The following is a 57,671-nucleotide window of genomic DNA, read 5'->3' as shown; positions in this document are numbered from 1 at the left end:
CGGTGAGCTCGACGGCGACGTCGAGGCCGTCGGCGCGGGCCTGGTCGGCCAGCCGGCGCAGACCGGTCAGGTCCCAGGTCGGGGTGAGGGGCGCGGCGTCGTCCCACTGCAGTTCCCCTGCCGTTTGGGGGCCGGCGGTCGGCGGGGCGGCGGCCGGCTCACCGGCGGCGGGTGCCCCGGCGCCGTCGGCCGCGAGCGGCTGTGCCCCCGAAGTGGACGGGGCCGTCCCTTCGCGGACGATCCCCAGGACCGTGCGCACCTCGGCGAGCGCGTCCTTGCTGGTGTCGCGGATGTTGGTCAGCGCCTCGCGCGCCTGGCCGGGGTTCCTGTCGATCAGGTGCAGGCCCACGCCGGCCTGGACGTTGATCGCGGACAGGGAGTGGGCGAGCACGTCATGCAGCTCGCGCGCGATGCGCAGGCGTTCCGAGGCGACGGCGGTGCGCTCGCGTTCGGCGGCGGTCTCCAGGGCGGCCGCGCGTGCGGCGGTGCGGCGTGCGATCCGGTCGCGCGCGCCGCTCGCGATCAGCAGCACGACCGTGAGCCAGGCCGCCCCCGCGACGAGCGCGCCTGTGGTGAGGAACCACGAGCCGTCCCCGTCGTCCCAGCCCGGGCCGTGGTACCCCGGGGGGCCCCAGGTGCGGTCGGGCCCGACCGGGTTCTCGGTGAGGAACCGTTCGAGGCGCGGGGCGAGCAGCGTGGCGGCGACCCCCACGCCGCCGGCGAGCAGGGCGGCCCCGGACCACGCGACCAGCCGGGCCCGGCGCACCTCGCCGCTGAGCATGACGCCGGCCAGCACCGCGACCGGGCCGAGGAACCCGGGGCCCCACGGGTACCCGGCCAGCAGGTACGCGAGCGTGGCGGCGACGGACAGCACCGTCGCGAGCACGGGGCGGCGGGGCAGCAGGAACACCAGCGCCACCGGCGACACCAGCAGCAGGAGCACGCCCGCGAGGTCGAGGTCCGTGGCCCACGCCTGGCCGCGCGAGGCACCGAACGAGCCCAGGACGGAGGCGACCGCGACGGCGACGCCCACGAGCACGCGCGGCCGGAGGCGGTCGAACGGCGCCGTGAGGGGCGGGTCCGCGAGAGCGGCGTGGTTCGGACGGGTGGTGCCCAGCATGCTCGCACGCTACGCCGGGCAGGGGTCCGCCGCGTCGCACCGCGGTGCCGCCGCGTGTCCACCCCTGGTACCGCCCGGGGTGGGGCTGGGCTGGGCAGGCGCTTGCGGTGTGATCGGTGGAACGTCAGGTGATCGGCGGCCGAGCTACCGATCACCTGACGCTCTACCGACCATCCCCGTTCTGCCGATCAGGCGAAGCGGGCCGTGCGCTCCACCACCCGGCCGGCGCCGCGGCCGGCGTCGGCGGCCGGGTCCCAGGCGTAGACCTCGGTGCCGGTGATGAAGACGCGCTCGGCGCGCTGGTCGGTGTCGAGCGGGTCGCCGGACCAGAGCACGACGTCGCCGTCGAGCCCCTCGGCGATGGACCCCACGCGGGTGTCCAGCCCGAGGAACGACGCGGGGTTGGTGGTGATGGCGGCCAGCGCGGTCTCCCGGGGCAGCCCGTCGCGCGCGGCGAACGACGCCTGGTGCACCAGGAAGTTGATCGGGATGACGGGGTGGTCGGTGGTGATCGCGACGCGGACGCCGGCGGCCGCCATCGCGGCGATGTTGCGGTTGGCCCGATGCCGTACCTCGACCTTGGACCGCGAGACGAACATCGGGCCGTAGATGACCGGGATGTCCTTCTCGGCGAGGACGTCGGCGATCAGGTGGCCCTCGGTGCCGTGGTTGATGACCAGGCGGTAGCCGAACTCCTCCGACAGCCGGATCGCCGTGGCGATGTCGTCGGCGCGGTGCGTGTGCTGGTCCCAGGCGAGCTCGCCGGCCAGCACGCGGGCCAGGGTCTCCTTGCCGAGGTCGCGCTCGAAGGGCTTGCCCTCCTCCGCCGCGGCGTCCCGCTTCGCGGCGTAGTTCTGCGCGTCGACGAAGGCCTTGCGGATCACGTTCGCGACGCCCAGGCGGGTCGACGGGAGCTGCTTCTTGTCCCCGTACACGCGCTTGGGGTTCTCGCCGAGGGCGCTCTTGACGGACACCGAGTCGCTGATCACCTGCTCGTCGATCGTGCGGCCGCCCCAGGTCTTGATCGCGACGGTCTGGCCGCCGATCGGGTTGCCCGAGCCCGGCTTGATGACCGCCGTCGTCACGCCGCCGGCAAGGGCGTCGCGGAAACCCTCCTCGTCGATCTGGACGGCGTCGATCGCCCGCAGCGCGGAACCGTTCGGGTCCGTCATCTCGTTGGTGTCGTTGCCGGCCCAGCCCTCGCCCTCCTCGTGGATGCCGATGTGGCCGTGTGCCTCGACGAAGCCGGGCAGGAGCCACCTGCCCTGCGCGTCGACGGTCTCGGTGCCCTCGGGCACGGTGACGTCCGTGCCGACGGCGGTGATCACGCCGTCCTGGATGAGGACCGTCCCGTTCTCGATGGGCTCGGCGGCGACGGGGACCACGTAGGCGTTGGTGATGGCGATGCTGGAGCGGGTTGTCATGGGTACATCATTACCCAAGGTAACGAGGTGTCCGGAACCTCGGCCGAGGCGAAGCTTGGCCGGCCGCGCTCACCACGTCAGCCCGACGCCGCCGGGTTGGTCGCCTTCCCGTCGAGCCACAACGTGTCCGACGCGTCGCTGTGCGTGCCCGACGTGCCGACGTGCTTGGCGCTGATCTGCGGGCCCTTGGTGATCACGTGGACCATCGCCATGCCGTGGCCCCGGCCCAGGCCGTAGTCCTCCTTGAGCCACTCCAGGATGGGGCCGGCCTTGGTGGAGGCGTCGAACCCGCGCTCCTGCGCGAGCTTGATGAGCTCGCGCGGGGTGTGCCCGGTCTTGTCCTCGACGGCGTCGAGGTAGGCCTGAAATGACATCGGTGGTCCTCTCGTACGGTCGACGGGGCCGTCGGCACCGCCTGCTACCAGCACAGACGTCCCCGTCTCCCGGAACTCATCGGTCGACGGGAGACGGGTGCGAGCAAAGGCCGTGCAGGCCGGCGGGGTTACGGAGAGGGAGCAGTGCTCCCTCTCCGTAAGCCCGCCGTCCCGTACACGCCTCTCTCGAGACCGGGCCGTCCCCCAGCGCGGATCCATAGACTCGACGTCGTGGACTTCTACAACGCGTACGCCCACGGGTTCGCCCGGGTCGCGGCCTGCACCATCCCCGTCGCCGTCGCCGACCCCGCGGCGAACGCCGCCGTCGTGCTCGACCAGGCGCGGCGGCTGCACGACGACGGCGTGGCCGTCGCGGTGTTCCCCGAGCTGTGCCTGAGCGGCTATGCCATCGACGACCTGCTCATGCAGGACACCCTCCTGGAGTCGGTCCTGGACGCCCTCGCCGACATCAAGGAGGCGAGCGTCGACCTCATGACGATGCTCGTGGTCGGGGCGCCGCTCCTGGTCGGCAGCCGCCTGCTGAACACCGCCGTCGTCGTGCACCGCGGGCGGATCCTCGGCGTCGCACCCAAGTCCTACCTGCCCAACTACCGCGAGTTCTACGAGAAGCGGCAGTTCGCCTCCGGCGACGAGCACCGCGGCGCGCTGACCCTGCTCGGCGAGGAGGTCCCGCTCGGCTCCGACCTCATCTTCCGGGCCGACGACGTGCCCGGGCTCGCGATCCACGTCGAGGTCTGCGAGGACATGTGGGTGCCCGTGCCGCCCAGCGCGCTCGCGGCGCTCGCGGGCGCGAACGTGCTGCTCAACCTGTCCGCCAGCCCGATCACCGTGGCCCGGGCAGAGGACCGCCGGCTGATCGTGCGCAGCGCGAGCTACCGCTGCAACGCCGCCTACGTCTACACGGCGGCGGGCCAGGGTGAGTCCAGCACCGACCTGTCCTGGGACGGCCAGACCATGGTCTACGAGGCGGGCGACCTGCTCGGCGAGACCGAGCGGTTCCCGGACGGCCCGCGCGCCACCGTGGTCGACGTCGACCTCGACCGCCTGCGGCAGGAGCGGCTCCGGCAGGGCACCTTCGACGACAACCGGCGCGGGCTGGGGATGGCCACGCCGGGTTCGGCGGGCGACGGCGGCGACTTCCGCGAGGTCGCCTTCAGCGTGCACCCGCCGCAGGGCGACATCGGCCTGCGCCGCAAGGTGGACCGCTTCCCCTTCGTGCCGGACGACGCCGAGCGACTCGCCCTGGACTGCTACGAGGCGTACAACATCCAGGTCACCGGGCTGGAGCAGCGCCTGCGCGCCATCGGGCAGCCCAAGGTGGTCATCGGCATCAGTGGCGGGCTCGACTCGACGCACGCCCTGATCGTCGCGGCCAAGGCCATGGACCGGCTGGGCCGGCCGCGCACCGACATCCACGCGTTCACCATGCCGGGCTTCGCGACGACGTCGGAGACCAAGGACCGCGCGGTCCGGCTCGCCGAGGCGCTGGGCGTGACGTTCCAGGAGCTCGACATCCGGCCCGCCGCCGAGCAGATGCTGCGCGACCTCGACCACCCGTACTCCGACGGCACCAAGCAGTACGACGTCACGTTCGAGAACGTCCAGGCCGGGCTGCGCTACGACTACCTCTTCCGGCTCGCGAACCACCGCGGCGGGATCGTGGTCGGCACGGGCGACCTGTCCGAGCTGGCCCTCGGCTGGTGCACCTACGGCGTGGGCGACCAGATGTCGCACTACGCGGTCAACGCGGGCGTGCCCAAGACGCTCATCCAGCACCTCATCCGCTGGACGATCGACAGCGGCCAGTTCGCGGCGGAGGCGACCAGCCCGGTCAACGTGGTCCTCACGGAGATCGTCCAGCAGGAGATCACGCCCGAGCTGATCCCCACCGAGGAGGGCGAGGCGCCGCAGTCCACCGAGGCGACGATCGGACCGTACGCCCTCCAGGACTTCACGCTCTTCCACGTGCTGCGGCGCGGCTACCGCCCCTCCAAGATCGCGTTCCTGGCCTGGCACGCGTGGCACGCGGCGGACGACGGCGAGTGGCCGCCCGGCTTCCCCGACCAGCGGCGCACCGCGTACGACCTGGCGACGATCCGGGGCTGGCTCGAGGTGTTCGTGCGCCGGTTCTTCGCCTCGCAGTTCAAGCGGTCGGCGCTGCCGAACGGCCCGAAGGTCTCGCCGGGCGGCACGATGTCGCCGCGCGGTGACTGGCGCATGCCGTCGGACGCGTCGTCGGCGGCGTGGCTCGCGGAACTCGCGAAGAACGTCCCGGAAGCCTGATCCGTGCCCGGTCGTGAGGCCTGACACAGGCCCGGTTCCGCGTGTTCCACGAGGAGTAGGGTTCCGTCATGCCTGCTGTCCCCGTTGCCCTGGCCCGGCCCGACGGCCGTCGCCTCGTCCGCCTGATCACCGTGTTCGCAGCGGTCCTGACCTTTGTCGCGCTGCTGCTGGTAGCCGGCCCGGCGAGCGCCCACGACCAGCTCCTGTCCTCCGACCCGAAGGACGGCGCCACGCTCGACGAGCAGCCGACGAGCATCGCGCTCACGTTCAGCACGGCCCCGCTCGACACGGGCATCGAGGTGGCGCTGGTCGGCCCCGACGGCACCACCACCAAGGGCGGTGACATCACGGTCGACGACGAGGTCGTGACCGCGCAGCTCCCCGCGGACCTGCCCCCGGGCGAGTACGACGTGGCGTGGCACGTGGTCTCCTCCGACGGCCACCCGATCGACGGCGAGTTCAGCTACGCGGTCGAGGGCGAGCCGGAGCCGACCGAGGAGCCCACGGCGACCGCGAGCGACGAGCCCGAGATGTCCACGCAGGAGGCCGCGCCCGCCGACGAGGCGACGGGCGCGACGGACGAGGCGAGCACGCCCACGGAGCTCGCGGGGGCCGGGGACGGCTCGGGCCCCAGCGGGCTCGCCGTGGCCGGTGGCATCCTCGCCGCGGTGCTGGTCGTGCTGGGCGTCGTGGTGATGATGCGCCGCAAGATCCTCGAGAACGACCGGCTGCGCCAGTCGGGTGAGCCCGGGTCCGAGGACCCGGACGCCGAGAAGCCCAACGAGAACCCCGACACCAAGGGCTGACCGAACCTGTCCGACGCTCAGGTCGCCCGGGTGACCTGAGCGTCCGACACGGGGCGGGACGAGCGGACCGCCAGGATCACCGTCACCACGGCGGGCGTCAGCAGGACGGCGCCCGCCGTGTTCACCGCCTCGAACCCGCCCCAGGCGAGCAGCGGCCCGGCGAGCGCGGCGGAGGCGGCGCCGAAGTAGTTCATCAGCGCGTCGGTCGCGCCCTGCAGGGGCAGCTTGACGTGCGGCTCCGCGACGGACGCCAGCACCGCCGACGAGGCGATGAGGCACGCCGACCAGCCGAGCCCGAGCAGCACCAGGGCGACCGCCGTGAGCACCTCGGCGTCGAGGCCCGGCGCCGCACCCCCGTGCCCGGCGTGCTCGCCGGCGTCGGGCACCGCGGCCGAGGCCAGGGCCGCGGCCGTGAACCCGAGAGCGACGGCGGCCGCCTGCAGCCCGATGCCGCCGACGGCGACGCGGATCGGGCCGAATCGGTCGGTCAGCCATCCGAACACGGGGCTGAACGCGAACATCCCCAGCACGTGCAGGCTGATGACGATGCCGACGAGCTGGAGCGACATCCCGCCGTGCTGCATGTGCACCGGCGTCATCACCATCACCATGATCATCACGCCGTGCGCCACGGCCGTGGTCACCACGGCGAACCGGGCCCGCGGACGGGCCCAGGCCCACCGCAGCGCCGCGAGGGCCCCGGTCCGTCGCGGTTCGGCTCGCTTGTCCCCGTGCCCCTGCCCGACGGCGCCCGCGGGCACCACCCGCCCCGCCACGCCGCCCGCCGGATCCCGGTACAGGCTCAGCAGCAGCAGCCCGGCGAGCAGGTACGCGACGACGGAGAACAGGTAGGGCCCGCCGAGGTCGGGTATGCCGAACCCGCTGCCGACCACGGCGCCGGGCGCCGCGAGGTTGGGCCCGACCACGGAGCCGACGGTCGTGGCCCACAGGACGACCGACATGGTGCGGGCACGCGTGCCGGACCCGACGTTGTCGGCGGCGGCGTAGCGGGACTGGAGGTTGGTCGCGTTCGCGACGCCGTAGAGCATCAGGCCGACCAGGAGCAGCACGAGCTGGCCCAGCACGGCCGCCGTCACGATGAGCAGTGCGCCGGCCGTGGACAGGGCGTACCCGAGCGAGAGGGCCCACCGCCGTCCGCGGAGCTGGGCGAGCGTCGCGAGCGGGATCGAGGCGACCGCCGCGGCGAGCACGCTGACGGCCTGGGCGAGGCCCGCCACGGAGGTGCCGCCCAGGCTCTCCGCGAGCAGGGCGCCGACGGCGGCGCCGGACGCGACCCCGACACCCGCCAGGAGGTTGCTGAACACCAGGACGACGAGGTTTCGGCGGGCGTGCGGCGGATTCTCCACGATTTCCTCTCATTGGCCCGGCAGTACCGGAACGGTAGACCGCTCTGGGTTGCGGAAGTCATCGGATAGTGCGGGCTGACACGGTCCCGGGAGCCGCTACGCCGTCGTCGTCCACAGGTTCGTACACAGGTTCGCGTCCTCTGTGAGCAGAAAGTTACGCACGACTCGCCGTGGAAGGGCCTGTTCTCCGCGAATTCCTGCCGATCTGCTGGCAGTATGGGGCCTCGTCGTCGGGCGGGTACCGCCGCACGACGTGACCGAAGAAGGGAAACGCATGTCGCTCAACAAGTCCGAGCTCGTCTCGGCCATCGCCAGCAAGGCCGAGATCAACAAGACCGAGGCCGAGGCCGCGCTCAACGCCTTCCAGGAGGTGCTGATCGAGTCGCTCGCCAAGGGCGAGGCCGTCAAGGTGACGGGCTTCCTCTCGGCCGAGCGCGTCGAGCGTGCCGCCCGCACGGGTCGCAACCCGCGCACCGGCGAGGAGATCTCGATCCCGGCGAACTTCGGTGTCAAGATCAGCGCCGGCTCGCTGCTGAAGAAGGCTGTCGCCAAGTGACGCTTCGCCGCTGAGCTCTTCAGCGACGCGAAGGCCCGGCTCCCCCTGGGGGCCGGGCCTTCGCACGTCTCAGAGGTCGCCCTTGCGCTCCAGGTACCGCATCGCGACCCAGCCGATCGGGATCCGGCCCCAGTAGGTGCACAGGCGGTACAGGATCGTCGCGGAGAACGCGATGGTGGCCGGCACCCCCGCGGCCGACAGACCGGCCGTCAGGGCGCCCTCCACGCCGCCCAGGCCGCCGGGCGTGGGGATGAGCGCACCCAGCGCGTTGCCGACCAGGTTGACGAGGGCGATGTCGACCAGCGAGAGCGACTCCCCGAACGCCGCGAGGCAGCACCACAGGGCCACGATGTAGCCGAGCGTCATGATCAGGTTCCCGGCCACGCCCAGCGCCAGCCGGCCCGGGTGGCTCAGCATCTGCGCCAGCCGCGGCCACACCTGGCGCAGCCTCGGTCCGATGAAGCCCATGCCCCACCGCCGCACCGGCGGCACCAGCAGCGTCGCGACGACGGCGAGGGCCACGCCCGCCAGCGTGATCAGCACGGCCGGCGACGGCAGCTCCACGAGCGCCCCCGAGCCCGTGAAGACCGACAGCGCCACGAGCAGCAGCACCGTGACCACGAACTGCGACACCTGCACGAGCGCCACGGTGGCGACGGCCATGGACATCGAGACGCCGCGCTGGGTCAGGAGCCGCAGGTTCAGCGCGGCCGGTCCGATCCCCGCGGGGGCGGCCAGCGCCACGAACGAGCCGGCGGCGGCCGTGAGCGTGGCGCGCCCGATCGGCACGCGCGCCGGGGAGAACGCGACGAGCGTGAGGCCCGCGCCGAACCAGGTGACGAGGGCGAGCACGAACGCGACCGCCACCCACCACGGGTTGGCCTCGCGCACGGCCGTGGCGATCTCGTCGAAGTTGATGGTCGTGACGATCACGGCCACGGCGACGATCGCCACGGTCGTGGTCAGCACGGTGCGCGCGCTGAAGCGGGAGATGCGCTGCGGCTGCACGCTGGCCTCGGGCAGGCGCTCCACCAGCGCGTTCCGGAGCTCGCCCATGAGCCCCTTCGCCTTGCGCACCTCCTCGCGGGTGGTCCGGGGCAGCGCGATCGTCTGGATCAGGGGCCCGATGGCCGCGATGTCGGCGTCGGGCAGGGCGCGCACCGCGGAGGCGACGGCGCGCCGCGGGCCCACGCGCAGCCCGATGAGCGCGAGCATCTGCACCAGGTCGAGGCGCCGGGACAGGGGTGACGACGCGATGTCGCCCTGCTCCCAGCCGGTGATCCACACGTGCGCCCGGCCGTCGGCGTCGCGGTGCGTGAGCAGCACGTCCTGGGTGAGCGCGCGGTGCGTGAGGCCCACGGCGTGCGCGCGGCCGAGCTGGTCCCAGGCCTCGGCGAGCACGTCCTCGTGCAGCCCGTCGTCGGGCACGTCGCGGAACGAGACGGCGTCCGAGGCGTGCTCCAGGACGAGCGCGATCGAGTCGCCGTACTCGCCGATCCCGAGGAGCCGGGGGGTGCGGACGCCGGCGGCGCTCGCCGCGTACGACAGCAGGGCCGTGCGCTCGGCCACCGCCTTGAGCGAGATCGCGGCGCGGCCCTCGATGCCGCGCAGGCGCAGGGCTCGCCACAGCCGCGTGATGAGGCCGACCACCTGGCGGTCGCCGTCGAGCACCACCACGTCGCGGCGTACGCCGTCGTCGCTGTAGAGGGCGTACACCCGGTTGTCGCCGGCCCGGCCCAGCGCCAGTGCGGCCGGGTCGTCCGGCGGGCCGTGCTCGACGGCGAGGGCGGACGCGACGGCGTGCCCGGCGTGCTGCGCCGCGTCGTGACCGGGGGCGCGCTCGGACACGGCGTGCACGCGGGCCAGCGACGTCGGCGCGAACCCGGCGCGGCGCACGGCGGCGACCAGGTCGGGGCCGTAGGCGCGCTCGCTGCGGATGCCCGACACGTACTGGACCGTGGAGCCCGCCAGCCGGCCCAGCAGCAGCGCGACGAGGGTGCCCGGCAGCGAGACCTGCCCCGTGATCAGCACGATGAGCAGGGCGAGGAACATCAGGTTCCACGAGATGCGCACGGTGCGCCGCCGCGTCGCGGGCCCGGCGACGGTGAGCATCGCCGTCAGCGCGACCGCGAACTCCGGGATGGTCAGCACGTAGCCCGTGCCCCGCTCCCAGACCGACATGCCCCGCACCAGCTCGTCCGAGCCCAGGTGGCGCACCAGGACGGTCGTGAGCACGCCGATCAGCAGCCCCAGCACGCCGGCCACGATGGACTCGACGATCTGCCGGCCCAGCCGGCGGACGCCCAGCTCGATCATCACGGCCACGGGGGCGAACAGGATGACCAGGCCCTGCAGCACGGCGACGGGCACGAACAGGATCGTGGCCAGCAGGTCGTTGAAGCTCCGGACGTCCTCCGTGACGCCCGCGGTGGTGCCGTGCGCCACGACGGACAGGAACATGACGCCCGCGGTGCCGAGGGCGCACGCGATCATCCAGACGAGCGCGCGGGGGTGCCGCACACGCTCCTCCGGGGTGTCGACGACACGGACGAGGCCGCTCTCGAAGGGCACCGCCTCCGGTACGTCGGACACCTCGGCACCGGCGTCAGCCCGGCCGGTGCGCGAGTTGGACATGCTCGCGATTCTAGAGCCGTTGAGGCTCGCTTGACCGGGAAGCAGGTGTGACGCCCGGAATTTCCGGGTCAGGTCGACGGCGTCCCCGGCGTACGTCCAGGTATCCTCACCGGATCCCGAGGGCCTCGCGCCACTCGGCCGGTACGAGGGCGTAGCCCACGAACGCCACGATGTCGAGCAGCGTGTGCGCCACGACGAGCGGCACGATCCGGTGCCGGCCGCCGGGCTGGAACCTGGGCGAGGTGTAGAACCACGAGAACACGACGCCCATCACGACGTTCCCGATGAACGGCCCGATGCCCTGGTACAGGTGGTACGAACCGCGCAGCAGTGAGCTCGCGACGATGAACCTGACCCGGTTCCACCCGAGGTCGCGTGTGCGCTCGTACAGGTAGCCGACGGCGATGACCTCCTCGAGGAGGCCGTTCTGGAACGCGCTGAGCACCAGCACCGGGACGGTCCACCAGTACGCGTCCAGGGCGCTGGCCTGCACCTCCACGGTGATGCCGACCGCCCGCCCGAGGGCGTAGAACGCGAGGCCCGGGATGCCGATGGCGGCGGCCAGGGCGAAGCCCCACCCCACGTCGCGGGCCGGGCGCGTGCCGTCCAGGCCGAGCCTGCGCGTCGCGCTGCGGCCGTTCGCGCTGAGCAGGTACAGCGCCAGGGCCACCGGCACCAGGGCGAACCCGATGCTCAGGAGCTGGTAGACGAGGTCGAGGTAGGGGCGTTCCGACTGGCTCGCGTTGAGCGTGGCGGTCTGCTCGGCGAGCGGCGTCCCCGCGGTGAGCCGGGCCACGATGTTGACGAGGGCGTACACCCCGGACTGGCCCAGGCTGAGGCCGAGCACTATCCACACCTCGGCGGTGATACGGCGGCGGGAGACGGTCTGCTCGGTCGTGGTCACGTCCGGAACCTACCTCGCGTGGCCGGCGGTGCGTCCGCCGGCCACGCGGGGGATCAGCGGTTCGAGGCCCGCCGGACGAAGTCCGCGAGGTCCGCCGACTGCGCGACCCGCGACTCGGGGTGGATGTACATCATGTGGCCGGCCGGGTAGACCCGGGTCTCGATGCGCTCGCGGTACGACGCCGGGACGGCCATCTGGTCCAGGCTGTACTCGATGGCCTCGACCGGCACACCGCCGTCGTACCGCCCCATGGCGATGTGCACCTGGAGGTGCGGGTTGAGGATCATCGCGTTCGCGAGCTTGTCGGCGACGTCGACGGCCTTGCCCTCGAACTCCTTGTAGGACCACGGGTGGACCTGCCGGGACAGCACCTCGTAGATCGCGTCGTGCTCGTACCCGAGCTCGCCGCGCAGGTAGTGGTGCAGCGCCGCCGTGTACGGGCCCGAGGTCGCGGTCAGGAACGGGTCGTACGGCATCTGCTCGTGGATGTAGTGGTCCGCCGGGCCCGTGAACCGGGTATCGAGGCGCCCGGTGACCAGGCGTCGCGCCCGCAGCAGCTCCGCGTAGACCCGGGTGTGCTCCAGGCGCAGGTTGGCGCGGTCCACGTAGTCCTCGCTGAGACCGGTCAGGGACGCGATCTTGGCGACGGCGGCGGCGCGCTCGTCGTCGGGCACGCGCGCCCCGCGGGCCAGGACGGAGGCGTAGGTCTCGGCCCACTCCCGGGCCTCGGCCACGACGTCGTCCAGCGCCCGGTCGCCGAGGAGGCCGTGGTAGTGCGCCGTCGCGGCGTAGACCGGCAGGAAGAGCGGGTGGGGCAGGTTGGAGTGCTCGCCGTCGAACAGCGCCTCCATGTTCAGGGCCGGGGCCACCAGCATGACGCCGTTCAGGAACATGCCGAACCGCTGCTGCAGGTACTCGGCCAGCGCCGCGCCGCGCGTGCCGCCGTAGGACTCGCCGATGAGGAACTTGGGGCTCATCCACCGGTCGTTCCGGCTCGTCCACAGGCGGATGATCTCGCCGACGGACTCCAGGTCGCCCGTGAAGCCGTGGAACGGCTTGGCCTGCTCGCCCTCGGTGGCCCGCGAGAAGCCCGTGGAGACGGGGTCGATGAACACCAGGTCGGAGACGCGCAGCAGGGTCTCGGTGTTGTCCACGAGCCCGTAGGGCGGCGCGGTCAGGTGGCCGACGTCGCCCGAGTCGACCCGGCGCGGGCCGAGCACGCCCAGGTGCAGCCACACCGAGGACGAGCCGGGGCCGCCGTTGAACGCGAACGTCACCGGGCGCTGCGTCACGTCGGCGTCGTCCAGCGTGTAGTACGTGATCGAGACCTCGGCCTTGGGCTTGCGGCCGTCGTACTTGTCCTCCTTGACCGCCTCCTGCCGCAGCACGACCCGGCCCGTCGTGGCGGAGTACGCCACGTCGCCCTCCGGGGTGTGCAGGGTGTGGCGCGTGGTGACGAGGTCGTCGGCGGGCTCCGGCTTCTTCGCCGGGCTCCCCTCCGACGCCGCCTTGGTCGCCTCGGGCCGTTCGGTGCTGGTGCGCTTCTCGTCGGTCACCCGGGAGAACCTATCGCGCGGTCCTGCGCACCGGGCAGGCAAAAAGTGCTTGCGCACCATCAGGGTGATCCGACAAACTGATTTGCAGTACAAACCAGTTTGAGAGGCGAGGCGATGACCATGGCTACGGACCCGACGTCGGGCACCTCCGCGGAACCGGGGCGTCCGGCGGACGGCGGCGCGGGCCTCGACCCCGCCGAGACGCTGCGCCTGATCCGGCAGCAGCAGGAGGCGGCCCGCGACGCCACCGAACCCGACGGCCGTCTGCTGTTCGGCGCGTGGGGCCTGGCGTGGCTGATCGGGTACCTGGCCATGTGGACGACGGCGCGCGAGACGGGCTCGCCGGAGCCGTGGGCCGGCTGGGTGCTCGCGGGCTGCATCGTCGGCGCCACGACCTTCACGATCGTGCACAGCGTGACCCGGACCGCCGGCCTGCGCGGCGACAGCGCCCGGATCGGCGCGATGTACGGCTGGACCTGGTTCCTCGCGTTCACGGCCCTCGGCGTCATGCTGGGCGCGATGGGCGCAGCGGGGGCGTCGCCGCAGGTCATGGCCATCGCCGCGAACGGCTTCGCGTGCGTGGTCGTCGGCCTCATGTACATCGCGGGCGGGCTGCTCTTCGAGGAGATCCGCATGGCCGCCGTCGGCGGCTGGATGCTGGTCGCCGCGGTGCTCGCGGCCTTCGCGGGGATGCCGAACACCTACCTGGTGATGGCCGTGGCGGGCGGCGGCGGCTTCCTGGCCATGGCCGTGGTGGAGCAGGTGTTCCGCACCCGGCGCCGATCGGCCGGGTCACCCGGCAGGGCGGAGAGTGGTGGGCAGCGTGCCTGAGGACCTCGACCCGGTCATCCACGCCCCGGCGCGCCTGCGCGTCGTGGCCTCGCTCGCGGCCCTGGGCCGTGGCGACGAGGTCTCCTTCCCCAAGCTGCGCAAGCTGCTCGACATGACCGCGGGCAACCTGTCGACCCACCTGCGCAAGCTGGAGGACGCCGGGTACGTACGGGTCACCAAGACCCACGAGGGCAGGACTCCTGCGACGTACCTCGCCCTCACCGACACCGGCCGCACCGCGTTCGCGGACTACCAGGCGGCACTGATGGACCTTCTGAAGGGAGCACAGCGATGAGTGCGGTAGAGGTCAGCGGGGTGACCCGGCGTTTCGGCGACGTCGTCGCCCTCGACGACGTCTCGCTGGAGGTGGGGCACGGCGAGCTCGTCGGTCTGCTCGGCCCCAACGGCGCCGGCAAGTCCACGCTGCTGTCGCTGGTCAGCGGCCAGCGCCGGCCCGACGCCGGGGTGGTGCGCCTGAACGGCCACGACCCGCGGGACGCCCGGTCGCGGACCGTGCTGGGCCTGACCCCGCAGGAGACCGGCCTGCCCGCGACGCTGCGGGTGCGCGAGGTGGTCGACTTCGTGGGCGGCCACTACCCCGACCCGGTGCCCACGGGCGACCTGCTGGAGCAGTTCGGGCTGGCGGAGCTGGGCAAGCGGCAGACCGGGTCGCTGTCCGGCGGGCAGAAGCGGCGGCTGGCCGTCGCGCTGTCGCTGGTCGGCAGACCGCGCGTCGTGCTGCTCGACGAGCCCACCACCGGGCTCGACGTGTCCGGCCGCGGTGCGCTCTGGGACGCGATCCGGGAGTACCACGCGGGCGGCGGCACGGTGCTGCTCACCTCCCACTACCTGGAGGAGGTGCAGGCGCTCGCCGAGCGGGTGGTCGTCATCGACCGCGGGATCGTGCTCGCCGACGACTCCCTCGAGACGATCCTCGGCCGGGTGGGCGCGCGCCGCGTGCAGTTCACGGACGCCGCGGGCACACGCCAGGAGCACCTCGTGGCGGACTCCGACGAGTTCGTGCGCGACCTGGTACACACCGGCACGGAGTTCCGGGACCTGGAGATCCGGGGCGCCTCCCTGGAGGAGGCGTTCGGCCAGCTCGTCGACGGCACGAACGAGGTCGACGACACGAACGTCGACGCCACGAACGAAGGAGCGGTGCGATGAGCGCCACCACGAGCACGACCGGAGCCGGGGCCCCGGGCCCCGACGCCCCCGCCGGGCAGACCCAGTCGATCTGGGTGCTGTCCTGGCTGCACCTGAAGTACCAGTTCCTGGAGACCGTCCGGATCCCCATCGCGGTGCTCGGGAACGTGCTGTTCCCGTCGCTGTCGATGTTCTTCTTCGTGGTGCCGCAGGAGTCGGTGGCGGGCAACCCCCTCTACGCCACGGTCGCGGTCGCGGGCCTCGGCCTGTTCGCCGTCTGCTCCGCCAGCCTCTTCACCTACGGCCTGGGCGTGGCCGAGGACCGGCAGCTGCCCTTCTACCCGTTCCTGCGGTCGCTGCCCGCCGGACCCGGGCCGCAGATGGTGGCGCGCGTGCTGAACGGCGGCATCTTCTCGCTGTTCGGCCTGCTGCCGCTGATCCTCATCGGCTGGCTGTTCACCGCTGCCACCCTGACCGCCGGCCAGCTCCTCGCGGGCGTCGGCACCATCCTCGCGGTCTCCGTGCCGTTCGTGCTGCTCGGCATGGCCATCGGCTACAAGCTGTCGGCCAAGGCCGCGCTGCCGGTGGTGCAGGTCATCCTGTTCCCGCTCGCCTTCGCGGGCGGCCTGTTCCTGCCGCCCCAGATGTTCCCCGCCTGGCTGGACGCCATCTCGAAGGCCACGCCCACCCGGGCCGGCCGTGACCTGCTGGTCCAGGCGACCACGGGTCTGGACGCCTACGCGCTGGCGCTCCCGGTCCTGGCCGGGTGGACCCTGCTGTTCGCAGTGCTGGCCGTGCTGTCCTACCGGAGCGACGAGGGCCGCCGCTTCCGCTGACCCGGGATCACACGGCGCGGCGGAGGCGGAGGGAGTTCGCGACGACGAGCACCGAGCTCGCCGCCATCGCCCCGCCCGCGATCATCGGGCTCAGCAGCCCGGCCGCCGCCAGCGGGAGCGCCGCGACGTTGTACGCGAACGCCCAGAACAGGTTCTGCCTGATGATCCGCAGAGTCTTCCGGGACAGGCGTACGGCGCTCGCGGCGGCCCGCAGGTCGCCGCGGACCAGCGTGATGTCACCGGCCTCGATGGCCACGTCGGTGCCCGTGCCCATCGCGAGGCCCAGGTCCGCCGTGGCCAGCGCGGCGGCGTCGTTCACGCCGTCGCCCACCATCGCCACGGTGCGTCCCTCGGCCTGCAGCCGGGCCACGACCGCCGCCTTGTCGGCAGGCAGCACGCGCGAGACCACGTCCGCGTCGGGGATGCCCACGGCACGCGCGGCCACGAGCGCCGCGCCCGCCGAGTCGCCGGTCAGCAGGTAGGGGCGCAGGCCCAGCTCCCGCAGCTCCGCGACCGCGCGGGCCGACGTCGGCCTGGCCGGGTCGCGCAGCGCGATCACGCCGCCCGCCGCGCCGTTCCAGGCCACGACCACGGCGGTGGCCCCGGCCTCCTCCTGCTGCCCGACGGCGGCACGCACCTCCGCGGAGACCGTCACCCCCTGTTCCGCGAGCCAGTCGGGGCGGCCCACCAGCACGCGCCGGGTGTTCAGCGCGCCGTCCGGGGCGAGTCCCGCGTGCGCGCGCCGGACCAGGCCCTCGACGCCGCCGCCCGGGTGCGCGACGAAACCCGTGACCTCCAGCGGGGTCTCCGGGTCGGGCTCCGCCGCGGCCCGGCCCGCCGCCGCGACGGCCCGCGCGATCGGGTGCTCGCTCAGCGCCTCGACGGCGGCCGCGTACCGCAGCGCCTCCGGGGCGTTGGTCAGGTGGTTCGCGTCGTCGGCGGCCTCGGCGTCCCCGGGCCGGGCAGGCTCTTCCTCGTGTCCGGGCGCCGCGCGCCGCACGCCGGCCATGGCCGGGCTCCGGTCGGGGCTCCACACGTCGACCACGCGCATGCGGCCCTCGGTGACCGTGCCCGTCTTGTCGAGCACCACGGTGTCCACGCGGCGGGTGCTCTCCAGGATCTCCGGGCCACGGATCAGCACGCCGAGCTGCGCGCCGCGGCCGGTGCCGACCAGGATCGCCGTGGGCGTGGCCAGCCCCAGGGCGCAGGGGCACGCGATGATCAGCACCGCGACGGCGGCGGTGAAGGCCGCCTCGACGTCGCCGGTCAGGACGAGCCAGCCCGTCAGCGTGAGCACGGCCAGCGCCAGCACGACGGGCACGAACACCGCCGAGATGCGGTCGGCGAGCCGGGCCACGGGGGCCTTGCCCGTCTGGGCCCGGGCCACGAGCCGCCCGATGCGGGCGAGCATCGTGTCCTCGCCCACGCGGGTCGCGCGCACCAGCAGGTGCCCCGAGGTGCTCACCGTGCCGCCCACGACGTCGTCGCCCGGGGTCACGTCCACCGGCACCGGCTCGCCGGTGACCAGGGACGTGTCGAGCGCCGAGGCGCCCTCCACGACCGTGCCGTCCGTGGCGACGGTGCCGCCCGGCCGCACCGCGAACACGTCCCCGACCTGCAGGGCGGCGACGGGCACGGCGGTCGTGCGCCAGCCGCCGTCCGGCAGGCGCAGCGGGGTGCCGTCGGGGCCCAGCGCGATGCGCTCCGCATCCTTGGCGCCCAGGCTGAGCAGCGCGCGCAGGGCGTCGCCCGCGCGCCGCCGCGACCGGTGCTCGGCGTACCGGCCGGCCAGCAGGAACGTGGTGACCACGGCCCCGACCTCGAAGTACAGCGCCGGACCCATGCCGTGCCCCACGGGCCGGAGGGTGTCGGCGACCAGCACCCAGAGCGACCACAGGGTCGCCGCGACCACGCCGATCGACACCAGCGTGTCCATCGTGGAGCTCGCGTGCCGGGCCGCTCGCGCGGCGGCGGCGTGGAACGGCCAGGCGCCCCACACCACGACGGGCAGCGCCAGGGCGGCGACCACCCACTCGGCACCGGGGAAGGCCAGCGCGGGGACCATCGACAGCAGGAGCACCGGGACGGTGAGCACGGCCGAGACGCGCAGCCGGCGCAGCAGGTCCGCGCCGCGGTACTCGGCGCCGGGGGCCGCGCCGTCGGCACCCGCCGCGCCGTCGGCACGCGCCGCGTCGCCCGGCTCGGTGCCGCCGCCGGGTGCGGCGTCGTCCGCCGCGTCGCCGTCCCGCCCGACGGTGCCGGTCGCGCCCCGGCGTCGCGTGACGCGCGCCTCGTACCCGGCGGACTCGACGGCGTGGACCAGGTCCTGGTCGGTGACCTCGGACGACAGCACGACGTGCGCCGACTCCAGCGGCAGGTTCACGGTCGCGGCGACGCCGTCGAGCCGGTTGAGCTTGCGCTCGACCCGGGCGACGCACGAGGCGCACGTCATCCCGGACACAGCGAGCTCGACCTCGCCGAGGGGGTGCAGGGCCTCAGCGGCAGGCACGGTTCTCCTTACGGGGGCGGGCCGTCCGGATCAGGACGGGACGATCGGCAGCATGCGGGTCGCCTGGCGGCCCGGGGCCTGCGCGGCGGACTCGGCGGCGACGGCGTTCTCGAGCACCTCGACGTCGGCGACGTCGTAGCCGGCCTCGTCCACGGCGTCGCGCAGGGGCGCCTCGGCGAGCGGGAGCTTGGAGATGACGCGGACCAGCGAGGTCTCACCGGCGTGCAGCTCGACGCTCACGTCCTGGACGTCCGGCACGGCTCGCAGCTCGTTGGTCACGGCGGACACGCAGTGTCCACAGGTCATGCCGGTCACGGCGAGCTTGGTCACGGTGGTCATGTGGTCTCCTCGGTTCGTGGGCTGCTGGACGTGCGGGTGCTGCTCGACGTGCGCGGGCTGCTCGGCGTTCACATGCGGACGAGGCGGGCGATCGCCTCCGAGGCCTCCCGGACCTTTGCGGCGCCCTCGGCGTCGGACGCCTTGGCCGCGTCCACCACACAATGTCCCAGGTGGTCCTCGACGAGCGCCAGGCTCACCGCCTGCAGTGCCTTGGTGACGGCGCTGACCTGGGTGAGCACGTCGATGCAGTACACGTCCTCGTCGATCATCCGCGCAATGCCGCGAACCTGCCCCTCGATGCGGCGCATCCGCTTGAGGTAGCCGGCCTTGTCGGACGCGTAACCGTGCGGTCCGTCGTGCGCACCGGCCGCGTGGTGGTGCTCGTGATCCTGCTGCCCGACGGCGGCCTCGGTCGCCTCGGTGGTCTCCGTCGCCTCGGTCATGTGTCCATGAGATACCCCACGGGGGTAGTGAGTCAAGTGTGCTGACCACGGGCGCGGTGGCGAGGTCGTTGCTACGTTCGACCGATGGACCAGTCAGGGGGACGGGGCGTCGCGGTCGTGGTCGAGGACGACGACCTCATACGTGAGGTCATCGAGGTCATACTGCAGCAAGCCGGATTCACCGTGCACCTCGCCGCCACCGGCGCGCAGGGCGTCGCGCTGGTGAAGGCCCACCGGCCCGTCGTGACCACCGTGGACGTCTCCCTGCCCGACATCGACGGGTTCGAGGTCGTGCGCCGGGTGCGGACCTTCTCCGAGACGGTGGTCGTCATGCTCACTGCCCGGGTCGACGAGGTCGACACGCTCATGGGTCTCGAGTCCGGTGCCGACGAGTACGTCACCAAGCCGTTCCGGCCGCGTGAGCTCCGCGCGCGCATCGACGCGCTCCTGCGCCGGTCCGGCCACCTCGTTCCGGCGACGGCGGAGGAACCCGCCTCCGGCGAGGACGGCGACGGCGGGCTCGAGGTCGACACCGCGCGCCGCACGGTCCGCCTGGGTGGCGAGCCCGTCCACCTCACCCGCACCGAGTTCGTCCTCCTCGCGGCCCTCCACGAAGCGCGCGGCCGACCGGTGCCGAAGGGCGATCTGGCCCGCCTGCTCTGGCCCGACGAGCACGGCTACGGCGGCGACGTCACCGACGCGGACCGCCGCACGGTCGAGGTGCACGTGGCCAACGTCCGTCGCAAGCTCGGCGACAGCCCCACGAGCCCGCGCTTCATCCATACGGTCCGGGGGCTGGGGTACCGGTTCGAGAATGCCTGACCAGCGCGACCTCGGTGTCGTGCGCCAGGCGCATGAGCCGCTCCAACGTCTCGACCGGCGGAACGGTGCGTCTCCGCACCACGTCCTGCGCCACGGACCAGGCCGCCCGGGCCAGTGCGACCGCCCCGACCATGGCGCCCGAGACGGCCAGCCCGACCGCCGTGTCGTAGACGGCGTACCCGCTGCGGTCGAACGAGGCGACGGTGAGGAGCTCGAGGCGCCGCTTGAGACCGGCGGCATACTGCTCGGCGAGCCGCCGGGCGGTCGGCCCGCCGAGATCCTGGGCGAGGTCGTGGAGCACGCTCTCGTCGAGGATGTCCGCCGCGAGGGCACGCGTCGTCGGGGTGGGCACCGGCCCGGGTTCGCCGGCGGCCGGGAGGTCGGCGGCGGACGCCCGCCCGGGCCCGCTGGTCGCCCGCACGTACCCGCCGGCCCAGAAGTCTTGTACCTCCGCCATGGCCGCACCTCCCGTGAGTGCCTGAACGGCTGCTCCCATCGTGCGACCCGGAACTCAACGCCCAGCCGAAGAACCTCAAGGGCTGCCCAGGATCGCCCTTGAGGTTCTTGAGGTTCTTGAGGTTCGGTGGTCCCAGGGGCGCCCGGCCGCCCGCTCGGACGAGCGGCTTCGAGGGCCACCCGGATCGGATACCTTTCGTCCTGGATACCCCAGACCCTGCATGAGAGGTCCTCCCGTCGGCATGCCCGCCTCGATGACTCGCCGCCTCCTGCTCGCCGCGCTGGCGGCGGCCGGACCGCTCGCCCTCACGGCGAGCGCGGCACCCACCGACACCCCAGCGCCGCCGCCCGCGGTGGTCCCTGCCGCGACGCGGAAGGCCCAGGCGCAGGAGGCGCCCCGCATCTACCTCGCGGGCGACTCCACCGCGTCGCAGAAGTACGCGGGGGTCTTCCCCGAGACCGGCTGGGGCATGGGACTGCCCTGGTACCTCGCGCCGCGGATCGAGGTCCTCAACCACGCGATGAACGGGCGGAGCTCCAAGAGCTTCATCGCGGAGGGGCGCCTCGACGTGATCCTGGACGCCGTCCGCCCCGGCGACGTGCTGCTCGTGCAGTTCGGGCACAACGACCAGAAGTCCGACCCGCACGTCGGCACCGACCCGTGGACCAGCTACCCGACCCACCTGCGCCGCTACCTCGACGGCGCCCGGGAGCGGGGCGCGCGGCCGGTGCTGCTGACGCCGGCGGAGCGTCGCCGGTTCGACGCGGCCGGGAACGCCGTCGCCACCCACGGGTTCTACCCGGACGCGATGCGGGCGCTGGCCGCCGCCGAGGGCGTGCCGCTGATCGACGTCACGGCGCAGACGCTGGCGCTGTGGCAGGAGCTCGGGCCGGACGGCACCCAGGTGTACTTCCTGAACACCTACGAGGGGCGGCAGGACAACACGCACTTCAACACCCCGGGCGCCCGCCTGATCGCCCGGATGGTGGCGCGCGGCCTGCTCGCCGCGGGCGTCCTCGCGGAGAACCAGGTGCGCCGCCTCGACGAGAGCATCCCGGTCGAGTGGTTCACCTGGCCGGAGGAACCGCCCGCGGCGACCTGAGCCGTCAGCCCAGCGCGGCGTCGATGTTGGCGACGACGACGGCGACGACGGCCACTGCGGCCCAGAGGAGCAGGCCGAACCGCCACCAGAGGTTGAGGTTCAGCCGCTTGGGCGCGTCCAGCTCCATGGCCTCGGCGTCCGACAGCGGGCGCGTGGCCCACCCGGCCTCGGTGGCGGTCGCGAGGCTGTACCGCAGGCCCCACGAGAACCGCAGCAGCCAGAACAGGTGCACGTACGAGTAGCGCAGCACCAGGGCTCGCCCCGCGTCGAGCGGCGCCGTCTTGCTCTTGCTGCCCCAGCCGAAGAAGACCATGTTCTTTTTTCCCTCGTCTCGAACCGCGCGCACCGTGCGCGCGGCGAGCGAAGCGTGGCAGAGCGCGGGCCAGCGGTCTGTGGGGAGAACTCCCCACCTGCGGCTTCCCGCCGCCTCCGCGGTCCGGATGAGAGTCACCGGGCCCCGGCGTAACGTGACGAGAGACCGAAGCCAGTTCGATGATGACTGGAAGGGGTAACCCAACATGCCTGGAAACAAGGCGGTCGCGTACCGCGAACCCGGCGTGGTTGAGGTGGTCGACATCGACTACCCGACGTTCGAGCTCCGGGACGGACCCGGGGTCAATCCGGCCAACATAGGTCGCAAGGTGCCGCACGGAGTGATCCTGCGGACCGTGTCCACCAACATCTGCGGCTCGGACCAGCACATGGTCCGCGGTCGTACCACCGCGCCCCCGGGACTGATCCTGGGGCACGAGATCACCGGCGAGATCGTCGAGAAGGGCCCGGACGTCGAGTTCCTGGACGTGGGCGACATCGTCTCGGTGCCCTTCAACATCGCCTGCGGGCGGTGTCGCAACTGCAAGGAGCGCAAGACCGGCATCTGCCTCAACGTGAACCCGGACCGGCCGGGGTCGGCGTACGGGTACGTCGACATGGGCGGCTGGGTCGGTGGCCAGGCGGAGTACGTGCTGGTGCCGTACGCGGACTTCAACGCCCTCAAGTTCCCGGACCGCGACCAGGCCCTCGAGAAGATCATGGACCTGACGATGCTCAGCGACATCTTCCCCACGGGCTTCCACGGGTGCGTGAGCGCAGGCGTGGGCGTGGGGTCCACGGTGTACGTGGCGGGCGCCGGACCCGTGGGGCTGGCCGCCGCGGCGTCGGCCCACCTGCTGGGAGCCGCCGTGGTGATCGTGGGCGACCTCAACAAGGAGCGGCTGGAGCAGGCGCGGTCCTTCGGCTGCGAGACGGTGGACGTCGCCGCCGGGCCGATCGGTGACCAGATCGAGCAGCTCCTGGGTGAGCCGGAGGTGGACTGCGGCGTGGACGCCGTGGGGTTCGAGGCGCGCGGGCACGGGTCCGACGCGTCGACCGAGCACCCCGCCGCGGTGCTGAACGCCCTCATGGAGGTCACGCGGGCGGGCGGCTCGCTCGGCATCCCCGGTCTGTACGTGACGGGCGACCCCGGCGCGTCGACCGAGGCGGCGAAGGTCGGGTCGTTGTCGCTGCGGCTGGGGCTCGGCTGGGCCAAGTCGCACGCGTTCACGACCGGTCAGTGCCCGGTGATGAAGTACCACCGCGGCCTGATGCAGGCGATCCTGCACGACAAGGTGCAGATCGCGCAGGCCGTCAACGCCCAGGCGATCCCGCTGACGGAGGCGCCTGCGGGCTACCACGAGTTCGACGAGGGCGCGGCGACGAAGTTCGTCCTGAACCCGAACGACTACATCAAGGCCGCCTGACCCCCAGTGAGGTGGCCTCTTCCGGGACAGCACCCGGGGAGGGACGGGGCGGGGCAGGACCCGGGCGCACCGGGTCCTGCCCCGCCTGTCTCTCGTCCGGCGTTCCTCCCCCGGCGTTCCTCCCCCGGCGTTGCTCCTACCGCGGTGGGGCAGCGGCGGCGGCCCGGGCCGCGCCCGGGAGCGCGTCGAGGATCCGCTGCACAGCGGCGTCGTCGTGCGCCGCGGAGACGAACCAGGCCTCGAAGACCGACGGGGGCAGGTTGACCCCGGCCGCCAGCATCGCGTGGAACAGGGCCGTGTACCGGAAGGTCTCCTGCGCCTGGGCCTGTGCGTAGTCGCGCACCCCCGACGCCGCGGCCAGCGGCCCGAAGAACACCGAGAACAGCGAGCCCGCGCGCTGCACGCGGTGCTCGACGCCGGCGGCGGTCAGCGCCTCGCCCACGGCGTCCGACAGCACGCGCGAGACCTCGTCGACCCGGGCGTACACGGCGTCGTCGGCCAGCCGCAGGGTCGTCAGGCCCGAGGCGACCGCCACGGGGTTACCCGACAGCGTGCCCGCCTGGTACACCGGCCCCAGCGGGGCCAGGTGGTCCATGACCGACGCCGGTCCGCCCAGCGCCGCCACCGGCATGCCGCCGCCGATGACCTTGCCGAACGTGAACAGGTCGGGCGTGTAGCCCGCGCCCCCGGCGGCCCGGATCGCGTCGTTCTCCACACCCCACCAGCCGGCGGGACCCACGCGGAACCCGGTGAGCACCTCGTCCATGATGAACAGCGCGCCGTGCGCCGACGTGATGCGGCGGAGCCCCTCGTTGAAGCCCTCGGCCGGCGGCACCACACCCATGTTCGCGGGCGACGCCTCGGTGATGACCGCGGCGATCTCGGAGCCACGCTGCGCGAACGCCGCCTCGACGGCCGCCAGGTCGTTGTAGGGGAGCACCAGCGTCTCGGCGGCGGTCGCCTCGGTCACGCCCGCCGAGCCCGGCAGCGCGAGCGTGGCGACGCCCGAGCCGGCCTCGGCCAGCAGCGCGTCCATGTGTCCGTGGTAGCAGCCGGCGAACTTGATCACGAGCGGCCGGCCCGTGACCCCGCGCGCCAGACGGATCGCCGTCATCGTGGCCTCGGTGCCCGTCGAGACGAGGCGCACGCGCTCGGCCGCAGGGACCCGGCGCCGGACCTCCTCGGCGAGCTCGACCTCGGCCACGGTCGGGGCGCCGAACGACAGGCCGCGCGCGGCGGCGTCCTGCACCGCGGCGACGACGTCGGGGTGCGCGTGGCCCAGCAGCGCCGGGCCCCACGAGCAGACCAGGTCCACGTACTCGCGCCCCGCGACGTCGGTGACGTAGGGCCCGCTGGCCGAGGCGAGGAAGCGCGGGTCGCCCCCCACGCTGCCGTAGGCGCGGACCGGCGAGTTCACGCCGCCCGGGATCGCGCCCTGCGCGCGCACGAATGCCGCGTGGTTGGCCTCGGGCGCACGGCGCAGCGCCTGGGCCTCGACGGTGTCCCGGTTCTCTTCGGTCACTTGATCCACTCCGCGATCTCGAGTGCCCAGTAGGTGAGGATGACGTCGGCGCCGGCGCGCTTGATGCTGGTCACCGACTCCAGGACGGCGCGGTCGCGGTCGATCCAGCCGTTCGCCCCGGCCGCCTCGATCATCGCGTACTCGCCCGAGACCTGGTACGCGGCCACGGGCACGTCGCTCCGGTCCGCGACGGCGCGCAGCACGTCCAGGTACGACCCGGCCGGCTTCACCATCACGAGGTCGGCGCCCTCGGCGAGGTCCAGGTCGGCCTCGCGCAGGCCCTCGCGGCCGTTCGCGAAGTCCATCTGGTAGGTCTTGCGGTCGCCGTTCAGCTCCGAGTCCACGGCCTCGCGGAACGGGCCGTAGTACGCGCTCGCGTACTTGGCGCTGTACGCCAGGATGCTCGTGTCGGCGAAGCCGGCGTCGTCCAGCGCGTCCCGGATCATCGCGACCTGTCCGTCCATCATGCCCGACGGCGAGATCACGTCCGCGCCCGCCTTGGCCTGCGCCACCGCCATGGAGGCGTAGCGGATCAGGGTCGCGTCGTTGTCCACAGCCCCTGTGGACGTGAGCACGCCGCAGTGCCCGTGGTCGGTGAACTCGTCGAGGCAGGTGTCGGCCATGAGCACCGGCGTGGGCGCGCCGGGAGCGAGGCCCTCGTCCAGCGCGGCCCGCGAGGCCCGCAGCGCCCGCTGCAGGATCCCGTCCGGGGCGTCCGCCTGCGAGCCGTTCGCGTCCTTCACGGCGGGGATGCCGAACAGCATGACGCCGCCCAGGCCCGCGGCCCGTGCGGCGCGGACGGCGTCGACCAGGGACTCCTCGGTGTGCTGCACCTGCCCGGGCATGCTCGCCAGCGGCGCCGGCTCGGTCAGGCCCTCCTTGACGAAGAGCGGCAGCACCAGGTCGGCGGGGTGCAAGCGGGTCTCTGCGACCAGACGGCGCATGCCCGGCGTGGCGCGCAGACGGCGCGGCCGGTACACGATCCCGGAGGAGCTCACGATGTCCTTCTCTCTCGTTGTGGTGTCGGACGCACCGGTCACCAGGGTGACCCGTACGCCTGACAGGTGCATCAGGTTCTGACGAGGGCTTCGGTCACGGCGTCGGCCAGGGCCGCGTCCGTGGGTGTGGCGGCCACGCCAAGCACCGTGTGCCCGACGGCTCGTGCCGTGCCGGCCGACGGCTCCCCGATCGCGACCACCGGCTGCGGGCCCAGCTGGGCCGCGACCTGGCGGGCGGCCGAGCCCGAGGTGACCACGACGACGTCGTACGGACCGCGCAGCTCCGCGGGCAGCTCGCGCGCGACCGTGCGGTAGGCGGTCACCACGTCGGCGACCCAACCCTTGGCGGCGAGGCCCGCGCGGAGGGTGTCGGACGCGAGGTCACCGAGCGGCAGGAGGACACGGTGCGCGGGACCCGGGGGCGCCACGGGGAACGCGTCGGCGAGCCCGGCCCCGGTCGCGGTGCGCGGCACCAGGTCGACGCTGATGCCGTGCGCGGCCAGCGCCTGCTCCGTCGCGGGTCCGACGGCGGCCCACCGCACCGGCCCGGCGTGGACCGACCGCGACTCGGAGGGCTCGGGACCGAGCAGGGCGTCCACGGCGTTCACGCTCGTGATCGCGACCCAGTCATAGGCGTCGTCGGCCAGGCGCTCGCGGGCGGCGTCGAGCTCCGCCGGGTCCTCGACCGGGGCCCGCTCGATCACCGGGGACGCGACCGGGTCCAGTCCGCGCCCGCGGAGCAGGGCGAGGAGCCCGGCGGCGCGCTCCGGGGCGCGGGCCACCAGCACGGCGGGCTGCCCGGCGGTCGGCGCGGGGCTGTCGGAGGATCCGGTGGATCCGGCCGCTCCCGGGGGACCGGCCGCAGGGGGGACCGGCTCGGTCACGCCTTCTCCGGGACCGTCGCACTCAGCGGTGCGAGCCGCTCGGCGCCGTCGGCCAGCAGGTGCTCGGCGACGGCGACGCCCAGCGTGCGGGCGGCGTCGTCGAGCGCCTCGGGGGCGATGTCCGGGGACAGCGACGCCTCCCCGCCGTGCGACATCTGCTCCGAGCCGTCGACGGCGGCCACGACGGACCGCAGGCGCAGCACCGAGCCGGACACCGTCGCGTGCGCGCCGACCGGTGCCGCGCAGCCGGCCTCCAGACGGGCCAGCACGGAGCGCTCGGCGAGCACCGCGAGGCGGGTCGGCCGGTGGTCGAGCAGGTGGATCGCCTCGGCGAGGTCGGGCGCGGGAGCCGCGCCCGTCGCGGGGTCGGACACGATGTCCGCGGTGCGCACCTCCACGGCGAGCGCACCCTGCCCGGGGGCGGGGGCCACGACGTCGACGTCGAGCACCTCGCTGATCACGTCGGTGCGGCCCAGGCGCGACAGCCCGGCGTAGGCGAGGACGACGGCGTCGAGGTCGGCGTCGGGCCCGAGCGCGCGGTTGAGCCGCGTGCCCACGTTGCCTCGGATGTCGACGACGTCGAGGTCGGGCCGCGCCGCGCGGATCTGGGCGGCCCGCCGCGGCGAGCCGGTGCCCACGCGCCCCCCGTGCGGGAGGGTCGCGAGGGTGAGGCCGTCACGTGCGCACAGGGCGTCCCGCGGGTCCTCGCGCTCGGGCGTCACGAAGGTGAGGCCGGGCGCGGGGGTGGTCGGCAGGTCCTTGAGGGAGTGGACGGCGACGTCGCAGCGGCCGTCCAGCAGCGCCTCGCGCAGCGCGGTCACGAAGACGCCGGTGCCGCCGAGGCTCGCGAGGCTCCCCGTCTTCACGTCGCCCTCGGTCTTGATGTGCACCAGCTCGACCGGTCGGCCGGTCAGCTCCTCCAGGCGCCTGGCCACCAGACCGCTCTGGGTCGTGGCGAGGGCGCTCGCACGGGTCCCGAGGCGGATCGGCGCGGCGTCGCCCGGGGTGCTTCCAGGGGTGCTGACGGACAGGGGGGTCAGGGTCACCAACCCAGTCTCCACCCGAACCCCCGCCGGGAGGAAACCAGAAGGTGCCCGATGGGCGGATTTCACAGGGTTGGTGGCGTGCTGTCAGAACACGTTGGGCGAGGCGTGAGGAAGTGTGAGTAGACGTGGCTGCTTGCCTGCAGTTTGAGAGAAACTGTTAGTAAGATACCTTCTGTGGTCACACTTTCCGAGCCCCTCGTCATCGCCCCGGTCGGACGCGATGAGCACTACTGGGTGGCTGAGGACAACGGCCTGGTCAGTCGAGGCCAGCTTGCCGCGGCGTCCGGGCAGTACGAGTCGACCATCCCTGCCTCGATCATGGACTACGCGCCGCAGCTGCCGTCTGATCTTGTCGCCGACATCGAGGAGGCCGCAACCGCCCTCGCGGGGTTCGATGCCTACGCGCGCGGCCGTCTCGGGGCCGACAACCCGACGCTGGGCCCGATGAGCTCCATCCTGCTGCGGACCGAGTCGACGTCGTCGTCGCAGATCGAGAACCTTACGGTCGGTGCGCGTCAGCTCGCCCTCGCCGAGCTGGACCAGTCGAACAGCGACAACGCCAGAGTGGTCGTGGCGAACGTCCGGGCGATGGAGGCGGCTCTCGCCCTGGCGGACAGGCTCGACGAGGACGCGATGCTCGCGATGCACGCCGAGCTGCTGTCCCGTCAACGCGGCAGGGAGGATCACGCGGGAAGGTACCGCTCGGGCCTGGTATGGGTGGGCTCCACAAGCGTCTCCCCACGTGGTGCCCAGCACGTGGCGCCGCAGGCCGAGCTCGTTCCCGGCGCGATGGCGGACCTAGTTCGGTTCATGCACCGGGACGACCTCCCGGTACTCGTCCAGGCGGCTGTCGCGCATGCGCAGTTCGAGACCATTCACCCTTTCAGCGACGGGAACGGCCGCACCGGCCGCGCCGTCGTGCACGCGATTCTCAAGGCGAAAGGCGTGGTCACGCACACCACGGCTCCGGTCTCGGCCGGCCTGCTCATCCAGACCGAGGCGTACTTCGACGCCCTGGGCGCATTCCGGGCCGGCGACGCGCGACCGATCGTGGAGCGGTTCGCTGCGGCATGCCGGTTCGCTGCGACCTCTGGCTCGGAGCTTGTCGACGAGCTCGCGAACCAGGTGGATGTGTCACGCCGTGACCTGACCGGTCTCAGGCGGCAGGCATCCGCATGGAAAGTGCTCCCGTGCCTGGTGGCGCAGCCGGTCGTCAACGCTCGAATCCTCGTCGACCGGCTCGGCATGAACGACACGACGGCTCAGCGCGCGCTGAGCCAGCTCACCGAGGCGGGCGTGCTGGAGGAGCGCACCGGCCTGCGCCGTAACCGGATGTGGCAGCACGCGGGGATCCTGCGTGTCCTGGATACCTACGCCCAGCGGCTCTGGCGAGGCTGACGCCCGCGGCCGGGTCAGCCCCTCTCGCCCAGGCGCTCAGCGGTTCGCCCGGCGTGCGCGACGATCGCCGCCAGGCCCGTGCCGGCGATCCAGCCGCCCGTGACGTCGAGGCCGGGCTCGGCCAGGACCGCCCCCTCGTACTCCCGGACGGCGGCCCGGTAGGCCGGCGTGGGCGGGGGCAGCGCGCCGTCCCAGCGCTGGTGCAGCACCTCGCGCACCCGGTCGGTCAGGTCCATCCCCAGCAGCGCCGACGCGTCCCGGGCGGCCTCCTCGGCGGTGGGCTGCGGCGTCGGCTCACCCATGCGGCCGTAGCTGAGGCGCACCACGTGCACCCCCGGTCCGGCGGCGGCGCGCACGCGGCGCGCGAGCCACGGCCACTTGGCCGTCGCGTGGGTCAGCGCCTTGGCCCGCACACCGCCCGCCGCCGTGTCGGGGGCCACGAGCATCCCCGAGCCGCGCGGGGCGGCGTCGAGCTCCGGCGCGTCGACGAGCAGCGCGGCCAGCCGGATGTCCGCCCCCCGCTCCGGGGTTGCGGGCGGGACCAGCCCGGCCGAGCCGAACTCGGTGCGGGTCGCCAGCACCACGCGGGGCGTGCGCAGCACCCGGCCGTCGGCGGTGCGCACCAGCCAGGCAGGGCCGCCGGCTGCGGCGCCGCCGGCAACATCCCCGCCGTCCGCCCGCTCCACGTCCGGCACCCGCTCCAGGCCTGCGACCCGCGTGCCGAACCGGACGTCCAGGCGGTCCACCAGCGCGTCCACCAGGGCGTGGACGCCGCCGTCGATCCCGCGCACCGCGGACCCCGGGGGCGCCGCGGCCCGCAGCGACGCCACGGCCCGCGACAGGGACCCGGTCCGGGCGTACGCGTCCAGCAGCCCGGGCGCGACGGCGGCGACGTCGAGCCGGTCGAGCGGCGCCGAGTGCACTCCGGCGGCGACCGGGGTGACGAGCCGGTCCGCCACCCGGGAGCCGAGCCGCGACCGCGCGAGGGTCCCCAGGTCGGTCGGGTCGACGAGCCGCGCGGGCAGCACCCGGTCCAGCGAGCCGCGCAGCACCCCGGGCCAGCCGATCGCGCGCCGCACGTCGGCGGCCCACGGGCGCGAGGGGATGCCCAGCACGCCGGCCGCCGGCAGCGGGAACGCCCGCCCGGCGGCATAACCCCAGGCGGAGAGCGCGGCAGGCGCCTCGACGGTCAGCCCGAGCCCGGCGACGAGCTCCTCCACGGCCCCGCCCCGCACCGCGAACGACTCCGCCCCGAGGTCCAGCGGCACGTCCGGCAGCGACGTGAACGCCCCGCCGAGGATCGGCCCGCCGGCTCGCTCGCCGGCCTCCAGCACGACGACACGCAGCCCGCGGGCTGCGAGCGTGTGCGCGGCGACGAGCCCGCCGATCCCGGCGCCGACGACGACGGCGTCGGCGTCCGCCGCACCGGACCGACCGGCCGTGGGGGTCACAACGAGTGGACCAGCTCGACCACGCGGGTCAGCACCGTCGGGTCCGTCTCCGGGGGAACGCCGTGGCCCAGGTTGACCACGTGGCCGGGCGCCTTGAGGCCGCGGGAGACGACGTCGCGCACGTGCGCCTCCAGCACCGGCCACGGCGCGGCCAGCAGCGCGGGGTCGATGTTCCCCTGCAGGGGCACGCCGGGCAGCAGCGCGGCGGCCTCGTCGAGAGGCGTCCGGTAGTCGACGCCGACGGCGTGGTCCGTCAGGCCGGCGTCGGCCAGGACCGTGCGCATGGCGGGCAGCAGGTGCCCGGTGCCGGTACCGAAGTGGATGGCCGGCACGCCGGCGTCCGCGACGTAGGAGAGCGCGCGGGTCGACGACGCGGCGACACGCGTCGTGTAGTCCGCGAGCGAGAGCGACCCGGCCCAGGAGTCGAAGAGCTGTACGGCGCTGGCGCCCGCCTCGACCTGAGCCCGCAGGAACGTCCCGGTGAGGTCTGCGGTCCACGTCACGAGCGCGTCCCAGGTGGCGGGGTCGGCGTGCATCAGGGTGCGCGCGGCGAGGTGGTCGCGCGACGGCCGGCCCTCGACGAGGTAGGCCGCGAGGGTGAACGGCGCGCCGCCGAAGCCGAGGAGCGGCGTCGACCCGAGCTCGGCGACGGTCAGCGCCACGGCCTCGCGGATCGGCTCGAGCGCGGCGTCGTCCAGGCTGCGCGAGGTGAGCCGGGCGACGTCGTCGGCCGTGCGGTACGGCTGGTCCATGACCGGTCCGACCCCGGGCTGGATGTCCACGCCGACCCCGGCCAGCTTGAGCGGCACCACGATGTCGGAGAAGAAGACGGCGGCGTCCACGCCGTGCCGGCGGACGGGCTGCAGTGTGATCTCGGCCGCGAGGTCGGGCCGCAGGCAGGCCTCCAGCATGCCGGTGCCCACGCGGACCTCGCGGTACTCGGGCAGGGAGCGACCCGCCTGCCGCATGAACCAGACGGGCGTGCGACCAGGACGTTCACCCCGGAGCGCCTGCACAAGGGGTGCGGCGGTGGTCCGCCCGTCGGCGAGCGGGTGAGCAGGGGTGATCGTGGTGGACTTCACGCTTCACGATTCTGCCCTGCCCGGCCGCGGTGCATAAAGTTGGAGCACTGTGGTTCTCCTCTCCCTCACCGCCAGCCACCGCGAGCTCGATCTCGACGCGCTGGAGCGCCTGTCCACGGGCTCGTCGTCAGTGGGTCGTGTCGTCGTGGGTACGTGCGGCCCCGTCGCGGGCGCCGTGGTGATCTCCACGTGCAACCGGTTCGAGCTCTACCTCGACGTCGACGCGCCGCTGAGCGGCGACAGCGTGAAGCACGCGACGCGCCACGTGGCCGAGCTCGTGGCCCACGCGTCGGGCGTGACCGGCGACGTCGCCGCGCGGAGCTTCACCGTCCGCACCGGGCCGGAGGTCACGGAGCACCTGTTCGCCGTGGCGTCGGGCCTGGACGCGATGGTCGTGGGCGAGCGCGAGATCGCCGGCCAGGTGAAGCGCTCGCTGGCGATCGCGCGCGAGCAGGAGACCACGTCCAAGACGCTGGAGCTCCTGTTCCAGACGGCGTCGCGCACCTCCAAGCGGGTCGGCACCGACACGGAGCTCGGCGCGGCGGGCCGGTCCGTCGTCGCGCTCGCCCTGGACCTCGCCGAGAGCGAGCTGCCGCCGTGGGACGGCACGCGCGCCGTGCTGATCGGCACCGGCTCGTACGCGGGCGCCTCCGTCGCGGCCCTGCGGGCCCGCGGCTGCGAGGACATCGGCGTCTACTCGCAGTCCGGCCGCGCCGAGGCCTTCGCCGAGTCGCACGGCGTGCGGTCGGTGGACTCGCTCGTCGAGGCCCTGGCCGACGCCGACATCGTGGTGAGCTGCAGCGGGGCGCGGGGCCGGGTGCTCGCCGCGCGGGCCGACGGAGAGCCGGCCCAGCCCGGCCCGGCCGGGTCCGACGAGGCGGCGCTCGGCGCCATGGTGGCCGGGAACTTCGGCGGCCAGACCACGCTGCCGCGCGGACTGTCCGGCGAGGTCGGCCCCGAGGCGAGCCTCGGCCACGTGCTCGACGCCGCCGCCGTGGTGCGCGCCCGGGAGCGTGCCGCGGACCGGGCCGGGGACGAGCCGGAGCCCCGCCCGCTGGTGATCCTGGACCTCGCCCTGCACCGCGACGTGGACCCGCGGGTCGCCGACGTCGAGGGCGTGCTGCTCTACGACCTCGCCACGCTGAAGGCGCACGCACCCGCGGTCGCGCACGACGTCGTCGCGCAGGCGCAGGGGATCGTGGACACCGCCGCCCGGCGCTTCGAGGAGACGCGCCTGGGCCGGGAGGCCGACGCCGCGGTGATCGCCCTGCTCGACGAGGCGGAGGTCCGGGTCGTGGCCGAGGTCGACGCCGCCGTCGCCCGGCTGACCGACGAGCTCGCCCTGCGCGGCGAGCCCGCCCCCGAGGAGTCGGACGTCGACGTCATCGCCCGTGACGTCCGCAAGCGGGTGCACGCCGAGCTGCACGACAAGATCGTCGCCGTCCGGGCCCGGGCCACCGCCGAGGCGCGGGCCGCGGAGGCCGCGCTGGTCCAGGGCGCCGTGGCCCTGACGAAGAAGGCGTCCACCCAGCGGGACGCCGACCACCGCTCCAGCCGATAACCGGCCCGCGCGCCGATAACCAACCGGCGGCGATTGTCCGGATATGCCGGGCGGACTGCCATCCAGGGTCCAATTCGTCCATCGTTACCGAATCGTGATCAGGGTGATTTTATTCACCCGGGGGTGCGGGCTAAGTTCGGTGGCTCAAGGACCGAACGCGCATTTGCGCATCGAGATGCTGGAGCACCTTTTGAAGCACGCAGCACACAAGAAGAAGACCGCATCGGCGGGCGCGCGGACCATCGCGACCGTCGCCATCGCAACCGCCGCCACGAGCATGGCGGCGCCGGCCATGGCCGCCGAGGCCTCGCCGCTGGACTCCCTCGGGGACCTCGGCACCACCGCCGAGGGCCTCAAGTCGGCGGTCCCCGCCCTCTCGTCGACCTCGATCGACCTCAGCGAGCTCACCGGCTCGCTCCCCGCGACCGACGTGGTCACGGACGTGGCGAAGAAGGCAGAGCTGCCCGCCTCCATCGCCCCCACCACGGCCCTCGCGCCGAACTACGAGCCGGCGCAGTACGTCTCGGGCGCCCTCCAGGGTGCCGCACCCCAGGTCGTCTCGGAGGTCGTCGGCGGCGTGACCGGCGGCTCGGCCGTGTCCGGCGTGACCGGCACCGCCAAGGCGGCGCTGGCCAACGTGCTCGGCGGCGGCGCCCTGGGCACCGCGACCGGCGTGGTGTCCGGCGTGACCGGCGGCGTGCTGCAGGGTGACGTCGTGAACGGCGTGGCCGGTGGCGTGCTGCAGGGTGACGTCGTGAACGGCGTGGCCGGTGGCGTGCTCCAGGGTGACGTCGTGAACGGCGCCACGGGCACCGTGACGGGCGTCGCGACCGGCGCCGTCGAGGGCGTTCCGGCCACCGTGGCCGACGTGATCCGCAACGTGCCGAACGTCCTGGGCGGCGTGACCGCTCCGGTCGCCGGCCTCACGGCCAACCTGCCGGGCGTGCTCGGTGGCGTGGGCAGCGTCGTGAACAGCGTCGTCTCGAACGTGCCGGGCGTGGTCGCCAGCGTTCCGGGCCTCGTCGCCAAGGTCACCACCCCGGCCGCCGGTGCGGTCGAGACGGTCGTGGGCGACGTCGCCGTGGACGGCGTCGTCAAGCCGGTCGCCACCGGTGTGGTGCCGGGTGCCGTGGGCACCGTGCAGAACGGCGTGGTCCCGGGCGTCACCTCGACCGTGGGCAACGTGACCGGCTCGGTCGTCCCGGGTGCCGTCGGCACCGTGACCGGCGACGTCGTGCCGGGCGTCGTGAACGACGTGGCCAAGCCCGTCGTCGGTGACGTGGTGCTCGGCGGTGTCGTCGGCGGCGTCGTCAAGGGCGACGTGGTGGGCGGCGTCGTGACGCCGGTCGTGAAGGACACCGTCGTCGACGGCGTCGCGAAGCCGCTGGTCGAGGACGTCGTCGTCGAGGGTGTTGCCAAGCCCGTCGTGAAGGACGTCGTCGTGGACGGCGTGGCCAAGCCCGTCGTGAAGACCGTGACCGGCACCGTCGAGGGCGTCGCCGGCGGCGCCGTCAAGGACACCGTCGGTGGCGTGACCGGCGCCGTGGACGGACTCACCGGCGGGGCCGTGAGCGGCCTCACCGGCGGTCTGCTGGGAGGTCTTTCCTGAGCTGAATTCCCCGGGAGGACCCCAGCCTCTTCGGTCTTGACGTAGCGGGGTGGAGCGCCATTGGCGCTCCACCCCGTTTGCGTTCTCCGGCGCTTTCAGAAGGTTCCATTCCTCTGTCCGTTGTTATCGGATCGTTACCATCGCATCAGGTTTTTCCGGTCTACCCCTTTTTCCGGCTATTACCGATCAGGTAGCGTCGTGGCGTCCCGGGTTCCGGGCCGATGTAGCCGACCAGCTGGAGCAGCTCTCATGAAGCACGCCGCCGTCAAGCCTTCGTCCGTCGCCAGGTCCGCGGCCACCCGCGTCGTGGCGACGATCGCGCTCGCCACCGCTGCGACCGCCGTCGCCAGCCCGGCGATGGCGCACGAGGGCCGCGGGCACGACGGGCCGGACGGGCACTCCGCGGGCTATGACCGTGGGCACGACCGCGGGAACGAGCGTGGGCACGACCGCGGCCGGGAGGCCCAGGCCCCGCGCTCGTACCAGCCGGCCAGCTACACGGAGCCCGACTACGACGTGCCGCAGTACGGCGGCTCGAAGGACAGCCGGTCCGAGGACGGCGACTGCGGCCGTGGCGCGACGCCCCAGGGCAACCAGCGCGACTGGACCGACGAGGACCGCGACAGGGTCCGCGAGGCCGTCCAGGAGTTCGTGGAGGAGGCGAACGAGTCCGCCGCCGAGGAGCAGCCGCAGGTCGTCACCGAGGTCGAGCAGACCGCCACGCCCGCCGAGAAGCCCGCGGTCGTCGAGGCCGAGGCCCCCGCGAAGGTCGTCACCCCCGTGCAGGTCGAGGCGTCGGAGCCGCCGGCGGCCGTCCAGGCGCCGGGTCAGCAGTGGGAGGGCCCGACCGAGGCGGACACCGCCGGGGCCGAGCTCACCGCCTACGTGCCGAGCGAGGACACCTCCGTCACGACCGCGCAGCAGTCCGGCTCGCTCACCGAGGCCACGCTGGACGCTCCCGTCCGGCTCGCCACGACCGGCGCCGAGGCCACGGCCCTGACGTCGGCGGCGGGCGCCCTGGTCCTCGGCGGCGCCGCCTCGCTCCTGGTCGCCCGCCGCAGCCGCATCCGCGCCTGACCCGACACCGGCGTCCGACCGGGCGCCTCGCCGGGACCGTCCGCCCCTAGCCGGGGAAGGGCTGCCAGCCCGGTGCGTCCGTACCCCACGGGTGCGCGGGGTGCGGGTAGTCGTCGTACCCCGGGAGCACCGGCCGCGCGGTGGTGACGCCCGCGTGCGTCACCGACCCGCTGCCCGACGGCGTCGCGGCGGCCGGGTGCACCGGGTCGCGTCCCGGCAGGTCCAGGAGCCAGGCGGCGGTGCGCGCGAGCGACACCGCGACGTCGCGGCCGGGTCCGTCGTCGCCCCGGAGCGTGAGGGCGTCCACGACGCCCGCCGCGAGCAGGTACCCCGAGGCGTGGTCGAGCGCCTGGGCGGGCAGTGCGCCGGGCGCCCCGTCGCGGCCCTCCAGCAGCGCGATGCCGCTGGCCGCCTGCACGATCGAGTCGAAGCCGCGGCGGTCGGCCCACGGCCCGGCGTCGCCCCAGGCGGACACCCGCCCGGTCACCGCGCCGGCCGGCACCCGGAGGCCGAACGCCTCGATCGCGCCGGGGCGGTACCCGGTCACGAGCACGTCGGCGGCGTCGAGCAGGTCCTGGGCCATGCGGCGGTCGCGGGTGTCCCGGAGGTCAAGGACGGCGCTGCGCTTGCCCTGCCCCGTGTCGAGGTGCTGCCAGCCGATCTCGGCGGGTTCCGGCGGGTCCACCCGCAGCACGTCCGCGCCCAGCAGCGCGAGCGTCCGCGTGGCGACCGGTCCGGCGATGACCCGGGTCAGGTCGAGCACCCGGACGCCGGCCAGCGGCGCCGCGCCCGGCGGTGCCGCGTCGAGCCCGGGGCGCGGCGCGTCCCGTCGCGAGCCCGCCGGGCGGTCTCCCGTCCCGGTCGCGGGTTCGCGCGCCTGGGTCCGCACCAGCGGGCCGGACGCCGCGGCGCGCCCCGGCGCGGATCCCCGCCACTCCTGCTCGGTCCGGGCGCGCGCGACGATCGCGCCGGCGTCGTCGGCCCGGTCCTCCAGGTCCTGCGCCGAGAGCTCGGCGAGCCGTTCGGCGAAGGCGGGCCGGCCGACGTCGTCGGGCAGCCCGACGAGCGCCGTCAGGCGGGAGCGGTGGTGCGGGTAGTTCGCGTGCGTGCGGACCCAGCCGTCGGCCGTGGCGAAGAAGCCGGAGAGCGGGGCGAACCCCTGCACCGGCTGCCCGTCGACGGTGAGGACACGGTCGGACGCGAAGCCGGCGGCGACCCGGGCGGGGTCGAGCAGGGCCGGGTCGAGCGGGTCCGGGTCGGGCAGGGCCGGGTCGCCCGCGCCCGCCCGGCGGCCCGCTCGTGCGGCCGCGCGCTGCACGGCGCGGACGGCGTCCAGCGCGAGGTCGAGCACGGGCAGGTGGGCGGCGAGCCAGGGTTCCACGGTTCCATCATGGTCCCGTCCGACGGGCTGCCCCGAAACATCACCGGCCCGACAGATCTGCGACCATGCGCGCGGATACACTCGCCGCATGGCCAAGAACCCCTCCTCCGACTTCGTGCTCCGGCCCTTCGAAGGTCTCCCCGGGGAGACCGACTGGGTGGCGATGCGCGAGATCGTCCCGTCGGCGACCGCGACCGCTCGGACCACCGCCGAGTACGGCTCCCGCGACGTCACGGTCGTGACCCTCCTGCCCGGTGCGTGGACCGCGCTGCACCGTGCCGACGGCACGCTCCTGCTCGCGGTGCAGGGCATCGTCGGGTCGGGCGACGTGAGCCGCGACCTCGCCGCCGCCCTGCTGGAGGCGATGGAGCTGGAGCCGGGTACGGCCGTGGAGTCGGGCGAGCTGCCGGGCGAGGGCCCGCGGCTGCAGGACGTGCTCGACCTGAGCGTGCCGTTCGAGGTCACCGTGCACGACACGTTCGACTACTGGCTCGACCCGAGCGCCGACGTGACGCCGGAGCTCAAGCAGAACCTGGAGGACGCGGCCGACGGCGCGATCCCCACCGTCAAGGTGTCCTCGGTCGAGTCCGCCTACTGGTGCAGCATGTCCCGTGAGTTCCTCCGCTGGGCGCGTCCCGAGGCGGAGGACGACGTCATCGACGCGATCTCCCGCCTCCACGCAAAGCGTGAGTCAGGGCTCGCGGGTGGAAGGTTCGTGGGAGCGTTTCGTGCGTCGGGCCTGGTCGTCCCGGTCTGGGAGCTGCCGAAGGGCACCGAGGCCGCGGACCTGGAGGGTCCCGTCGCCGAGCTCGGCGAGAAGCTCGCGAAAGCACTTTCCATCAAGGAGCCGCTTGATGCGAACGAGCGACGCGCAAGAGCAGGTATCGTCTCTCGCCAGGTCACCCTGCGCTAGTCCGGACGCCCCGGCCGGTCGCGCGCGAGCGGCCCGGAACGCGTCGGCAGTCACCGCGGATCGCCACGAGCGGCCCAGGTTTCGGCAACTAGCGGACCAAGGGAGTAGGATTCCAGGGGTAAACCTTTGCACTCACCAAGCAAAGGGCTATCCGAACACCCACCAAGGCAAATCGACGCTTCAGGCAGGACAGGTGTGAACGCTCTCCCGGTCGCGAAGACCACGCGTCCCGGCAATGCACAGGCAGGCAAGAACGTCCAACGGGTGGCGGCCATCATTCCCGCCAAGGACGAGGCCGAACGCATCGCCGCCACCGTGCGCTCTGCGCGTGCGATCCCCCACGTCGACCTCGTGCTCGTGGTCGACGACGGCTCCGAGGACGACACGCAGCACGTGGCGCGCGCCGCGGGCGCCGTCGTCGTGCGCCACTCCCACAACCGCGGCAAGGCCGCCGCGATGGAGACCGGTGCGGCGGTGGTGGCGATGCGCGACGCCGACGGTCGCCCCCCGCGCCTCCTCATGTTCATCGACGGTGACCTCGGCGACACCGCCGTGAACACCGCACCCCTCGTGCGCCCGGTCCGTGAGGGCGTCGCCGACCTCGCGATCGCGCTGCTGCCCAAGCAGGCCGGCGCCGGTGGCCGGGGCGTCGTCGTCGGCGCGTCCCGCCGGGCGATCGAGGCCATGACCGGCTGGAGCCCGTCGCAGCCGCTGTCCGGCATGCGGTGCCTCACCCGCGAGGCGTTCGAGGCGGCCACGCCGCTCGCCCGCGGCTGGGGCGTCGAGACCGGCATGACCATCGACCTGCTGCGCAAGGGGTACGTCGCCGTCGAGGTGCCGTGCGACCTCAAGCACCGGGCCTCCGCCAACGACCTCAAGGGTCAGATCCACCGGGCGGCCCAGTACCGCGACGTCCTGCTGGCCGTGAACGCGCGCAAGATGCGCGGCGCGGTGGACGCCGTGCGGCACGCGGGGTCGAACGTCCGCAGCTGATCGACCTTCAGGCCGGACCCGTACCCTGACCCCATGGAGTGGCAGGTCTGGCTCGGCATCATCGCGATCGTCATCGGGGTACTGGCACTCGCCGTCGCCGTCGGCGCATGGTCGCAGCAGGCCTGGATGCGTCGCCGGGACGGGCGGCGCGCGGTGCCGCAGAGCGTGCAGGCGGCCCGGCAGATCGCGGTGGTCGTGAACCCGTCCAAGCTGCACGCGAGCGGGCTGCCCGCCCGGGTGCGGGCGCACTGCGCGGCGAACGGGCTCCCGGAGCCGCTCTGGTACGAGACCACCATCGAGGATCCCGGCAAGGGACAGGCCCGGCAGGCGCTGGACGACGGCGCGGACATCGTGATCGCGGCCGGCGGCGACGGCACGGTGCGCGCCGTGGCCGAGACCATGGTCGGCTCGGACAAGCCGATGGGCGTGCTGCCGGTGGGCACGGGCAACCTCCTGGCACGCAACCTCGAGCTGCCGCTGACCAGCATGGACGAGGCCCTCGACGTGATCCTGGCCGGGCGCACGCGCGCCATCGACGTCGGCTGGCTGCGGGTCGTGGAGTTCGCGGACACCCCGCGCAACGATGAGCACCCCAACCAGCCGGACCACGAGCCCGACACGGACCGCGAGCACATCTTCCTGGTCATCGCCGGCCTCGGTTTCGACGCCGCGATGGTCGCCACCGCCGACTCCAACCTGAAGAAGAAGGTGGGCTGGGTGGCCTACTTCGTGGCGGGGCTGTCCCACATGCAGGCCCGCCGGATGCGCGCCACCCTGCAGCTCGACGACGACCCGCCGGTGGACGCCCGCGCCCGCTCGATCATGGTCGGCAACTGCGGCATGCTGCCGGGCGGCGTCACCCTGCTGCCCGACGCCGTGCTCGACGACGGGGTGCTCGACGTGGCCGCCGTCGACGTGCGCGGCGGGGTGCTCGGCTGGGCCCAGCTCACGCTCGAGATCGCCATGCAGGGGGTGGGGGTGCGGAACGAGCTGCCGGAGAAGCTCGGCCGCATCGACCACACCAAGGCCCGCCGGGCGCGCATCCGGGTGCCCGCGGGCGAGGAGGCCCAGGTCGACGGGGATCCCCTCGGCCGGGCCGTCGAGGTCGACGTGCGCGTCGAGGCGGGCGCGCTCCTGGTCCGGGCCCCGTGACTCCCGCGGCCATCTACCCTGGGCGGGTGAATCCCCGCTCCACACGGGCACTGACCGTGCCCGCGGCCCTCGTCGTGCTCGTCGCGGCCCTGCTGGGCCTGATCGGCCCGACGACCGCGTCGGCGGCCCCGTGGTCCGTGCCCGCGGCCGGGTCGACGGCGGTGACCGGGTCCGGGACCGCGGACGCCGTCGGGTCCGCGGCCGCAGGCTCCACGCAGGCCGCGGAGCCTCCGCCGGCCGCCCCCGTGGTGGTGGTCGGTGTGGCCGGCCTCCGGTGGACGGACGTCTCCCGGAGCACGACGCCGAACCTGTGGCACATGATCGGCGGTGGCTCCGTCGCGTCGATCAACGTGCGGACCGCGGCGCCCGCGACGTGCCCGCTGGACGCGTGGCTCACGCTCTCGGCGGGGAGCCGGACGGTCTCGGCCGGCAGCGCCGAGCGCGCCGACCAGCCGGACCCCGAGGGCCAGGAGGGCGAGGAGCGCGAGGCCCGCGGGGCGACGTCGTGCACGCCGGTGCCCGAACCCGCGACCGGGTCCGCGCAGGGCTCCGGCGACGCGGAGCCGACGCGCGCCACGGTCGACGACTGGGCGCAGCTCCCGCAGAAGGACGAGGACGAGGAGGAGGTCGCCGAGCCCGCCGAGCGCGAGAAGGCGCCCGCCCCCGGCCTCCTCGGCGAGATGCTGGACGAGGGGGGTGCGTGCTCGACGGCGGTCGGGCCGGGCGCCGCCGTCATGCTCGCCCGTGAGGACGGCACCGTGGGCCGGTACGTCCCCTCGCTGGACGCCTTGACCCCGGACGGCGCCGAGGGCTCGGCGAGCACCTTCGGTGCCCGTGGCCCGGCCTGGGACGCCGCCCTCACGGACTGCCCCGTGACCGTGATCGACGCCGGGAGCCTGCCCGAGGGTCCGGAGCGCGCCAAGGCCCTGGAGACCCTGGACGGCACGCTCGGCAGCCTGACCCGGAGCCTGCCCGCCGGCACGCGCGTGCTCGTGGCGGGCGTCGCGGACACACCGCTCACGCAGCAGGGGCTCCAGGTCGTCGTGGACTGGTTGGTGGACGTCCCCCGGGTGCGATGGCTGACGTCGGACGCGTCGCGCAGCACCGGGTTCGTGCAGCTCACCGACCTCACGGCCACCGCGGCCGAGGCCGCCGGTGCCCTCCCGGACCCCGAGGCCGAGGAGACCGAGGACGCCGAGCCAGACCCGGCGCTCGAGGAGCCCTCGATCGACGGCTCGCCGATCGAGGTGGGCGAGCCGCGGCGGACCACGGTCGCCCGCACGGTCGAGAACCGGCAGTACATCAACGTCCTGGCTGACACCATCCCCGCACAGGTGCCCGCCTTCGCCGGCGTGATCGTCCTGTTCCTGCTGATCGCCGTGCTGGTCCTGGTGCTGCCGCGCCGCGCCGCGCGTCCGCGGCGGGAGCCCGGGCCGTACCGGCAGCGGCTGGCCCTGAGCGCCGTGCTGCTCGCGGTGTCGGCGCCGGCGGCGGCGAGCCTGGCGACGCTCTCCCGGTGGTGGGTGTGGCCCGCGCCGGAGTTCGGCCTGGCGCTCTCGCTGACGGCCGCCGCGGTCGCCGTCGCGCTCACCGTGCGCGGCGTCTCGCGCCTGCTCCCCGCGGCCCCGTGGCGCAACGCCGTCGCGGCGGCCGGGATCACCTGGCTGGTCTTCACGATCGACGGGGTCACCGGCTTCACGCTGCTGCAGGGCTCCCTGCTGGGCCCGTCGCTCGCCACCGCGGACCGCTTCTACGGGTTCTCGGACGTGGCCTTCGTGATCTACGCGGTGTCCGGGCTCGTCCTCGCGGGCGGGCTCGCGGCCTACGCGGCGCGTCGTCGCACGGCGACGAGTGCCGGCTCGGTGCTCGGTGACGGCGCCCGCGCCCGCGAGACGCAGCGCCCCACCCGGCCGGTGTGGCTCGGGGTGGCGGCCGTGACCGCCGTCGCGGTCGTGACCGTCGGCGTGGACGCCGCGCCGTACTTCGGGGACCGCCTGCGCGGGCTCGCGCTGTTCGTGCCGTTCGCCCTGGTCGCGCTGCTCGCGGCGCGTCCGGACCTGGTGACCCGGTTCCTCGGCGCCCGCGGCTGGCTCCCGTCCGGTCGGCACACCGAGCCGGTCCGCCGCGTGCCGTCCGCCGTGCTGGGCCTGTCCGGCGCGCTGCTGCTCAGCCTGCTCTTCGCGGCGGCCGTGCTGCCCGTGCCCGGCGCCGAGGCCGCAGGCGAGGAGTCAGGCTCGCTGAGCAGCGCCGAGCCCGTGGTGCCGCCCGGCGAGAACGTGGTCGTGATCGGCACGCAGGGCCTGCGCTGGACCGACGTCCAGCCGTCCCTCGACACCGGTACGGCCCCCGCGCCCACCCTCTACGGCATGCTCACCGACGGCGCGGACGCCGCGGGCCTGACCCTGCCCAACGGGCGCGCGGCGCGCTGCCCGGACAGCGGGTGGCTCAGCCTGTCGGCGGGGCGCCTGGCCGAGGTCGCCGACGAGCGCGACGCCGACCGGCACTGGATCTGCGACGAGATCACCGTGACGCCGGTGGCGGACGACACGGCGGACGGCGGAGCGGGCGAGAACGGCGCGGACGCCGCCGGCGAGGACACGGCCGACGCCGCCTCGGCCGGTGCCGGGACCGCGGGAGGCGACCGCCCCGCCGTCGTCGACCAGTGGGACCGGCTGACCGCGCTGCAGCGCGGCTCCGGCTACGCCGCCCACCCCGGCACGTTCGGGGACGCCCTCGCCGACGAGTGCACGACGGCCGTCGGACCGGGCGCGGCGGTCGCGCTCGCCGAGCGGGACGGCAGCGTCGGGCGGTACTTCGACCTCGACGCGGCGCTGGCCGCGGAGTCGGGCGCCTGGGACTGCCCCGTCACGTTCGTGGACGCGGGCTCCGCGCTGCTGGACGTCGCCGAGCGGGCGGACCTGGAGAAACAGCCCGACGGCGCCGAGCGGGTCGAGGAGCTCCGCGCCGACCTCGTCGCCGCCGTCGACCTCGCGGTGTGGCGCGTGCTGGACGCCGCCCCCGCGGACGCGACCGTGCTCGTGATCGACGTCGCCACCACGCCGGAGCACGCGCTCGAGCTGGGGCCGGCGCTGGTGCGCCCGTCGGCCAACTACGACGGTCTGCCGCGCTACCTGGCCAGCACGGCGACCCGCACCGAGGGCGTGGCGCGCCTGATGGACGTCCCGGCGGCGGTGCTCGACGCCGTCGGCGTGGACCTGCCCGCCGACATCGACCCGACGCCGCTGCTGCGCGCCGGGGAGCGCCCCGCCTCGGCCTGGCTCACCGCCGACGAGCTCGCGGACATGACGGCGCGCGACCACGTGCGCCGGGACGCGTACATCTGGCTCGTCGACGTGCCGTTCTGGCTGGGCCTCGCCCTGGCGGCGGCCTGCTGGTGGGTGCCGCGGCGGGTCGCGTTCGTGCCGGGCGGGCTGCGGCGCGCCGCGGTCGTCTCCGCCACGGCGCTGACGGCGCTGCCGGCGGGCGGCTTCCTCGTCTCCCTCACCGGCTGGTGGCGGTTCGACCTGCCCGTGCTCGCGATCGTGGGCGCCACCCTGCTCGTGACGGCGGCCGTGACCGGGCTGAGCCTGCTCGCCCCACGACGGCCCCTGTGGGCGGCCCCCGCCGTGGTCGCGGGCATCACGTTCGTCGCGCTCACGCTGGACGCCCTGTTCGGCACACCGTTGAACCGGGCGGCACCGCTCGGCTCCGCCCCGACGTTCGGTGCGCGGTTCTACGGCTTCGGCAACCCGACGTTCTCCGTGTACGCGGTGGCGGCGATCGTGCTCGCGGCCGCGCTGGCGCAGCTCCTCGTGTCACGCGGCAGACGGGTCCTGGCCACCCTGGCCGTCAGCGTCGTGGGCGTGATCGCGATGGCGGTCGACGTCTGGCCCACCCTCGGGGCGGATCTCGGCGGCGGTCTGGTGCTCGTCCCGGCGTTCGTGGTGGTCGCCACCGCCGCGTCCGGGCTGCGCCTCACCCTCTGGCGCTTCACCTGGGTCGCGGCGGCCGGCGTCGGCGTGGTGGCCCTCGTGGGTGTCCTGGACTGGCTGCGCCCGCCCGAGTCGCGCTCGCACCTCGGCCGGTTCGTGGCCCAGGTGGTCGACGGAGAGGCGGTCTCCACCGTGCTGCGCAAGGCGCTGTACGCGCTGAACTCGATCACGGGCGGGCCGGCGGTCTGGGCCACCGTGGTGATCCTGGTGCTGGTCGGCCTCGCGCTCTTCGGACCGGCGACATGGCGGGAACGCCTGACGCCCGCATGGTTCACGCGTGCGGAGCGGAGCTGGGAGTTCCTGCGCCCCGCGCTGGTCGCGATGTGGGTGATGGCGGTCCTGGGCTCGCTGGTCAACGACTTCGGACTGCGGATCGCGATGATCGCGCTCATCCCTGCCGTGCCGCTGCTCACGATGGTCGCGCTGAGGACGAATTCAGAGCGACAGCCCCGTTAGGCTCGTCCCCGTGATCGATCTCCGACTTCTGCGCGACAACCCCGACGTCGTCCGCGCGAGCCAGGTGGCCCGCGGTGACGACCCCGACCTCGTGGACGCGGCGCTCGACGCCGACGCGCGGCGCCGCTCCTCTCTGACCGAGTTCGAGAACCTGCGCGCGGAGCAGAAGTCCCTGGGCAAGCAGGTGGCACAGGCGCAGGGCGACGAGAAGCAGGCGCTGCTGGCCCGCACCAAGCAGCTCGCGCAGGACGTCAAGCAGCACCAGGCCACCGCGGCCGAGGCCGAGCAGGAGCTCGACCGGGTGCTGTACTCGATCGCCAACGTGATCGAGGGCGCGCCCGCGGGCGGCGAGGAGGACTTCATCGAGCTCAAGCAGGTCGGTACCCGCCGCGACTTCGCGGCCGAGGGCTTCGAGCCCAAGGACCACCTGGAGCTCGGCGAGGGCCTGCGCGCGATCGACACCAAGCGCGGCGCCAAGGTGTCCGGGGCGCGGTTCTACTTCCTCACCGGCATCGGCGCGCGGCTCGAACTGGCGCTGCTCAACATGGCGATGGACCAGGCCGTGGAGCAGGGCTTCACGCCGATGATCACGCCCACCCTCGTCAAGCCCGAGACCATGCAGGGCACGGGCTTCCTGGGCGCGCACGCCGACGAGATCTACCGCCTGGAGAAGGACGACCTCTACCTGGTCGGCACCTCCGAGGTGGCGCTCGCGGGCTACCACAGCGACGAGATCGTGGACCTGTCCGACGGACCGATGCGGTACGCGGGCTGGAGCGCCTGCTACCGCCGCGAGGCCGGCTCGGCGGGCCGCGACACGCGCGGCATCATCCGCGTGCACCAGTTCCACAAGGTCGAGATGTTCAGCTACTGCGCCCCCGAGGACGCCGAGGCCGAGCACCAGCGGCTGCTGGGCTGGGAAGAGGCCATGATGGCCAAGGTCGAGCTGCCCTACCGCGTGATCGACACGGCCGCGGGCGACCTCGGCTCCTCGGCGGCCCGCAAGTTCGACTGCGAGGCGTGGCTGCCCACGCAGGAGCGCTGGCTGGAGCTCACCTCGACGTCGAACTGCACCACGTTCCAGGCCCGCCGCCTGGGCGTCCGCGAGCGGACCGAGGACGGCTCGACCCGGAACGTCGCGACCCTGAACGGCACGCTCGGCACCACGCGCTGGATCGTCGCCATCCTGGAGAACCACCAGCAGGCCGACGGCTCGGTCCACGTCCCGGAGGGCCTGCGCCCCTACCTGGGCGGCCTGGAGGTCCTGGAGCCGGTGAAGTAACCGGGCCGGGCCCCTGGGATCGGCGGCATGTCAGGTGATCGGCAGCACGAGCTGCCGATCACCTGACATTCCGCCGATCACGGTCCATCGGTCTGCTGCCGTTCACCGGGGGGTGGGTAGGCTTCCAACGTGCCTCCTGCGACCGATCGAAAGCTCATCGCCCTCGACATCGACGGGACCCTCGTCACGTACGACGAGGTGCTGTCCGACGCGGCACGCGAGGCGGTCGCCGCCGTCCGTGCCGCCGGGCACCACGTGGTGCTGGCGTCCGGACGCTCGCTCATCGCGATGACGCCCGTCGCGGCGGACCTCAAGATCGAGGACGAGTGGATCGTCGCCTCGAACGGTGCCGTCACGGCACGCATCGACGCGTCCGCGCCGATGGGCTACACCCTGGAGCGCGTCGAGACGTTCGACCCCGAACCGGTGCTGCGCATGCTCAAGGTCGAGCTGCCGCACGCACGCTACGCGGTCGAGGATGTCGGCGTAGGCTTCCGGATGACCGAGCTCTTTCCCGAGGGCGAGCTCAACGGGGAGCACCGCGTGGTGGACTTCGAGGAGCTCTGGGCCGGTGACGTCACGCGCGTCGTCGTCCGCAGCCCCGGGGAGACGAGCGCGGAGTTCCACGAGATCGCAGCGCGGCTCGGCTTCGACGACGTCACGTACGCCGTCGGTTGGTCCGCGTGGATGGACATCGCACCGCAGGGCGTGACCAAGGCGTCGGCCCTGGAAGTGGTACGCAAGGAGCTCGGCGTGGCGGCGGAGAACACCGTCGCCGTGGGTGACGGCAGCAACGACATCGACATGCTGCGGTGGGCCGGACGGGGCGTGGCGATGGGGCACGCGACCGAGCCGGTGCAGGCGGCGGCCGATGCGGTGACCGGTTCGATCGACGACGACGGCGTGGTGGACGTGCTCCGCTCGCTGCTCTGAGTCGGGCAGGATCTCGCAAGCGTCGACACGGGTGAAAGTTATCCGTGCAAAGGTATGGATCACAGGGCGAATGCCTGTACATTTGGGCGCGATCCGTCGAAGGGTGACGGCGCTCACGGTGCCATGGGGGTACGTGATGATCCTGGACGACCAATCGGTGTCCATGCGAGTGCGCAACGACGCGCCTCACCTGGTCGCCCTCGACATCGACGGGACCCTGTTGGTCACCGGGCAGCCCGTGCCCGGGCCGACGGTTCTGGCCGTGCAGCTCGTGCGTGGCCGGAAGCATCACGTGGTCCTGGCGTCGGGACGGTCGTTGACGGGGATCCTGCCCGTGGCCAAGGAGCTCGGCATCACCGACGGCTGGGTGGTCGCCTCCAACGGGGCGGTCACGGCGCGGCTCTGCGCCACGTGCACCAACGGCTACATGCTCGAGGACGTCCTGACGTTCGACGTCGGTCCCGTGGTCCGGATGGCACTGAGCCGGTTCCCCGACGTGCAGATCGGCGTCGAGGAGATCGGCATCGGCTACCGCGTGAACCGGCTGTTCGAGCCGCACGAGGTCAACGGCGCCCAGCGTGTGGTCGGCATCGACGAGCTGGGCATGATGCCCGCCTCGCGCGCGATCCTGCGGGGGCCGAACGTGCTGGACCTGCTGGAACCGCTGCGCCGGCACGGCGTGACCGCCACGGAGGCCGGGCCCGACTGGATCGACGTGACCCCGCGGCACCTGAGCAAGGCGACGTCGCTGGAGAACATCCGCTCCACGCTCGGCGTCCCGCGGCACAACACGCTCGCCGTCGGCGACGGCCTGAACGACATCGAGATGCTGAGCTGGGCCGCCCGCGCCGTCGCGATGGGCCACGCTCCTGCCGCCGTGAAGGCGATCGCGAACGAGACCGTGGGCGACATCTCGCAGCACGGCGTGATCCAGGCGCTGAAGACCCTGATCTAGCACCGTGTCAGACGCCCAGGTCACTCCGGTGACCTGAGCGTCTGACACGTGGGCTTGTCAGCGCGCGCTCGTCAGCGCGCCGTCAGGATGAGCGGGCCGTCCGGCGTGATCGCGATCGTGTGCTCGGAGTGGGCGCCGCGCGAGCCGTCCGCCGAGCGGAGCGTCCAGCCGTCGGGGTCGGTGAAGATCTCGTCCGTGGTCTCCAGGAACCACGGCTCGACCGCGATCACCAGGCCCGGCTTGAGCGGGAAGCCACGGCCCGCCCGGCCGTTGTTCGGCACGTGCGGGTCGCCGTGCATGGTGCGGCCCACGCCGTGGCCGCCGAAGTCGGTGTTCACCGAGTAGCCGGCGGCGTGCGCCACCTCGGCGATCGCCGAGGAGATGTCGCCGATCTTCTTGCCCGGCTGCGCGGCGGCGATACCGGCCTCCAGCGCCACCTCGGTGGTGCGGATCAGCTTGGCGTCCCGCTCGGCGCGGGCCGGGTCGGGCTCGCCCACCACGATCGACAGCGCCGAGTCGGAGACCCAGCCGTTCACGGACGCCGCGAAGTCGATCGACAGCAGGTCGCCGTCCTGCAGCGCGTAGTCGTAGGGCAGGCCGTGCAGCACGGCGTCGTTCACCGAGGTGCAGATGACCTTGCCGAACGGCATCGCGCCGAACGAGGGGTGGTAGTCGATGTAGCACGACTCGGCGCCCTGGTCGCGGATCATCTTGTGCGCGATCTCGTCGAGCTCGAGGAGGTTCACCCCGACGCCCGCGGCCTCGCGGACGGCGAGCAGCACGTCGGCGACGAAGCGTCCCGCCGGGCGCATCTCCTCGATCTCGCGCGGCGTCCTCAGCTCGATCATGTCCGTCCTTCCGTAGGGGCACCAGTGATCTGGCGGCACAAGCCTACGTCCCGCCACCCGCACGCCGTGCGGGAGCGAGCGGCCACCTTGCGCGTGGCGTACCGGGCGTTTCACCCGTCTTGGACGACGGGTGGGATTGCAACGATTTCGTAATGCAAGGTGATGCTGTATGGGCTTGCATTGGATCGAGAACCACGGTTGCGTTGAGGGCGGGCAACCCGGCAGTCTGCCGGTCCGTACCCGCAAGTCAGAGGGTTCTGAGCCCACGAAGCAGTGGAGGAGCACGAGATGACTATCCGGATGGCTTCCAAGCGCCGAGCGGTCGCCCTGGCGGCGACCGGCGCGAGCCTGGCCCTGGTCCTGGCGGCCTGTGCCGACACAGACGACGGCGGGGGCGAGGACGGCGGCGGCGAGGCCACCCAGGCCACGATCGACTGCGCCGCCTACGAGGAGTTCGGTGACCTCGAGGGCACCGAGGTCAGTGTCTACACGACGATCGTGGAGCCGGAGGCGGAGACCCAGACGGCGTCGTACAAGCCGTTCGAGGACTGCACCGGCGTGACGATCAACTACGAGGGCTCGCGCGAGATGGAGGCGCAGCTTCCCGTCCGCGTCCAGGCCGGCAACCCGCCGGACATCGCGATCCTGCCGCAGCCGGGTCTGCTCCAGACGCTGGTCAACGACTACGACGCGGTCCTCCCGGCCCCGGAGCAGGTCGAGGCCAACGTCGACGAGGGCTGGGCCCCGGAGTGGAAGGAGTACGGCACGGTCGACGGCACGTTCTACGCCGCGCCGCTGGGCTCCAACGTCAAGTCGTACGTCTGGTACTCGCCCTCGATGTTCGAGGAGGCGGGCTACGAGGTCCCGACGACCTGGGACGAGCTGATGGAGCTCACCGCCACCATCGCCGAGGGCAACGAGGGCGCCACCCGCCCGTGGTGCGCGGGCGTGGAGTCCGGTGACGCCACCGGCTGGCCGGGCACCGACTGGATCGAGGACGTCGTGCTCCGCACGGCGGGTCCGGACGTCTACGACCAGTGGTACACCCACGAGATCCCGTTCAACGACCCGCAGATCGTCGACGCGTTCGACACCGCGGGCGAGATCCTCAAGAACCCGGACTACGTGAACGGCGGCCTGGGCGGCGTCGACTCGATCGCCACGGCAACCTGGACCGACGCGGGCTACCCGATCCTGGACGGCAACTGCTGGATGCACCGCGCCGCGAACTTCTACCAGACGCAGTGGCCCGAGGGCACCGAGGTGGCCCCGGACGGCGACGTCTACGCGTTCTACCTGCCGGCGCAGACGGCCGACGAGAAGCCGACGCTGGTCGCCGGCGAGTTCATCGGCGCGTTCGCCGACCGTCCCGAGGTGCAGGCCTTCCAGACCTACCTGTCGAGCGCGGACTGGGCCAACGCCAAGGCCGCCGCCACGCCGGCCGGCGGCTGGGTGAGCGCCAACAGCGGTCTCGACCAGGAGCTGCTCGCGACGGACTTCGACCGGCTCTCCGCCGAGATCCTCGCCGACCCGGCCACCGTGGCCCGGTTCGACGCCTCGGACCTCATGCCGGCCGCGGTCGGGACCGACTCGTTCTGGAACGGCATCACCGAGTGGTTCGCCAGCGACCTGAGCAGCCAGCAGGTCACCGACCGGATCGAGGACTCCTGGCCGTCGAACTGACGCCCGGCCCTCGACCATGACGCGCGGAGGCGTGGGACTTCGAGTCCCACGCCTCCGCCGTCCTAGGCTGAGGGCTGGACCAGTCAAGGAAGACCGGACCAGGACAGCGACAGGAGATAGCCATGGACTGGCTGCTGTATGCCGGGGATGACACCGGGCACAAGTTTCTGCTGATGATCATCGCGATCGTGCTGTTCGTCGCGCTGATGGGCATCATCCTCTTCGTGGTCGACCGGCCACGTAATCCCTCCCGCTGGTTCGTCGGCTTCGGGTTCGTGGGCGCGGCGCTGCTGCTCCTCACGATCGGCCTCGTGTACCCGGCGATCCGCACCATCATCAACTCGTTCATGAACCGCAACAGCACGGAGTACGTGGGCCTGGACAACTACATCCGAGCCTTCACCGAGCCGCAGTTCCTCATCGTGCTCGGCAACACGGCGCTCTGGGTGCTGGTCGCGCCACTGGTCGCCACGTTCCTCGGCCTCGTCTACGCCTACCTGGTCGACAAGAGCCGGTTCGAGGCGCTGGCCAAGGGGCTCGTGTTCCTCCCCATGGCCATCTCCATGGTGGGCGCGTCGATCATCTGGAAGTTCGTCTACGAGTTCAAGCCCGCAGGCGTGAACCAGACCGGCCTGCTCAACCAGTTCATCGTCTGGCTGGGCGGCGAGCCGCAGCAGTTCCTGCTCAGCCGGCCGCTGAACACCTTCCTGATCATGGTGGTGTTCATCTGGATCCAGGCGGGCTTCGCGATGACGCTGCTGTCGGCGTCCATCAAGGCGATCCCCGACGACATCGTCGAGGCCGCGCGGCTGGACGGCGTCTCCGGTGTCGGCATGTTCTGGCGCATCACCATCCCGAGCATCCGGCCCGCCCTGGTCGTCGTGCTCACCACCATCGCGATGACGACGCTCAAGACGTTCGACATCGTCAGAACGATGACGGCAGGCCAGTTCAACACCTCGATCGTGGCCCTGGAGTTCTACGACCAGCGGTTCCGGCAGAACGAGGCGGGCCTGAGCGCGGCGCTGGCCGTGCTGCTGTTCGTCATCGTGATCCCGGTGATCATCTACAACGTGCGCCAGCAGCGCCTCTCGGAGGATGTCCGATGAGCACCGTGAAGACAGCCGACGCGGCACCCGAGGTGCCCCGGTCGAAGGCCGACATCAGCGGCCGTGCCCGCAAGGCACGCAAGGCGCTGTCCAACCCGTGGGCGAGCACGCTCGCCGTCGTCATCGCCATCCTCTGGACCATCCCGACGGTCGGTCTGCTCATCACGTCGTTCCGGCCGGAGCTGGACATCCGGCAGAGCGGCTGGTGGACGGTGTTCGGCTCGGCGTTCGCCGGCGAGGGTGTGTTCTCGCTGCAGAACTACGAGACCGCGCTGTTCGACGGGTCGACCAACCTGATCGTGTTCTTCGTGAACTCGTTCGTGGTCACGCTGCCCGCGGTGTTCATCCCGATCACCCTGGCGCTCCTGGCCGCGTACGGGTTCGCCTGGGTCGACTTCAAGGGCGCGGACTTCCTGTTCATCGCGGTGTTCGCCCTGCAGATCGTGCCGATCCAGATCACGCTCGTGCCGCTGCTGTCGGCCTACGTGGACCTGGGCATCAACGGCTCGTTCTGGACCATCTGGTTGTCGCACTCGATCTTCGCGCTGCCGCTGGCGATCTTCCTGCTGCACAACTTCATGAAGGAGATCCCGAGGTCCCTGGTCGAGGCCGCGCGGATGGACGGCGCCGGCCACGTGCAGGTGTTCTTCCGGGTGGTGCTGCCGCTGCTCACCCCGGCGCTCGCGGCGTTCGCCATCTTCCAGTTCCTGTGGGTGTGGAACGACCTGCTGGTCGCGCTGGTCATGGGTGACCTGAACACGTTCCCGCTCACGGTCCGGGTGGCCGAGCTCGCGGGTTCGCGCGGTGGTGACTGGCACGTGCTGTCGGCCGGTGCGTTCATCTCGATGATCGTGCCGCTGATCGTGTTCCTGTCGCTGCAGCGCTACTTCGTGCGCGGCCTGCTGGCGGGTTCGGTCAAGGGCTGACGCCGCCGTCCCCTTCGAGGCCCGGGTCTCTCCGCTCTGACATCGCTCACGGCGGAGCAACCCGGGCCTCGAACGTCACCCCGCGATCGCCTCGCGGGCCAGCAGGCTCTCCTTGACCGGCAGCCCGTAGCGGAACCCGCCGAGCGTGCCGTCCGTGCGCAGGATGCGGTGGCACGGCACGAACAGTGCCGCCGCGTTCATGGCGCACGCCCCGGCCGCCGCGCGGACGGCCGCCGGCCGTCCGGTCCGGGCCGCGTACTCGCTGTACGTCAGCCGCTCACCGGCCTTCACCTCGCGCAGCACGTCCCACGCGTGCGTCCGGTACGGTCCGCTCGCCTGCAGCACCGGGACGCGCCCGGGCGCCCCGTGGTCGCCGTCGTAGTAGGCGCGGACGGCGTCCGCGGCCTCCGCGAGCAGTCCCGTCGGGTGCGTGTCCCGGACGTCGCCGGACGGGCGCAGGGTGGGGTGGACCAGGGCGAGGAGCGCGTCGACGTTGTCCGTCCAGCCGGCGGCCAGCACCTGCTCCCGCGTCTCGCCCGCGGGGTGCCCGCCGTCGACGGCGGGGACCGCCGCGACGACGACGCTGAAGGGGCCGTCCGGTGTGGTGAGGGTCGTGGTCTTCATGTTCTTCCTTCCGGGAGATCGAGCTGTCAGGCGGAGCGCCAGAGGTGCATCGCGGCGTAGGAGCGCCAGGGCGCCCAGGCCGCGCCGCGCAGGGCGAGCTCCTTGAACTGGTGGGGGCGGGACTCCTCGGCGGAGACCAGCCCGAGGTTGCGGGCCCCGGCGAGCAGCGCGACGTCGCCGTCCATGAGCACGTCCGGGTCACCGAGCACGCGGAGCGCCACGTACCCGGCCGTCCACGGGCCGATGCCCGGCCGGGCGACCAGGCGCCGCCGCAGGTCGTCGGGGTCGTCGCCGACGCTCAGCGTGAGGGTCCCGTCCGCGAGGTCCCGGGCCGCGCCGAGCACGGTCGCCAGCGTCCTGGCGGGCAGCCGGAGGTACGCGGCGGCGTCCTGCGAACCGGGAGGGCCGGCGATCTGGCGCGGTGTCGGGAACAGCAGGGTGAGCCCCTCGAACGCCGAGACGTACGGCGTGCCGACGCCCTTCGCGAGGCGTGACAGGTGCGTGCGCGCCGCGGCGACGCTGATCTGCTGGCCCACGATCGCGCGGACCAGCAGCTCGGCCGGGTCCAGCGTGCCGGGCACCCGGATCCCGGGCACCGCCTCGACCGACGGCGCGAGCACGGGGTCGGCCGCGAGCGAGGAGTCGACGGCGACCGGGTCGGCGTCGAGGTCCAGCAGCCGCCGCACGCGCGCGACGGCGACCGGCGCGTCCGCGAGGTCGGCGAGCTCGAGGTCCAGGTCGACGCGGCCGCTGCCGGGCCGGGGCACCCGCACCTCGAACGCCCCCGGGCCGTGCGGCAGCACGACGGTGCGGGCGTACCGGAGCACGTGCGCGCCGGCGTCGGCCGACCGGGTCGTCCCCTCCGCATCGACCGGGCCCGCCGGGCCCAGGTCCGCGAACTCCACCCCCTCGATCGCGCGGACGGCCAGGAACTCCAGCACGCCGCGCGCGTCGAACGGCTCGCGCACGGGCAGCGTGAGGGAGATCCGGACGGGCACACGGGCCGAGCCCGGGCCGCGCGAGCGCGCCGCGCCGCCCGAACCCCGCGCCGGGCGCCGGGCGCGGGCGCGCAGCTCCGACGGCGTCGCGCCGAAGACCTCGGCCACGGTGTCGTTGAACTGCCGGATCGAGCCGAACCCGGCGGCGAACGCGACGTCGGCCAGGCGCAGCGAGGTGCCGACCAGGAGGGTGCGGGCCGTCTGCGCGCGCTGCGCCCGGGCGAGGGCCAGCGGCCCCGCGCCCAGCTCGCTGACCAGCAGCCGGTGGAGCTGGCGCTCGGAGTACCCCAGGCGGTGCGCGAGGCCGGACACACCCTCGCGGTCGACCACGCCGTCGGCCACCAGGCGCATGGCGCGGCCCGTGAGGTCGCGGCGCAGGTCCCACGCGGGCGTGCCCGGTGCGGCCTCGGGGAGGCATCGCTTGCACGCGCGGAAGCCGGCCTCGTGCGCGGCGGCGGAGGTCAGGTAGAACGAGACGTTCTCGGCCTTCGGCGTGCGCGCCGGGCAGGAGGGCCGGCAGTAGATGCCGGTGGTGCGGACCGCGGTGTAGAACTGCCCGTCGAAGCGGGAGTCGCGCGCGGCGATGGCGCGGTAGCGCTCGGTGAACGCGGGATCGCGGAGCTCGACGTCGGTCATGCCCACCATCCTGCGCCCCGTCCGGACGCGACGGCTAGCGGGATTCGGACACGGCGGTGAGGGCCGCCAGGCGCCCCTCGAGGCCCTCGCGGACGCCGGGCCACTCGTCGGACAGCACCGAGAAGTAGAGGGTGTCGCCCTCGGAACCGTCGGGGGCCACCCGGTGCGCGCGCAGCCTGCCCTCCTCGCGGGCGCCCAGCTTGAGGATCGCCGCACGGGACCGCGTGTTCCGCGCGTCGCACCGCAGTGCCACGCGCCGCAGTCCCAGCTCCTCGAAGGCGTGTCGCAGCAGCATCAGCTTGCACGCGGGGTTCGTCACGCCCGCCCACCAGTCCCGTCCGTAGAACGTCGAGCCGATCTCGACCCGCTGCTGCCCGGCGTTGAGCTCGTAGAACCGGGTCGACCCGCGCACCTCGCCGTCGGACCCGAGCACCGCGAAGGCGAGGTGGTCTTGCGCCGCGACGGCGGCGTCCACGTACGTCTCCATCGCCGGGACGGAGTCGGGGAGGGCGCTGGTCATGCCGGCCCAGAGCTGGGTGTCGACCAGCCCGGCCAGGGCCGGCGCGTGGTCGCGCGTCAGCGGTACGAGGCGGACGCCGTGGGCGGCGAGGTGGAGATCGTGCTGCATGGCGCCATCCCACCATGCCCGCCGCGCCCCGGGCGGCCGTGTCCGGCGCCCGGGATCCGCGTCCTGCTCACCGCAGGTCCCGGAGGTACGCCGCCGCACCCCCGTACCCCTCGGTCCGCCGCTCGTCCAGGGTGGCGATGATGAGCAGCACCCCGCCGGCCGCCGCGAGCGTGAGCATCCACGGCACCGCGGAGATCTCGGTGCCGAGCTGGCTGACGAACACGATCAGCACCTCGACCGGCAGCACCCAGACCCCCAGCAGGAACGGCGCCGCGAGCCCGCGGCGGGACCCCACCAGCACCCCGGTCAGCGCCACGCCGACCACCAGCACGGCCCGCCACGTCTGCGGGTCCGTGAAGGTCGCGAGCACCGACGGCCCGAGCAGGGCCAGGATCCCGGGGCCCAGCAGCGCCCACGAGCCCGTCCAGCCCACCGGCCAGCCCACGAGGGTGCGCCGCGGCACCCGCGCCGAGTCGGGCCCGCCCACCTTGGTGCGCGCCTCCCACTCGCCGAGCGCGAAGCAGCCGGCCACGACGAGGCCCACCCCGAGCGGCACGGAGAACACCTCGACCCGCAGCTCCCGCGGGCTCCACGCGGCGATGGCCGCGGCCAGCGCACCCATCCACACGGCCCAGGACGGGACACCCGTGGTGTGCCCGCGCAGCAGCCGCCGCGCGACCACCACCAGCAGCACGAGCAGCGCGACCTCCAGCACCCAGAGGGTCGCGATGGCACCCCAGTGCGGTTCGGCGTTCGCCACCGCCCCCACGGTGAGGAACAGCAGGGCGGGGACGCGGCCCGCGGTGTCGATCGCGCGCCGCAGGCGGGCCGACGGCGCGCCCGGCCGGGCGCCGCCGACGGTCACGAGGGCGAGCGCACCCGCCGCGACGGCCCAGCCCAGACCCGTCACGAACCGCGCTGCCGGATCGCCCGCCGTCGATGCCGCCACCTGCAAGGACTCGACGGTCAGGCCCGCACCCGCGAGCAGCACCGCGCCCGCCAGCAGGGTCCGGGCCCGTGCGGCCCACCCGGCCGACACGATCGGCCGGCGCCGGAGCGCGAGGACGGCGAGGGTCAGGACGAGGCCGGCCACCAGCAGGACCCAGGCGCGCGGGTCGCCCGGGCCCGCGCCGAGGGCCAGCGTCAGGTCGCTCGGCACCAGCGCGAGCACGAGGCCCGCGGCGACGAGCCGCCAGCCGTGCGTCCCGGACCGCCGGGCGAGCAGCGCCCCGACGAGCACCGCGCCGAGGGCCGGCGGCAGGGTGTACGCCTCGACGAGCCGGACGCCGCCGTCGGCCAGCGCGGTCCAGGCGGCCGCCGTCGCGAGGGCGCCGGCGGCCCACCAGACGCGGGTACGGTCGGGCTCGCGTGCCACGACCCCGGCGCCGACGGCGAGGAGGAGCAGCACGGCCACCGCGACGTCGGGCCCGGCGGCCGGGCGGCCGTAGGCCAGGCCGATCGTGATCGCGCCGGTGACCACCGCGCTGAGCTCGAGCATCCCGCGCACCAGCGTGCCGACGACGCCGCCGTCCGGCACCCGGCGGGCGAGGAATCCGGCCACGCGCGGTGCCCCGCCCGCGACGACGGCGACCGCCGCCGCGATGACGGGCAGCAGCACGGGCGAACCGCTGAGCGGGAGCAGCATGGCGCCCGTGCTCACGACCGCCACCGCGGTGGTGGGCAGCACCAGGCCCGCGGCCAGCACGCGCACGGCCGGCGCGAGCCCGGTCCGCCGGGTGAGCAGCAGCACGAGCTCCAGGAGCAGCATCGCGGCGGCCGCGCCGGCGGACCACCAGGTGCGGTCGAGCACCACGGTGTACACCCCGAGCGCGAACGGCACGCCCGTCACGCCGAGCACGGCGAACCACTCGGCGCGGGCCACCCGCGTGCCGACGGTCACCGCGACCGCCGTCAGCGAGGCCGCGGCCGACATGGTGCAGACGGCGGCGACCCAGCCGAACCCGAGCCATCCCAGCCAGACACCGCCCACGACCAGCGCGTACGCGTAGGCGCCACCGACGAGGGCGGGGTGCGAGACGCGCGGCAGGGCCGCGCGCGCGGCCAGCGCCAGCGGCACGACGACGGCGGCGGCCACCAGTACCGTGGGTCGGCTCTGCCACGAGCCGACCGTCAGCAGCACGAGGGCGGTACAGGCTCCGGTCAGCGCGGCCGGACGCCAGGTCGCACCCTCCTGCGGGCTCATCGCGGAGCCGCCGAGCCGCACGGTGAGCCGCGTGGCCCGGCGCAGGCCGTCGGCCCCGG

At 73.6% G+C, this 57,671-nt stretch carries 48 protein-coding genes (2 of these 48 cut by a window edge); 24 read left to right on the top strand and 24 right to left on the bottom strand.

Annotation, left to right across the window (positions count from 1 at the left end):
- The 3 genes from AB0I29_RS17545 to AB0I29_RS17535 all read right to left on the bottom strand — a co-directional run.
- Positions 1-1,120: the 5' portion of a histidine kinase gene (locus AB0I29_RS17545; RefSeq protein ID WP_357483690.1), read on the bottom strand. 401 nt of this gene lie to the left of the window's left edge; the window shows 1,120 of its 1,521 coding nt (coding positions 1-1,120); the start codon lies at positions 1,118-1,120; its stop codon lies off the left edge, out of view.
- Between the two features lie 188 nt (positions 1,121-1,308).
- The gene (locus AB0I29_RS17540; RefSeq protein ID WP_357483687.1) at positions 1,309-2,544 is read right to left on the bottom strand and encodes an amidohydrolase; all 1,236 of its coding nucleotides are present in this window, start codon (positions 2,542-2,544) and stop codon (positions 1,309-1,311) included.
- A gap of 77 nt (positions 2,545-2,621) precedes the next feature.
- Positions 2,622-2,918 (bottom strand): DUF4287 domain-containing protein, encoded by a 297-nt coding sequence (locus tag AB0I29_RS17535; RefSeq protein ID WP_285101790.1) that lies wholly within the window; start codon positions 2,916-2,918, stop codon positions 2,622-2,624.
- A gap of 231 nt (positions 2,919-3,149) precedes the next feature.
- On the opposite strand from AB0I29_RS17535, the gene AB0I29_RS17530 reads away from it, so the two are divergent.
- Together AB0I29_RS17530 and AB0I29_RS17525 are read left to right on the top strand one after the other, a co-directional pair.
- Entirely contained in the window at positions 3,150-5,222 is a 2,073-nt protein-coding gene (locus AB0I29_RS17530; RefSeq protein ID WP_285101791.1) for an NAD(+) synthase, read from the top strand.
- 68 nt (positions 5,223-5,290) lie between these two features.
- Complete coding sequence (locus AB0I29_RS17525; protein WP_285101792.1) at positions 5,291-6,028, top strand: copper resistance CopC family protein; 738 nt, start codon at positions 5,291-5,293, stop codon at positions 6,026-6,028.
- 17 nt (positions 6,029-6,045) lie between these two features.
- Here AB0I29_RS17525 and AB0I29_RS17520 read toward each other — a convergent pair whose 3' ends face one another.
- The gene (locus tag AB0I29_RS17520) at positions 6,046-7,395 is read right to left on the bottom strand and encodes an MFS transporter (protein WP_285101793.1); all 1,350 of its coding nucleotides are present in this window, start codon (positions 7,393-7,395) and stop codon (positions 6,046-6,048) included.
- A gap of 274 nt (positions 7,396-7,669) precedes the next feature.
- On the opposite strand from AB0I29_RS17520, the gene AB0I29_RS17515 reads away from it, so the two are divergent.
- Entirely contained in the window at positions 7,670-7,951 is a 282-nt protein-coding gene (locus AB0I29_RS17515; protein WP_020015632.1) for an HU family DNA-binding protein, read from the top strand.
- 69 nt (positions 7,952-8,020) lie between these two features.
- On the opposite strand, the gene AB0I29_RS17510 is transcribed toward AB0I29_RS17515, so the two are convergent.
- The 3 genes from AB0I29_RS17510 to AB0I29_RS17500 form a co-directional block, all read right to left on the bottom strand.
- On the bottom strand, positions 8,021-10,585 hold the full coding sequence (locus AB0I29_RS17510; protein ID WP_285101794.1) for a lysylphosphatidylglycerol synthase transmembrane domain-containing protein: 2,565 nt from the start codon (positions 10,583-10,585) through the stop codon (positions 8,021-8,023).
- A gap of 106 nt (positions 10,586-10,691) precedes the next feature.
- Positions 10,692-11,489: a CPBP family intramembrane glutamic endopeptidase gene (locus AB0I29_RS17505; protein WP_357483680.1), complete on the bottom strand. Its 798-nt coding sequence runs from the start codon at positions 11,487-11,489 to the stop codon at positions 10,692-10,694.
- Positions 11,490-11,542: 53 nt separating this feature from the next.
- Positions 11,543-13,045 carry a peptidase S10 gene (locus AB0I29_RS17500; protein WP_357483677.1) on the bottom strand — a complete coding sequence of 501 codons (1,503 nt, stop codon included), beginning with the start codon at positions 13,043-13,045 and terminating at the stop codon, positions 11,543-11,545.
- A gap of 120 nt (positions 13,046-13,165) precedes the next feature.
- Between AB0I29_RS17500 and AB0I29_RS17495 the strand changes: the two genes are divergently transcribed.
- From AB0I29_RS17495 to AB0I29_RS17480, 4 genes are read left to right on the top strand one after another with little or no spacing between them, the layout of a single operon-like run.
- On the top strand, positions 13,166-13,876 hold the full coding sequence (locus AB0I29_RS17495; RefSeq protein ID WP_357483674.1) for a hypothetical protein: 711 nt from the start codon (positions 13,166-13,168) through the stop codon (positions 13,874-13,876).
- Positions 13,869-14,171 carry a transcriptional regulator gene (locus AB0I29_RS17490; protein ID WP_285101798.1) on the top strand — a complete coding sequence of 101 codons (303 nt, stop codon included), beginning with the start codon at positions 13,869-13,871 and terminating at the stop codon, positions 14,169-14,171. The genes AB0I29_RS17495 and AB0I29_RS17490 overlap by 8 nt, the downstream gene beginning before the upstream one ends.
- Positions 14,168-15,046, top strand: coding sequence for an ABC transporter ATP-binding protein (locus tag AB0I29_RS17485; RefSeq protein ID WP_357483671.1), 879 nt, complete (start codon positions 14,168-14,170; stop codon positions 15,044-15,046). The genes AB0I29_RS17490 and AB0I29_RS17485 overlap by 4 nt, the downstream gene beginning before the upstream one ends.
- On the top strand, positions 15,043-15,861 hold the full coding sequence (locus AB0I29_RS17480) for an ABC transporter permease (protein ID WP_285101800.1): 819 nt from the start codon (positions 15,043-15,045) through the stop codon (positions 15,859-15,861). Before AB0I29_RS17485 ends, AB0I29_RS17480 begins: the two co-directional genes overlap by 4 nt.
- Before the next feature lie 7 nt (positions 15,862-15,868).
- On the opposite strand, the gene AB0I29_RS17475 is transcribed toward AB0I29_RS17480, so the two are convergent.
- From AB0I29_RS17475 to AB0I29_RS17465, 3 genes are all read right to left on the bottom strand, one after another.
- Positions 15,869-18,370, bottom strand: a complete 2,502-nt coding sequence (locus tag AB0I29_RS17475; RefSeq protein ID WP_357483666.1) for a heavy metal translocating P-type ATPase — start codon at positions 18,368-18,370, stop codon at positions 15,869-15,871.
- Positions 18,371-18,400: 30 nt separating this feature from the next.
- On the bottom strand, positions 18,401-18,709 hold the full coding sequence (locus AB0I29_RS17470; RefSeq protein ID WP_285101802.1) for a cation transporter: 309 nt from the start codon (positions 18,707-18,709) through the stop codon (positions 18,401-18,403).
- 68 nt (positions 18,710-18,777) lie between these two features.
- Positions 18,778-19,152, bottom strand: a complete 375-nt coding sequence (locus AB0I29_RS17465; protein WP_285101803.1) for a metal-sensitive transcriptional regulator — start codon at positions 19,150-19,152, stop codon at positions 18,778-18,780.
- A gap of 84 nt (positions 19,153-19,236) precedes the next feature.
- Here AB0I29_RS17465 and AB0I29_RS17460 point away from each other — a divergent pair, with 84 nt between their 5' ends.
- On the top strand, positions 19,237-19,974 hold the full coding sequence (locus AB0I29_RS17460) for a response regulator transcription factor (RefSeq protein ID WP_285101804.1): 738 nt from the start codon (positions 19,237-19,239) through the stop codon (positions 19,972-19,974).
- On the opposite strand, the gene AB0I29_RS17455 is transcribed toward AB0I29_RS17460, so the two are convergent.
- Positions 19,928-20,431 (bottom strand): hypothetical protein, encoded by a 504-nt coding sequence (locus AB0I29_RS17455; protein ID WP_357483662.1) that lies wholly within the window; start codon positions 20,429-20,431, stop codon positions 19,928-19,930. The two genes, AB0I29_RS17460 and AB0I29_RS17455, sit on opposite strands and share 47 nt — an antisense overlap.
- Before the next feature lie 253 nt (positions 20,432-20,684).
- Between AB0I29_RS17455 and AB0I29_RS17450 the strand changes: the two genes are divergently transcribed.
- The gene (locus AB0I29_RS17450) at positions 20,685-21,533 is read left to right on the top strand and encodes a rhamnogalacturonan acetylesterase (protein ID WP_357483659.1); all 849 of its coding nucleotides are present in this window, start codon (positions 20,685-20,687) and stop codon (positions 21,531-21,533) included.
- A 4-nt stretch (positions 21,534-21,537) separates the two neighbouring features.
- On the opposite strand, the gene AB0I29_RS17445 is transcribed toward AB0I29_RS17450, so the two are convergent.
- Entirely contained in the window at positions 21,538-21,846 is a 309-nt protein-coding gene (locus AB0I29_RS17445; protein WP_357483656.1) for a hypothetical protein, read from the bottom strand.
- A gap of 205 nt (positions 21,847-22,051) precedes the next feature.
- Here AB0I29_RS17445 and fdhA point away from each other — a divergent pair, with 205 nt between their 5' ends.
- The gene (fdhA, locus tag AB0I29_RS17440; RefSeq protein WP_285101808.1) at positions 22,052-23,272 is read left to right on the top strand and encodes a formaldehyde dehydrogenase, glutathione-independent; all 1,221 of its coding nucleotides are present in this window, start codon (positions 22,052-22,054) and stop codon (positions 23,270-23,272) included.
- Positions 23,273-23,408: 136 nt separating this feature from the next.
- Here fdhA and hemL read toward each other — a convergent pair whose 3' ends face one another.
- From hemL to hemC, 4 genes are all read right to left on the bottom strand, one after another.
- Positions 23,409-24,755 carry a glutamate-1-semialdehyde 2,1-aminomutase gene (hemL, locus tag AB0I29_RS17435; protein WP_357483918.1) on the bottom strand — a complete coding sequence of 449 codons (1,347 nt, stop codon included), beginning with the start codon at positions 24,753-24,755 and terminating at the stop codon, positions 23,409-23,411.
- A 35-nt stretch (positions 24,756-24,790) separates the two neighbouring features.
- On the bottom strand, positions 24,791-25,792 hold the full coding sequence (hemB, locus tag AB0I29_RS17430; RefSeq protein ID WP_357483653.1) for a porphobilinogen synthase: 1,002 nt from the start codon (positions 25,790-25,792) through the stop codon (positions 24,791-24,793).
- Positions 25,793-25,863: 71 nt separating this feature from the next.
- Entirely contained in the window at positions 25,864-26,676 is an 813-nt protein-coding gene (locus AB0I29_RS17425; protein ID WP_357483650.1) for a uroporphyrinogen-III synthase, read from the bottom strand.
- Positions 26,673-27,722: a hydroxymethylbilane synthase gene (gene hemC, locus AB0I29_RS17420; protein WP_357483647.1), complete on the bottom strand. Its 1,050-nt coding sequence runs from the start codon at positions 27,720-27,722 to the stop codon at positions 26,673-26,675. Before hemC ends, AB0I29_RS17425 begins: the two co-directional genes overlap by 4 nt.
- 174 nt (positions 27,723-27,896) lie before the next feature.
- Between hemC and AB0I29_RS17415 the strand changes: the two genes are divergently transcribed.
- Positions 27,897-29,120: a Fic family protein gene (locus AB0I29_RS17415; protein ID WP_357483644.1), complete on the top strand. Its 1,224-nt coding sequence runs from the start codon at positions 27,897-27,899 to the stop codon at positions 29,118-29,120.
- 14 nt (positions 29,121-29,134) lie between these two features.
- On the opposite strand, the gene AB0I29_RS17410 is transcribed toward AB0I29_RS17415, so the two are convergent.
- Entirely contained in the window at positions 29,135-30,571 is a 1,437-nt protein-coding gene (locus AB0I29_RS17410) for an FAD-dependent oxidoreductase (protein WP_357483641.1), read from the bottom strand.
- The gene (gene hemE / locus AB0I29_RS17405) at positions 30,568-31,653 is read right to left on the bottom strand and encodes a uroporphyrinogen decarboxylase (RefSeq protein WP_285101813.1); all 1,086 of its coding nucleotides are present in this window, start codon (positions 31,651-31,653) and stop codon (positions 30,568-30,570) included. Before hemE ends, AB0I29_RS17410 begins: the two co-directional genes overlap by 4 nt.
- A gap of 49 nt (positions 31,654-31,702) precedes the next feature.
- On the opposite strand from hemE, the gene AB0I29_RS17400 reads away from it, so the two are divergent.
- The 3 genes from AB0I29_RS17400 to AB0I29_RS17390 all read left to right on the top strand — a co-directional run bounded on the left by AB0I29_RS17400 (position 31,703) and on the right by AB0I29_RS17390 (position 35,900).
- Positions 31,703-33,214, top strand: a complete 1,512-nt coding sequence (locus tag AB0I29_RS17400; protein ID WP_357483636.1) for a glutamyl-tRNA reductase — start codon at positions 31,703-31,705, stop codon at positions 33,212-33,214.
- 190 nt (positions 33,215-33,404) lie between these two features.
- Positions 33,405-34,823 carry a hypothetical protein gene (locus AB0I29_RS17395; protein WP_357483633.1) on the top strand — a complete coding sequence of 473 codons (1,419 nt, stop codon included), beginning with the start codon at positions 33,405-33,407 and terminating at the stop codon, positions 34,821-34,823.
- Between the two features lie 249 nt (positions 34,824-35,072).
- A complete protein-coding gene (locus tag AB0I29_RS17390) occupies positions 35,073-35,900 on the top strand; it encodes a hypothetical protein (RefSeq protein WP_285101816.1) in 828 nt (275 codons plus the stop codon).
- Between the two features lie 46 nt (positions 35,901-35,946).
- Here AB0I29_RS17390 and AB0I29_RS17385 read toward each other — a convergent pair whose 3' ends face one another.
- Positions 35,947-37,281, bottom strand: coding sequence for a CoA transferase (locus tag AB0I29_RS17385; protein ID WP_357483629.1), 1,335 nt, complete (start codon positions 37,279-37,281; stop codon positions 35,947-35,949).
- A gap of 88 nt (positions 37,282-37,369) precedes the next feature.
- Between AB0I29_RS17385 and AB0I29_RS17380 the strand changes: the two genes are divergently transcribed.
- The 7 genes from AB0I29_RS17380 (at position 37,370) to AB0I29_RS17350 (ending at position 47,957) form a co-directional block, all read left to right on the top strand.
- A complete protein-coding gene (locus AB0I29_RS17380) occupies positions 37,370-38,194 on the top strand; it encodes a DUF5926 family protein (protein ID WP_285101818.1) in 825 nt (274 codons plus the stop codon).
- Between the two features lie 264 nt (positions 38,195-38,458).
- Complete coding sequence (locus AB0I29_RS17375; protein ID WP_020015660.1) at positions 38,459-39,187, top strand: glycosyltransferase; 729 nt, start codon at positions 38,459-38,461, stop codon at positions 39,185-39,187.
- Between the two features lie 33 nt (positions 39,188-39,220).
- Entirely contained in the window at positions 39,221-40,339 is a 1,119-nt protein-coding gene (locus AB0I29_RS17370) for a diacylglycerol kinase family protein (protein ID WP_357483626.1), read from the top strand.
- A gap of 26 nt (positions 40,340-40,365) precedes the next feature.
- Positions 40,366-44,787: a hypothetical protein gene (locus AB0I29_RS17365; protein WP_357483623.1), complete on the top strand. Its 4,422-nt coding sequence runs from the start codon at positions 40,366-40,368 to the stop codon at positions 44,785-44,787.
- A gap of 10 nt (positions 44,788-44,797) precedes the next feature.
- Positions 44,798-46,069 carry a serine--tRNA ligase gene (gene serS, locus AB0I29_RS17360; RefSeq protein ID WP_285101821.1) on the top strand — a complete coding sequence of 424 codons (1,272 nt, stop codon included), beginning with the start codon at positions 44,798-44,800 and terminating at the stop codon, positions 46,067-46,069.
- Positions 46,070-46,198: 129 nt separating this feature from the next.
- The gene (locus AB0I29_RS17355) at positions 46,199-47,002 is read left to right on the top strand and encodes an HAD family hydrolase (protein WP_285101822.1); all 804 of its coding nucleotides are present in this window, start codon (positions 46,199-46,201) and stop codon (positions 47,000-47,002) included.
- A 163-nt stretch (positions 47,003-47,165) separates the two neighbouring features.
- Positions 47,166-47,957, top strand: coding sequence for an HAD family hydrolase (locus tag AB0I29_RS17350; RefSeq protein WP_285101927.1), 792 nt, complete (start codon positions 47,166-47,168; stop codon positions 47,955-47,957).
- A gap of 71 nt (positions 47,958-48,028) precedes the next feature.
- Here AB0I29_RS17350 and map read toward each other — a convergent pair whose 3' ends face one another.
- The gene (gene map / locus AB0I29_RS17345; protein ID WP_285101823.1) at positions 48,029-48,805 is read right to left on the bottom strand and encodes a type I methionyl aminopeptidase; all 777 of its coding nucleotides are present in this window, start codon (positions 48,803-48,805) and stop codon (positions 48,029-48,031) included.
- 288 nt (positions 48,806-49,093) lie between these two features.
- On the opposite strand from map, the gene AB0I29_RS17340 reads away from it, so the two are divergent.
- The 3 genes from AB0I29_RS17340 to AB0I29_RS17330 all read left to right on the top strand — a co-directional run bounded on the left by AB0I29_RS17340 (position 49,094) and on the right by AB0I29_RS17330 (position 52,523).
- Entirely contained in the window at positions 49,094-50,488 is a 1,395-nt protein-coding gene (locus AB0I29_RS17340) for an ABC transporter substrate-binding protein (RefSeq protein WP_357483618.1), read from the top strand.
- 122 nt (positions 50,489-50,610) lie between these two features.
- Positions 50,611-51,597 (top strand): sugar ABC transporter permease, encoded by a 987-nt coding sequence (locus AB0I29_RS17335; protein WP_357483615.1) that lies wholly within the window; start codon positions 50,611-50,613, stop codon positions 51,595-51,597.
- The gene (locus tag AB0I29_RS17330) at positions 51,594-52,523 is read left to right on the top strand and encodes a carbohydrate ABC transporter permease (protein WP_285101826.1); all 930 of its coding nucleotides are present in this window, start codon (positions 51,594-51,596) and stop codon (positions 52,521-52,523) included. Before AB0I29_RS17335 ends, AB0I29_RS17330 begins: the two co-directional genes overlap by 4 nt.
- Before the next feature lie 75 nt (positions 52,524-52,598).
- Here the strand turns inward: AB0I29_RS17330 and AB0I29_RS17325 are convergent, their stop codons facing one another.
- The 4 genes from AB0I29_RS17325 to AB0I29_RS17310 form a co-directional block, all read right to left on the bottom strand.
- Complete coding sequence (locus AB0I29_RS17325; protein WP_357483610.1) at positions 52,599-53,147, bottom strand: methylated-DNA--[protein]-cysteine S-methyltransferase; 549 nt, start codon at positions 53,145-53,147, stop codon at positions 52,599-52,601.
- Positions 53,148-53,173: 26 nt separating this feature from the next.
- Positions 53,174-54,781: an Ada metal-binding domain-containing protein gene (locus AB0I29_RS17320; RefSeq protein ID WP_357483606.1), complete on the bottom strand. Its 1,608-nt coding sequence runs from the start codon at positions 54,779-54,781 to the stop codon at positions 53,174-53,176.
- A 34-nt stretch (positions 54,782-54,815) separates the two neighbouring features.
- The gene (locus AB0I29_RS17315) at positions 54,816-55,409 is read right to left on the bottom strand and encodes a GNAT family protein (RefSeq protein ID WP_357483603.1); all 594 of its coding nucleotides are present in this window, start codon (positions 55,407-55,409) and stop codon (positions 54,816-54,818) included.
- Positions 55,410-55,476: 67 nt separating this feature from the next.
- Positions 55,477-57,671, bottom strand: partial view of a hypothetical protein gene (locus AB0I29_RS17310; RefSeq protein WP_357483600.1) — the 3' portion only. The gene runs 2,206 nt beyond the window's last position; 2,195 of the gene's 4,401 nt are visible here — the last part of the coding sequence; its start codon lies off the right edge, out of view — the gene reads right to left on this strand; the stop codon is at positions 55,477-55,479.

The organism is Promicromonospora sp. NPDC050262, assembly GCF_040655935.1.
Lineage (GTDB): Bacteria > Actinomycetota > Actinomycetes > Actinomycetales > Cellulomonadaceae > Promicromonospora.
Note: the sequence above shows the minus strand (reverse complement) of the source record. Positions and strands in the feature narration are given on the sequence as shown.

Bases quoted from the DNA above. Each gene is read 5' to 3' on its own strand.
- AB0I29_RS17540 (WP_357483687.1), bottom strand. From the start codon at position 2,544: ATGACAACCCGCTCCAGCATCGCCATCACCAACGCCTACGTGGTCCCC.
- AB0I29_RS17535 (WP_285101790.1), bottom strand. From the start codon at position 2,918: ATGTCATTTCAGGCCTACCTCGACGCCGTCGAGGACAAGACCGGGCAC.
- AB0I29_RS17525 (WP_285101792.1), top strand. From the start codon at position 5,291: ATGCCTGCTGTCCCCGTTGCCCTGGCCCGGCCCGACGGCCGTCGCCTC.
- AB0I29_RS17515 (WP_020015632.1), top strand. From the start codon at position 7,670: ATGTCGCTCAACAAGTCCGAGCTCGTCTCGGCCATCGCCAGCAAGGCC.
- AB0I29_RS17510 (WP_285101794.1), bottom strand. From the start codon at position 10,585: ATGTCCAACTCGCGCACCGGCCGGGCTGACGCCGGTGCCGAGGTGTCC.
- AB0I29_RS17495 (WP_357483674.1), top strand. From the start codon at position 13,166: ATGGCTACGGACCCGACGTCGGGCACCTCCGCGGAACCGGGGCGTCCG.
- AB0I29_RS17485 (WP_357483671.1), top strand. From the start codon at position 14,168: ATGAGTGCGGTAGAGGTCAGCGGGGTGACCCGGCGTTTCGGCGACGTC.
- AB0I29_RS17480 (WP_285101800.1), top strand. From the start codon at position 15,043: ATGAGCGCCACCACGAGCACGACCGGAGCCGGGGCCCCGGGCCCCGAC.
- AB0I29_RS17470 (WP_285101802.1), bottom strand. From the start codon at position 18,709: ATGACCACCGTGACCAAGCTCGCCGTGACCGGCATGACCTGTGGACAC.
- AB0I29_RS17465 (WP_285101803.1), bottom strand. From the start codon at position 19,152: ATGACCGAGGCGACGGAGACCACCGAGGCGACCGAGGCCGCCGTCGGG.
- AB0I29_RS17460 (WP_285101804.1), top strand. From the start codon at position 19,237: ATGGACCAGTCAGGGGGACGGGGCGTCGCGGTCGTGGTCGAGGACGAC.
- AB0I29_RS17455 (WP_357483662.1), bottom strand. From the start codon at position 20,431: ATGGCGGAGGTACAAGACTTCTGGGCCGGCGGGTACGTGCGGGCGACC.
- AB0I29_RS17450 (WP_357483659.1), top strand. From the start codon at position 20,685: ATGACTCGCCGCCTCCTGCTCGCCGCGCTGGCGGCGGCCGGACCGCTC.
- AB0I29_RS17445 (WP_357483656.1), bottom strand. From the start codon at position 21,846: ATGGTCTTCTTCGGCTGGGGCAGCAAGAGCAAGACGGCGCCGCTCGAC.
- fdhA (WP_285101808.1), top strand. From the start codon at position 22,052: ATGCCTGGAAACAAGGCGGTCGCGTACCGCGAACCCGGCGTGGTTGAG.
- AB0I29_RS17390 (WP_285101816.1), top strand. From the start codon at position 35,073: ATGAAGCACGCCGCCGTCAAGCCTTCGTCCGTCGCCAGGTCCGCGGCC.
- AB0I29_RS17380 (WP_285101818.1), top strand. From the start codon at position 37,370: ATGGCCAAGAACCCCTCCTCCGACTTCGTGCTCCGGCCCTTCGAAGGT.
- AB0I29_RS17370 (WP_357483626.1), top strand. From the start codon at position 39,221: ATGGAGTGGCAGGTCTGGCTCGGCATCATCGCGATCGTCATCGGGGTA.
- AB0I29_RS17350 (WP_285101927.1), top strand. From the start codon at position 47,166: ATGCGAGTGCGCAACGACGCGCCTCACCTGGTCGCCCTCGACATCGAC.
- map (WP_285101823.1), bottom strand. From the start codon at position 48,805: ATGATCGAGCTGAGGACGCCGCGCGAGATCGAGGAGATGCGCCCGGCG.
- AB0I29_RS17340 (WP_357483618.1), top strand. From the start codon at position 49,094: ATGACTATCCGGATGGCTTCCAAGCGCCGAGCGGTCGCCCTGGCGGCG.
- AB0I29_RS17335 (WP_357483615.1), top strand. From the start codon at position 50,611: ATGGACTGGCTGCTGTATGCCGGGGATGACACCGGGCACAAGTTTCTG.
- AB0I29_RS17330 (WP_285101826.1), top strand. From the start codon at position 51,594: ATGAGCACCGTGAAGACAGCCGACGCGGCACCCGAGGTGCCCCGGTCG.
- AB0I29_RS17325 (WP_357483610.1), bottom strand. From the start codon at position 53,147: ATGAAGACCACGACCCTCACCACACCGGACGGCCCCTTCAGCGTCGTC.
- AB0I29_RS17320 (WP_357483606.1), bottom strand. From the start codon at position 54,781: ATGACCGACGTCGAGCTCCGCGATCCCGCGTTCACCGAGCGCTACCGC.
- AB0I29_RS17315 (WP_357483603.1), bottom strand. From the start codon at position 55,409: ATGCAGCACGATCTCCACCTCGCCGCCCACGGCGTCCGCCTCGTACCG.